Source organism: Schleiferilactobacillus perolens DSM 12744 (assembly GCF_001435585.1).
GTDB lineage: Bacteria > Bacillota > Bacilli > Lactobacillales > Lactobacillaceae > Schleiferilactobacillus > Schleiferilactobacillus perolens.
Genome location: NZ_AZEC01000009.1, coordinates 1 through 57,671 on the forward strand (window position 1 = coordinate 1; position 57,671 = coordinate 57,671).

Here is a 57,671-nt window from a genome sequence, read left to right on the forward strand (position 1 = left end):
GTCTAACAATTATGGGGCACTTCAGCCAAAATGCGGGTCTTTTTTCATCTCTCAATAACATCAGGACTCTCCCAACAATGCCACTTTCCTCCCGTCATTCTGGTGTCCTTTCACGCTGCCAAATGTGATACACTGGCGATGTAACCATATAGGAAAGGTGGATGTTTCGTGCCTGATAAAACGAATGCGACTGATGTTAAAACGACAGACGATCTGGCGTTTTTGACACCAGGCGAAGTCTTTGATCGTGTGGACTCCAAGCCCCAGGGCCTGAGTAGTACCGAGGCTGAACAAAGACAAACAAAGTACGGCAAAAATCAAATTGAAGGTAAGAAAGGCGAACCCCTTTGGATTAAGTTCTTAAAGAACTTCATCAGCACCATGGCGATCTTGCTTTGGGCTGGCGGTGCCGTGGCATTCTTCTCTGGCACACCTGAATTAGGGATCGCCATTTGGTTGGTCAACATCATTAATGGGTTGTTCAGTTTCTTCCAGGAAAGCAAGGCCAGTAAAGCGACCGATGCTTTGAAGAAGATGCTGCCGACCTATTCTCGGGTGATCCGGGACGGCACCGAGCAACAGATCAACGCCATTGATTTGGTACCCGGCGACGTGATGTTAGTGGAAGAAGGGGACCGAATTTCTGCGGATGCCCGGTTGCTGGAGATGACCGACTTGCAGGTCAACCAGTCAGCGCTAACTGGTGAATCGAACCCGGTACGCAAGAGCCCTGATCAAATCGTGGACAAAGACCTTTCTCGCTTTGAGTTGAAGAACATGATCTTCGCCGGGACCACGGTATCCAGTGGTAACGGTAAAGCAGTCGTTTCCGCTATTGGAATGCAGACTGAATTCGGGAAAATCGCTAATTTGACCCAGGGAATGAAGGAAGAAAAGAGTCCGCTGGAGAAGGAACTGGACAAGTTGACTAAGCAAGTATCGATTATTGCCGTCAGCATTGGGGTCCTGTTCTTCTTTGGTGCGTGGTTGTTTGTCCAACAGCCGGTTGCTTCCGCTTTTATCTTCTCTCTGGGGATGATCGTGGCATTTATTCCAGAAGGTTTGCTCCCGACGGTCACGCTGTCACTGGCCATGGCCGTGCAGCGGATGGCGAAGGAACACGCCTTGATGAAGTCCTTGAACGCTGTGGAAACGCTGGGTTCAACGTCGGTTATCTGTTCGGATAAGACGGGGACATTGACCCAGAACGAAATGACGGTTAACCATGTGTGGCTGCCTGGTGGTGAGTATTTGGTCAATGGCCAAGGGTATGCACCTAAGGGCGATGTGACGCTGAATGGTAAGACTGTGACTTTCCGGGACTCCAGCGACTTGGAGTTGACTCTTTCGGCGGCGACGCTCTGTTCGAATGCCCGGATTTTACCGCCGGACGATGAACATCCCCGCTACACGGTCTTAGGTGATCCTACCGAAGCCTGTTTAGGCGTGGCGGCGCAGAAGGCTAAGATTGATATTGATCAATTGATCAAAGACGATCCCCGGATTCGGGAACTGCCTTTTGATTCCAATCGTAAACGGATGACTACCATTCATAATGTCAAAACACCGATTGATGGCAACAAGCGGATCGCTTTTGTGAAAGGCGCGCCGAAAGAAACTGTTGAACTGTGTGCGACGACCCGGGAAAATGGCCAAGTGCGACCGTTAACGGATGATGATCGTAAAAAGATTATGGCAGCTAACGACGATTATGCTCGCAAAGGCTTGCGGGTGTTGGCCGTTGCTTATCGGCCACTGGATCACGCTGATGGTATTCCGAAGTCAATGACCCAATATACGCCTGAAATTATTGAAAAAGATATGATCTTCTTGGGTCTGTGCGTCATGGCTGATCCGCCCCGGGTGGAAGTCGCTGCGGCAGTCAAAAAATGTCGCGAAGCCAATATCCGGATCATCATGATTACCGGGGACTATGGTCTGACTGCCGAAAGTATTGCCAAACGGATCGGAATCGTGGAAGGTGAAAACCCGCGGGTCGTGACCGGTTTTGAATTGGGCAAAATGTCCGACGATGAATTGAAGAAGGCCTTGGCCGACGAAATCATCTTCGCTCGGGTAGCCCCAGAACAGAAGTATCGGGTCGTCACCAACCTGCAAGAGATGGGTAAAGTCGTGGCCGTCACTGGTGACGGGGTCAATGATGCTCCGGCTCTGAAGAAAGCCGATATCGGTGTCGCCATGGGGATTACAGGAACTGATGTGGCTAAAGAGGCCGCTGATATGATCTTGACCGATGATAACTTTGCTTCCATTGTCCATGCCGTGGAAGAAGGGCGGGCGGTCTTTGATAATATCCGTAAATTCTTGACATACATTTTCAACTCCAACATGGCTGAGGCTGTACCGTCAGCGTTCTTCCTCTTTTCTCGCGGATTAATCGCCTTGCCGTTGACCGTGATGCAGATTCTGTCCATTGACTTAGGGACTGATATGCTGCCGGCCTTGGGCTTGGGGACTGAATTACCTGAACCGGGTATCATGGAGCGGCCGCCACGAAAGCATAACGAAAGCCTACTGACCAAGGGTATCGTCGTCAAGGCGTTCTTCTGGTATGGCATGTTGGAAGCTGTTTTGGCTATGGTGGCTTATTTCTACGCCAACTGGAACCACACCGGTTTCATGGGACCGTTAGCCAGTTCCGGCATTATTTACCGGCAGGCGACGACGATGACGCTGGGCGCAATCATTTTCAGTCAGATTGGGAACGCCTTGAATGGACGAACCAACCGCGAGTCAATCTTTAAGGTGGGTATTTTTAAGAACAAACTGGTCAACATCGGGATTGTTTTCGAGATGTGCTTGTTCGCCGTCTTGTCCTATACGCCGTTCTTACAAGGCTTGTTCAATACTGCCCCGCTGGCACCAACGGACTGGATCTATTTGGTCTGCTGCCCGTTCATCGTGGTGGGGATCGAAGAAACGCGGAAAGCGTGGTTGCGGCATCGTGATCGCGAACATGGAAAAGGAGGAGAATTAGCATGAAGATCATCATTGTAGGGTGCGGTCGGTTAGGCTCCGGCTTAGCCACCACCCTGGCGGACGAAGGCAATACGATCACCGTCGTTTGTTCCGAAGAAAAGAAGTTTCGGCGGTTGCCGGCTGATTTCAAGGGGACCAAGATCTTAGGCATCGAATTCGATAAAGACATCCTGGAAAAGGCTGGCATTGAGCGGGCGGATAGTCTGATTTCCTGTACAGAAAGCGATGAGACCAACGCCTTGGTGGCCCGAATTGCCCGGAATTATTACCGGGTACCGCGGGTCATTGCCCGGTTGTACGACTCCCGGAAGGTGGATCTGTACAACGCGCTGGGCATTCAAATTATTGCCACGACGCGTTGGGGGATTGCTCGCGCCAAGGAACTATTGACGTTCTCCCATTTGGAAAATGTGATGAGTATCGGCAACACACCGGTGGAAATCGTTCGGATCACGGTGTCCAGCATGATGGCTGGCCAATCAATTCGGGATTTATTCCCAGTGACTGAAGTGCAGCCAGTGGCGATCTCCCGGGGAAACCAGTCGTTCATTCCGACCCGGACCACGACCCTAGAAGCGGGGGATATTTTGTACCTGTCCGCACTCGGGGATACGTTGGAACAAGTGAAACGAACACTGGACCTGTAAGGAGGGAGAAACGTTATGCGTACAATTATTGTGGGCGGCGGCCAAGTTGGTTCATACGTTGCCCGGATTTTGATTGATGCCGGGCGCGATGTCCGGGTCGTGGAATACCGTGAGAAACCGTTACAGGCATTGAAGACCGAGTTGCCGCCAGAAGTGGTCATCAATGGTGATGGTGCTGATCCCAAGGTGCTCGAACAAGCCGGGATCAACGACGCGGATGTGGTCGCTGCAGTGACTGGGGCCGATGAAATCAACTTGGTGTGTTCCACCATTGCTAAGTTTGAATTCGGCGTCGACAAGGTCATTGCCCGGATCAACAATCCTAAGAACACTTGGTTATTTACTGAGGAAATGGGTGTTGATGTGCGGGTTTCCCAAGCCTATTTGATTGCCAATGTGATTACGGATCAGATCGACTTCTCCAACTTGACGACCTTGATGCGTTTGAACCGCGGAAATAATGCCATTGTGCAAATCACTGTGGGCGATGGGGCCAAAGCCGATGGGATCAAATTGAAGGATCTCACCTTGCCAGAAGGGACAATCGTGATCAATGTCCGTCGCGGTGAGGCCAACTTGGTACCCGGTGCCGAAACTGTCATTACGAAGGGCGATTCGGTCTTGGTTTACACGAAGACCACCAACGAGGAAGAAATTAACAGCATCTTCCGGTAGAAAGCAGGCGATGGGATGCGGGTAGCGTTTAGTACCGATGTGCACTACGACGTGAACCACCTCGATGCCCGAACTTATTTTTCCCAGCAAAAAGAGTATTTGGTCCAGCACGATATCGGTGTGTACGTAATTGGCGGGGATATTTTCAATAATTTTCAGGAAACTGTCCGCTACGTGCACGATTTCCAGGCTTATCTGGGCGATGAGGTCCGTTTGTATTTTATTGCCGGCAACCACGATATGGTCAAGAATGTCACATATTCGGAGTTGGAGACTCTTCAGGATCCGGCCTATCTGCATCATCGGGTGGTTTCTTTACCGGGCACCGATTATACGCTAGTGGGTAATAACGGTTGGTACGATTATTCGTTGGCGCCAGCGGAGCTGGATAAGACGGCGAAAGATTTCAATCGCTGGAAAAAAGCGTTTTGGATTGATTCCGCCATTGATTCACCACTCAGTGATGCCGACCGGATGGCCCGGGTCTTGGACCAAGTACGGATGGATTTGCACACGGTGGCCGCGCAAGGAAAAAAAGCGTTGTTTGTGACGCATTTTGTCCCGCGGCGGGATTTCCTGATTTACGCCGCTGACCGGCCCTATTGGAATATGGCCACCGCATTGATGGGCAGCAGTCACTTGGGTGATTTATTGGCAGCATCCCCCGTCGTGGATACCGTGGTGTTTGGTCATTTACATCACCGCGATGCGCCGCTGATGATTGGTGATCAGCTTTATTTACACACCCCTCTAGGGTATGGGCTAAAGCGGGCTTGGGAATGGCAGACATCAGATTTTATGACTGAATGGCGCCACACGTTGATGATTCGGGACTTATCTGAAAAATCTGCGTCATAAGCTTGCAATGGTTCCTGATTTTCGGTATTATATTTATCGTTGATTGCGTAAGCATCGGCGATGATATGGAGGAGTAGCGAAGAGGCTAAACGCGGCGGACTGTAAATCCGCTCCTTCGGGTTCAAAGGTTCGAATCCTTTCTCCTCCACTTCATTGGGATATAGCCAAGCGGTAAGGCAACAGGTTTTGATCCTGTCGTGCGCTGGTTCGAATCCAGCTATCCCAATAAGAGAGCACGCAGCAAATCGATTAGGTCACCTAAAATAAGTGCCCCGGATGTGAATCACATCCGGGGTCTTATTTTATAGTGGCCTGGTTTGCAGAACTCGTTTAAGTTGGATCGCAGATTCTGCCGATACAAATTCGTTGACCTGCCTTGGATAGCCGGTATACTGACGGCAGAAGGCGGGAGTGGAATGATTAATAAGCAGCGGTTCGTGTTTACTTTATCCATGAGCTTCGGTATGGCGACGATAATGAGTTTGCTGGGGAATGTCTTAGCCAAAGGATGGAACGCGGTGACGTTGACCAGTTGGTTTATTTGGTGGCTGCCCACCGTCACCATTGCTTTCACCTACAGTTGGTTTGTGGCGGCCAAAATCACCAATTTCTTAGTGGCCAAGGCGACTAAGAAACTGACGTCACCCACGGCGGTGTCTCGCCGCGCTGCAGGTGTCCGCAGCCGGATGATGCTATTACTCATGTATTCAGTCATGTCGACATTTGGCCTGCTGATCGGTGGCGCGTTCCAACACGTCCCATTCATGGCGTTACTCTGGATCTGGGCACGTTCATTGATCATCGCCATCATTGTTCGAGGACTGGTGGTTAAACCGTTGTCTTCATTTATTGTCGCGCATTTTTTCACCCCCAAGCAGGACTGAATCACTTGATTTGGTCTTTTTGTTTTGCCTCCCTTAGACCAATTCATGGTAGAATATTTTTATGACGTGATTGGAGTGTGGTGTACATGACTGAACCAGTACAAGCAAAAGATTTATTCGCAATCAAGACATTATCGCAACCCCAGGTGACGGACCATACCGTCTACTTTTTGGAAAACCGGGTGGATGAAGCCAGCAATACGTATCAGGCTGTCTTAAAGGGCTTAGACATGCGTAATCGGCACCAAACCGAGTTTGGTATCCCCGGTCAAAGTATCACCAAGTTTGCCTTGGCCCCCGATGAGACGGCGTTGCTTTACCTAGCGGCGGATAAGCAGAAAAAGGCCCAGATTTACATTCAACCATTAGCTGGCGGTTCGCCGTATGCCTTGACGGACTTACCGGATGGCGTGGACGACGCAGCGTGGAGCGGGGATAGTCAAGGGGTTTTCTTCACCAATACCAGCTATCCTAAGAAGACCCCGACCAAACTGCCCCAACCCAAGACCATTAGCCGTCTGCCTTTCTTAATGAACGGTCAAGGTGTGTTGCGTGAGGATGGCACCCATCATCTGCAATATCTGCCGATTACCGGCAAAATGCCTAAGACGTTGATTAGTCGGCCGGATGATTTCGGCTTGGACGCTGTCGACCCGTCTGGCCGGTTTCTGGCGCTGAGTGCCAGTCCCGATCCGTTTAATCCCAAAGATTTCCGTACTGGCACGTACTTATTTGAGATTGCCACCCAAAACCTCACCTGGATCACGGAGAGCCAGGAGCATGGGGAGTTTATTGCAGCAGATTTTAGTGAAGATGGTACCGGCCTGCTGCTGTGGGGTTCAGATAATCATCAGCCGAATATTGCTGAGAACCATATTTGGTATTACGACATTATGGAAAAGACCCTCACGGATACCGCAGTGGATCATCAGCTCGAAGAGGGTCCTGGTGAAGTGGCGGCGGATACGCAGCAAAAACTGTCCGGTCGCTGGGCGCAATACGTCACGGCCGATTATTTCCTTACCCAAGGGTTCAGTCATGGGCGGGTATCGCTTTATCAGGCCTCCACAGACGGCGAGCTCACCGAAGCGGTGGGCGGCGATCGCCACATCACCGATTACTTCGTCGGTGCGGATCAGCACACTGTGGTATATACGTATTCTGATTTCCAGACACCCAGCTGCTTAGCAGTTTATGATTTGATCACAGAGGATGAAAAGGACCTGTACAACCCGAATACGAGTTGGGAAAATCATCATGAATTGAGCGGTGCGGATGAGTTCACGTTCCAATCCGACGATGATGTGACGGTCGAGGGCTGGTATATGAAACCGACTGGCCAAGCGGCAGAAAAATCTCATCCGGCCATTCTTTATATTCACGGTGGTCCGTTGGCGGCTTATGGCTACACCTTTTTCCACGAAATGCAGGTGCTGACAAGTGCCGGTTACGGAGTCATTTTGATCAATCCCCGGGGCAGTCTGAGCTATGGTGAGGACTACGCTGCGGGTGTGATCGGGGCTTATGGTCAAGGCGACTATCGCGACTTGATGAACGGGCTGGACGAAGTGTTGAAGCAGGATAAGCACATTGATCCGAAGAAACTGTATGTTTGCGGCGGCAGTTACGGCGGCTTCATGACGAACTGGATCGAAACCCACACAGACCGCTTCGCTGCAGCGGTGACGATGCGTTCCATTTCTAACTGGGTCAGCATGTATGGCAACAGCGATATTGGCTACTTCTTCAACGCCTGGGAACTGCAGGGCAAGTGGTATGCGCCGATTGATTTGGACACATACTGGAAATTCTCCCCACTGGCGTATGTGGATCAGGCAAAAACACCAATTTTGATTTTGCACGGTGAGGAAGATCACCGTTGTCCGATTGGCCAAGGAGAAGAGTTCTACACCAGCTTGAAGTTGCATGACGTGGAAACGGAGTTTGTCCGCTACCCTGGTTCCAACCACGAGTTATCCCGTTCAGGTTTCCCCAATTTGCGAATCGACCGGATGACCAGAATTATGGACTGGTTTGGTAAGCACTAAACTTGGTAAGCATAAAATTGTGAATCACGATGGATATAGTGCCAATGCGGAGCAATCGGAGGTGGCAGGGGGCTCAAAGCGCCGTCACCACGTTCCAGCCCCCTGTCACCGGAGATTGCGTAGCTTTGGCACGGCTCGTTAGAACTATTCTTTGGGCCAACTCCAAATAGAAAGCAGGAAAATCGTTTGGTTAAAATTGGATTTATCGGCAGCGGCCACATGGTGACCGCAGAAATTATCGGGACATTGCATGCAGGCGTACCTGCGGACGATTTATTTGTCACTAGCCATACTCCCGCTCACTACCAGGCTGTCGCAAAACAATATGGCATTCACGGCGTGGCTAGTAATGCGGAAGTATTGCAGCAGGCGGACATCGTCGTTTTGGCGACGCCACCGGCGACGGCAGAACCGATTTTGAATAGTCTCGCAAATCAGTGGCGAGCAGGGCAGATCTTGGTCTCCGTCATTGGCAATGTCTCTGTGGCTGATTTGGTGCGTTTCAGCAAGACGCCGACACTACCCGTCGTGCGCTTGCTGCCAAACGTTAATGTCGCCACAGGCAGCGGCATGACGGCCTATGCGGTGAGTGATCAAGTTCATGATGCTGAGTTGGCCCAAGTCATGGACTGGCAAAAATCATTGGGTGAAATGATGGCCTTGCCAGAAGATCTGTTCAGCGCTTTCGTGGGTTTGGCTGGTTCTTCGCCGGCTTTTATCTTCGTGGCCATCGATATGTTGGCACGAATGGGTGTGAAGTACGGTATCCCGATGAAAGATGCCCGCAAAATTGCCGCTCAGGTCTTCAAGGGCAGTGCTGACCAGGTTTTGGCCACTGGTACGAATCCTTGGGACCTGGCAGACGCGGTATCTTCACCCGGCGGCAGCACTGTTCGGGGCATGGTCGCGTTAGAAAGTTCTGGCTTCTTCGCCGGCTTGGCAGATGCTGTCAAGGCTACTGTGGAAAAGGATTAGCTTTTTCGGTCTATACCAGTTATGATAAGAAAGAATTAGCAACTTGTGCTAATATACATTCGATGAAGGGGAATTCTTGATGTCTGTAAAAGTTTTGAAACACGCTGCAATCTATACCGGAGAGGAATTTATCGCAGACGGTTACGTCCGTTTTGATGAACACGTTCTGGCGGTTGGGCCTGTCAACGAATACCATGCTCAGGCTGGTGATGAAGTGATCGACGCCGGGGGCCAAATTCTGGTGCCGGGCTTCATCGATGTCCATAGTCACGGCGGCTACGGTTTTGATGCGATGGATGGTGATCCAGACCAAATCAGTACCATGGCGACAAAAATGATGCGTAACGAAGGTGTGACCACACTTTTTGCCACGACAATGACTCAATCCACTGAGAATATTGATCACGCCATGCGTGGTGTCGCCCAAGCGGCGGAGCACAATCCGATTATTCAAGGTGTGCATCTGGAAGGTCCATTCATTTCCGCAATCTTTAAGGGGGCCCAACCAGAAGAATACATCAAGAACCCCAACGTCGAATTATTGGCCCAGTGGAATAAGCTTTCTGGCAACCGGGTGAAGTTAATCACCTATGCGCCGGAAGATCCTGGTTCTCAAGACTTTGAGGACTATTGCTTAAGTCATGGTATCGTGCCGTCCGTTGGTCACAGTAATGCGACCCGGGAACAGATGCTGCACAGCAAGGCGACCCACGTCACTCATTTATACAATGCGCAACGGGAATTCAAGCACCGCGAACCCGGTGTGACGGGTCATGCCATGTTGGAAGACAACATGTATGCCGAATTGATCTGTGACGGGTTCCATATCGTGCCGGATATGATCCGGTTAGCAGTGGAGCAAAAGGGCTTTAACCGCATTGAACTGGTGACCGACTCCATGCGGGCCAAGGGCATGCCCGAGGGTGAAAGCGAACTGGGCGGTCAAAAAGTTTTCGTCAAAGATAAACAAGCACGTTTAAGTGACGGTACGTTGGCCGGATCTGTTCTGCAGTTCAAGGACGCCTTTGTCAATGTCATGAAGTTCACCGGTGCTTCCATAGCGGATGCTGTGCAAATGGCCAGTGTCAATCAGGCGGTGGAATTCGGTTTGGACAGTAAAGGGACGATTGCACCAGGTAAAGATGCCGATATGAATCTGTTTGATCGGACTTTACAATTACAAAAGACTTTTAGCTTCGGCAAGGAATACACACCCGAAGTATAGTGGGGAGAAATCAACATGGAATCACCAGTGTACATTCAGATTCACAATCAGTTAAAGCGCGATATTGAAAGCGGCAAATGGCATGTGGGCGATCGGATTCCCGCTGAACGGGATTTGGCTTTGCAGTTTAGCGTCTCCCGGATGACATTGCGCCAGGCTATCCAAACTTTGGTGGACGAGGGAATTTTAGAACGGCGGGTTGGTTCAGGCACGTATGTGGCGAATCAAAAGGTTCAAGAAGTCGTTTCCGGTGTCACCAGTTTTACCGATATTATGCGGCGCCAGGGCAAAAAACCGTCCAGCAAGACAATTTCTTACCACTTCGCGACACCGTCCCTGAGTGAAATTGAGAAGCTGCACTTGTCCGGCGATAGTCCAGAAGTGTTGCGGATGGAACGGATCCGGTTTGCGGACGGCACTCCCATCAGCTTTGAAGTGGCTTCGATTCCCGCAGACATTGTGCAGGGATTAACCAAATCAGAAGTAACCGATTCTTTCTATCACGCGTTGGAAACCAAGGGCGGCTATAATATTGGCGGCGCCCAACAGACCGTGTCTGCAGATACGGCATCAGAACGCATTGCCGAATACTTGGATATCAAGCGTGGCGAGGCCATTTTGAAGCTGCGCCAAATCACTTTCCTCCAAGATGGCCAACCATTCGAATATGTGCGGACCCAATATGCCGGGGAACGGTTCGAATTCTATTTAGAACGTTAATTTTCTCTCTTTCACTGGTCAATCATTTGACAATCCGCCGCGCTCTTTGTTAACGTGAAGTTAGTTACAAAGTATGGTTACTGTCGAATCCTTTGGAGGAGATTTGTATGAACAGAAAGAAAGACCCTGACCCGCCGCCGGCCACCGCTCAAACTTGGCTGACTACCTGTGTCATTGGCGGTGTATTGATCGGGTTGTTGTTAGGCTTGGCCTTACATGACTGGGCCATGGGCATGCTAATCGGCGCTACAGTTGGCAGCGGCGGCGGACTAGCACTAGCAGATGCTGCCAAACAGCGAAAGCAAATATAACATTCCAAGCCCAGGCTAATTGCCTGGGCTTTTTCTGTCCCCACACACCGATGTGGTAAAATATATTCATTGTTTAAACCTGCAAAGTTTGATTTTGTGAGAAGTCAGAATGTAGGTGGATCTAGTGCCAATGCGGAGCAAGCGTAGGTGGCCTGGGGCTCAGCCGTCACAGCGTTCCAGCCCCAGGCCACCGAAGCTTGCGCAGCTTTGGCACGGCCAGTGACGACTGTTTACAAAATTGACTGAAAAGAAAAATGAGGAATAAAAATTTGGACACGATGTTTCACTACCCGGACGACAGCCTAGCGCTGCACACGGATTTGTACGAAATCAACATGATGCTCACCTATTGGGAAAAGAAAATCGATGACCGCCATGCGATCTTCGAACTCTATTACCGCACCAATCCCTTCGGTAGCGGCTATGCGGTGTTTGCCGGCCTCGAACGGATCGTCAACTATCTAAACAGCCTGCAGTTCACCGACAGTGACATTGCCTACCTGCAAAAAGTGGAAGATTACCCCGACGGCTTTCTCCAATACTTGAAGGAAATGCAGCTGTCGTTAACGATTCGGGCCCCTCGGGAAGGGGAGGTCGTTTTTGCCAACGAACCGTTAGTCCAGGTTGAAGGCCCACTGGCCCAATGCCAATTGGTGGAAACGGCATTGTTGAATATTGTCAATTATCAGACACTAGTCGCCACCAAGGCCTCCCGGATCAAGCTGGCTGTGGGTGATGACCCGTTACTGGAGTTCGGCGCCCGCCGTGCTCAGGAATTGGACGCTGCCCTTTGGGGCACCCGAGCGGCCTATATTGCCGGCTTTGATGCCACTAGTAATGTGCGTGCTGGCAAGCTATTTGACATTCCCATTAGCGGCACCCATGCCCATTCCCTGGTGCAAACGTATCGGAACGATTATCAAGCCTTCAAGGCTTACGCCGAGACCCACCGCGACTGTGTTTTCCTGGTGGATACCTACGACACGATCCGTAGTGGCGTGCCCAGTGCCATTCGGGTTGCCAAAGAAATGGGCGACAAGATCAATTTCCAGGGCGTTCGGATTGATTCTGGCGACATGGCGTATTTGTCTAAACGGGTCCGGGAACAATTGGACGATGCCGGATTCCCCAATGCAAAGATTTATGCCAGCAACGATTTGGATGAATATACCATCTTGAATTTAAAGATGCAGGATGCCAAAATCGACGTGTGGGGCGTAGGTACCAAGTTGATCACGGCATTTGACCAACCTGCTCTGGGAGCGGTTTACAAACTAGTTTCCATCCAGGATGCAGCTGGCATCATGCAGGATACCATCAAGCTATCCAACAATGCTGAAAAGGTCTCCACCCCGGGTAAAAAGCAGGTATGGCGGATTACCAATGATGATAAAGACGCCAAGTCAGAAGGGGACGTCATTACCCTTTTCCAGGAAGATCCGCGCCAATTGGATGAGCTGTACATGTTCCATCCGCAATATACGTATATCAACAAGACGGTGAAAAATTTCACGGCCCGCCCATTGCTCCATGAGATCTTCCATGCCGGTGAACAGTCCTATCAACTACCAGCGCTCAACGAAGTGCGCAATTACGCCAGCAAACAACTGACGGCGTTATGGCCGGAATATCGCCGCCATTTGAATCCGCAACAGTATCCGGTTGATTTGTCCCAGCGCCTATGGGATCACAAAATGAACTACATTCATGCGGTGCGCAATGCCGTAGCGAAAATGGGTAAGGAGAACTAGTTATGCGACCATTACAAAAAGAGATCATTGCTTATGAACACACCCAACCGACGATTGACCCAGAGAAAGAAGTGCGCCGGTCTGTCGACTTTTTGAAAGCGTACATGCAGCGCAATCCGGGGTTGACCACTTACGTATTGGGTATCTCTGGCGGTCAGGATTCGACACTGGCCGGTAAGCTCACCGAGATGGCGATGACAGAATTACGGGAAGAAACTGGCAATACGGCGTACCATTTCATCGCTGTTCGCTTGCCTTATGGTGAACAAGCAGATGAGCAAGACGCCATGGATGCCATTGCGTTTATGCAGGCGGATGAAACTTTCCGGGTGAACATTAAACCGGCCGTGGATGAATTAGTGGCTGCGGTGGAGAAGCATGGCTTGACCATTAGTGATTTCAACAAGGGCAATATCAAAGCCCGGGTGCGCATGACCGCCCAATATGCCATTGCGGGCAATCGGGCCGGCGTCGTTGTGGGAACAGACCATGCGGCGGAAAATATCACCGGTTTTTATACCAAGTACGGTGATGGAGCGGCAGATGTGACCCCGTTGTTCCGGTTGGATAAACGCCAAGGTAAGGCACTGCTGGAATTCTTGAACGCGCCTAAACACCTGTACACCAAGGCACCAACCGCTGATCTGGAAGACAACAAGCCTGGTTTACCGGACGAAAAAGCATTAGGTGTGCGTTATGATGACATTGACGACTATTTGGAAGGCCGCGATGTTTCCCCGCAGGCGGCGGAACGCATCGAAGGCTGGTGGCGCAAGACAGAACACAAGCGGCGTTTACCATATACGGTTTTTGATTTGGAATAGTTGTCACAATCCCCCACTTTCTGTATACTTATAGTTAGCAATAAGGGAGTAACAAACGGCCGAGCCGCCGTGACATGATCGTCAGCAAGATATTAAATCCGGTCATGTCTGAAACTGTGAGACTTATGTGCGAGTAATCCCCGCGTGTAGGTCTCTTTTTTTCTTCACCCGGGTGTGTGTGTTCCTAAACAAGAGGAGGAAATTATTAAATGGCAGAACCTGAAGCAAAGAAACAACAGCTTCAAGCAAAGTTTTATAACCAATCCATTGACGATGTGCGTAAAGCCTTAGATACATCGGTTGATGGTCTGACCCCCCAAGATGCTGATCAGCGCTTCCAGGAGTACGGTCCTAATGCTTTAGCTGAAGCTAAACGCAAGTCGATGTTGGCAAAATTCATCGACCAATTCAAAGACTTCATGATCATTGTCTTGCTGATTGCCGCATTAGTTTCCGGCTTTGTCGGGAAGGAATGGGCCGACGCCATTATTATCTTGGCTGTGGTTCTGATCAACGCCGTGATGGGTGTGATTCAGGAATCCAAGGCAGAAGAAGCCATTGATGCCTTACGGGAGATGTCCACCCCCGACGCCCATGTCCGGCGGGGCGGAGAAGTGCTGACGATCAAATCCGAAAACTTGGTCCCTGGGGATGTTGTGCTGCTGGAAGCGGGCGACATTGTCCCGGCGGATCTGCGCTTAACGGATGCTGCTTCCCTTAAAATCGAAGAATCAGCGTTAACCGGTGAATCCGTCCCTGTCGACAAAACCGTGGATACATTGAGCGGCGATGATGTCGGTATTGGGGACCGGACCAATATGGCCTACATGAACGCTAACGTCACTTATGGCCGCGGTGAAGGGGTCGTCGTCGGGACCGGGATGAACACCGAAGTGGGCCGGATCGCGGGCATGATCAACAGTGCTGAAGAGACGTCCACCCCATTACAGGTCAACCTGAACCAACTGGGTAAAATTCTCAGTATCTTAATTATTGTCATTGCGGCTATCATGTTCCTGGTGGGTATCTTCCTGCGGGGCCAAGGGCTGCTGGAAATGCTTTTGATATCCATCTCCTTAGCCGTCGCTGCTATTCCAGAAGGGCTGCCGGCCATCGTCACGATTATTTTGGCGCTGGGTACGCAAAAGATGGCCAAGCGGAATGCGCTGGTCCGTAAATTACCTGCTGTGGAAACTTTGGGCAGCACAGACATCATTGCGTCTGATAAAACGGGGACGTTGACGCAGAACAAAATGACCGTGGAACAAATGTACTATTGGGGTAAATTGCATCCGGCTAGTGATCCAATTGATGACAGCATCAGTGCGTTGGTGGATATGAATCTGGCCAACGATACCAAGATGCAGGGTGACGGCAAGCTGCTGGGCGATCCCACCGAAACGGCCTTAGTGCAATATGGTTTGGACAAAGGCTATGACGTTCGGGTTGCACTGGAAAAGGCGCCCCGGGTTACCGAAGTGCCGTTTGATTCGGAACGGAAATTAATGTCCACGATTCATAAATTAGCCGATGGCCGCTACCTGGTCGCGGTGAAGGGCGCACCGGACCAATTACTGGAACGGGCGACGCAGATTGAAATGGGCCAAGATGACATTCAACCACTGGACGCCGAGAAGAAGCAGGCCGTGCTGGCTGAAAACATGGCCTTGGCCAAACAAGCCATGCGGGTACTGGGAATGGCATACAAGTATATTGATGCCATTCCGGCCACAGTGGATTCGCAAACCGTGGAAAACGATCTGATCTTTTCTGGTTTAGTCGCTATGATCGACCCGGAACGGCCAGAAGCTGCTCAGGCTGTGGCGGAAGCCAAGAGTGCGGGTATTCGGCCAATCATGATCACTGGGGACCACCAAGTCACTGCCGAGGCCATTGCCGGTCGGTTAGGCATTATTCAACCGGGTGACGATGCCGCCGTCTTAACGGGTGCCCAGTTGGACGACATGAGCGACAAGGACTTTGAAAAGAATGTCTCGAAATATTCCGTCTATGCCCGGGTTTCACCGGAGCATAAAGTACGGATCGTAAAAGCTTGGCAAAAACGTGGTAAAGTCGTCGCTATGACTGGGGACGGGGTCAATGATGCCCCAGCCTTGAAATCGGCGGATATTGGGATCGGTATGGGCATCACTGGGACCGAAGTTTCCAAGGGTGCATCTGATATGGTCTTGGCGGACGACAACTTTGCGACCATCGTGGTAGCCGTAGAAGAAGGCCGGAAAGTCTTTGCCAATATCCAAAAGGCCATTCAGTACCTGCTTTCTGCAAACCTCGGTGAAGTGTTGACCCTGTTCATGATGACCATGATGGGCTGGGACGTATTGAAGCCTGTGCAGCTGCTCTGGATCAACTTAGTCACTGATACTTTCCCGGCGATTGCCTTGGGGGTTGAACCCACTGAACCGGGAATCATGAAGCGCAAACCGCGGGGGCGGAATTCTAATTTCTTCTCCGGCGGTGTTGCCAGTTCTGTGATTTATCAAGGGATTCTTGAAGGCGCCTTGACACTTGGTGTTTATCTCTTCGGGATTCTGCATCCTGTGCATACCACCACTGGTGATATCCACGCGGATGCGTTAACGATGGCCTATGCCACTTTAGCTTTAATTCAGTTGTTCCACGCGTTCAATGTGAAATCCATTCACCAGTCACTCTTCAAGGTGGGGGCGTTCCGGAATAAAGCCTTCAACTGGGCGATTCTGGTGTCCACGGTGTTGGTTGCGGTGACCATTGTGGTGCCCGGATTCAATGGCCTCTTCCATGTCCGGGAACTGGACCTGTATCAGTGGCTGACTGTATTATCCGCTGGGGTGGCCATGCTGGTTATTGTGGAAATCGTTAAATTTGTTCAGCGCCGTATGGGTAAACAATAATTGCCCACAGTAATGAACAAGGAAATTAATTAGGAGGTCAAGGTCATGGTAAAGGCACAACAAAAATTTTTACTCTATGCAAAGACCATCAATGATTTGGTGGATGGCATGACATCACTGCAAGAGAAAATGGATCCAGATTTTCAGACAGTGAAAAATGCGATCACTGAAGATGCGGTAAAAGAGATGCCCGAAGACAAGTACATGAAGATCATTGAGAACTTTACTAAGGGAACCGATGGCTATCGCGACTTGCTGGCCACGTTGCAAAAGAGCACTGTGCCGGCCCGCTTAATGGGCAATCACCATTTGTTGATGACCGCCTTCCGAGATTTTATTGCCGGTTGCCAGGCGATGATTGACAGTATGCACGATGATCGTACGATCGACGTGGCGGCTTTTGATGATGCCGAGAAGGCGCAGGATAAGGCCACGGATGAGATCGGCAAGTATCTGGGCCGGGTCAATCAGCTTGTGTAAAAAAGTTTTTCTTAGTGCTTGACTTCACTTGGTGAGCATGGCATACTCAGAAACATAAGAAAACGGAAAGAGAGTGAATCCTATGTTGTTCATCAATGTCACTAAAATGAATAGTTCGTGGCAAAGCCGGCATTGATGGGACGTGCAACATAATACGTCCTGTCGAAAGATACAGGACGTATCGATGCTGGGTTCGCTTTTGGCTGCCGCATGGATGCGTAAAAACATCAATGCGGCTTTTTTATTCCTCTGAATTTTGGCGGGGTCGCATTGAGCGGCGCCGTCTTTTTGAATATTAGGAGGAGAGTTTAGCATGAAGCGTATGTTAGCAATGATTGGCGCGTTACTGGTCTTTCTCGGGGTGGCCTTTTTCACCACCGGGAAACAGGTGACTCCCAAAGCCAAGATTCCTACGGTGGGAATTTTGCAATTAATGAGTCACCCGGCCTTAGATCAAATTCATAAAGGTATTGTAGCCGGATTAAAAGAATCTGGCTATACCCAGGGGAAAAACTTGAAGATTGTTTTCCGTAACGCGGAAAACGACCAAAGTAATCTAAAGACGATGAGTCAAACGTTGGTGGAACGGGCTGATAGCGATGTGGTGGTTGGTATTGCGACGCCATCGGCCCAGGCTTTGGCAAATACCACCAAGACGACCCCAATCGTGCTTGGCGCGGTGACCGATCCCGTGGGGGCAAAATTAGTGAAAAGCATTACACATCCTGGCGGCAACATTAGCGGGGTGTCTGATCCTGCACCAATCAATAAGCAACTGGCCCTAATTCACGAGTTGATGCCCAAGCTGAAGACCATCGGGGTCATTTCCACTCTGAGTGATGATTCTGCCCAAGCCGATGTCAATCGCTTCACGAAGCTGGTGAAACAATATGGTTGGACCGTGAAGAAGTATAACGTCAGCTCCACTAATGACGTGAATCAGGTCGCTCAAACGATGGTCAACCAAGTGGACGCGGTCTGGGTGCCGACGGACAACACCATTGCCAGTGCGATGCAAACGCTGGTCAACGTCGCAGACACCAAGAACGTGCCCATCTTCCCGACCGTGGATACGATGGTCAAAGATGGCGGATTGGCGACGATGTCGTTGAACCAATTTGATCTAGGTGTTCGGGCGGGGCGGATGGCAGCCAAGGTCTTGAAGGGCACGGCCAAGCTGGCGACAACCCCCATCGACGACAAGACCCGGTCAGATTTGGTCATTAACTTGAAGCAAGCCAAACGGATTGGCTTCACCATTCCGCAAAAGCTGATTGATCAAGCCAAGAAGAACGGAGAGGTGATTCAATAATGAGTATTATCGTATCAGCCATGGGGCAAGGATTATTATGGAGTATTTTAGGCATTGGATTGTTTCTTACGTTCCGGGTCCTGGATTTCCCGGATATGACCGTGGAGGGCAGTTTCCCGCTGGGGGCCTGTGTCAGTGTGGCGGCCATTACCCGCGGTGTGGATCCCGTGCTGAGTCTGCTATTGGCGTTTGGGGCCGGCATGCTGGCGGGTTTAGCGACAGGCCTGCTGTACACCAAGGGCAAGGTGCCGGTACTGCTCGCTGGAATATTGGTGATGACGGCGCTCTATTCGGTCAACCAGCACATTCTGGGCCGGGCCAACCTGTCATTGCTTAACCAGCCGAATTTGTTCAACAACACATTCTTGAAATCATTACCGCCATACTTTGACAGTGTCTTAGTTGGCACTGGCGCCATCATTGTGATTGCAATATTGCTGATGTGGTTCCTGCAAACCAACCTTGGGCAGGCTTTCATTGCCACCGGAGATAACGAGATCATGGCGCAATCACTAGGGATTCATACTGATTTTGAAAAGAATATGGGTCTGATGGTCGCTAATGGTCTGGTTGGCCTGGCCGGCGGTTTGATTGCTCAAAACAATGGATACGCCGATGTGAACCAAGGGATCGGGGTCATCGTCATTGGGCTAGCGGCCATCATCATCGGCGAAGTGGTGTTTGGCGAATTGACGTTGAACCAGCGGTTAGTCGCCACTGTACTCGGTAGTATTTTGTATCGATTCGTCCTGCTAATCGTGCTCGGATTGGGTTTCGGCGATGTCGACTTGAAGCTGATCTCCGCAGTTGTATTGGCCATTATGTTGATGGTGCCGACGGTGGAAGCCAAAGTGCGGTTGCAGCACGCGTTGAAAAAAGGATTAGGGCAAGAGGTGGAAAATCATGAGTGAAGCAGCCGTATCGTTAACTAATGTCAGTGTGACCGTGCATCAACAAAACCAAAGCAAGACGATCTTGCAAAATATGAATCTCACGATTGCGCCCCAAGACTTTATCACTGTGCTAGGGACCAATGGGGCCGGCAAGTCGACGCTGTTCAACGCCATTGCCGGCAACCTGTCCGCCAGCGGTACGATTACATTTGCGGGTAAGAATGTCACGGCGTTGAATGCCATTCAACGGGCCAAGTACATCAGTCGGGTCTTTCAAGACCCCAAGATGGGGACCGCTGGGCGGATGAGTGTGGCAGAAAACTTGGTGTTGGCACAACATCGCGGCGAGCGGCGCACATTGCGCGGCCGCCGGCTGGAAGCCCAGCGGGACCAGTTGAAAGAAGAGACGGCGCAATTCGGCAACGGCTTGGACCAACTGCTGGATAGTCCCACCGAGACCTTGTCCGGTGGACAGCGGCAATCACTGAGCCTGCTGATGGCGGTGCAAAAGGATCCGGCGTTGCTGTTGTTGGACGAGCACACGGCAGCATTGGACCCACACACCAGTGCACAGTTGATGGCTCTGACGGACAAAATCATCAAGGAGCGGAAACTTACTGCGCTGATGATCACCCACCGGATGGATGACGCTTTGCAGTATGGCAATCGGCTCATCGTTCTAGACAATGGTCGGTTGCGGGCGGATTATAACGCTGCGGAAAAGAAGAATCTAAAACGGGAAGATTTGTTAGAGTTCTTTGATTAAATATTTCCCGGGAAATATGGCACAAAAAATAAACGCGGGCAAGAAGGTGAATAGTCACCTTCTTGCCCGCGTTTATGCGTCCTTATTCGTAGCGGAGGGCTTCGATTGGATTGAGCTTAGCAGCTTTGCGGGCGGGGTAGATACCGAAGAAAATACCGACCGCGCTGGCAAAGACGAGGACTAAAACAATGGCTTGCCAGGTGATCGTGGCAGTGATCGCCAGAGCGGCAGCGACTGATTCGGCCACGATGATGCCCAGCATTAAACCGATAATACCGCCAATCAAGGAGAGAATGACCGCTTCAGTTAAGAACTGGATCATAATGTCCCGTGTCGTGGCACCCAGAGCTTTACGGGTACCGATTTCCCGGGTCCGTTCCGTCACGGAGACCAGCATAATATTCATCACACCGATCCCGCCGACAACCAAGGCAATGGCTGCCACGGCGGCAATAAATTCAACGAATAGTGTCAAGACATTATCCACTTGATCCAGCGCCGAAAGATAATTACGGGCTGTATATAACTGCTGACCGACTACATCATGACGGGTTTCAAGCAGACGTACCGTGTTTTGTGAGACAGCCGTGATATCGTTACGCGAACGAGCCTTGATGGTCACATCGGTGATACCGCCTGCATTGATACTGACGAGTTTCATCGTGGAATAGGGGATGGCCACATAAACTGGGAAACTGTTGCGGCGTACTGCACCCTGAAATTTATCGGCAGTGCTCTTGGTGACCCCAATAATCCGGACACTGATGCTGGTGGTACGGCTGCGCAATGTCATCATTTTGCCAACGATATTCGTTTGATTGTTGAATAGAGATTTGGCCCCATCCGCCGAAATTACTGCTACCGGTGCAGATTCATCATAATCCGCCTGAGTAAAGTAACGGCCGGACACCAAACTCGGGTCCATCACGTTACTGGTCCGTTGTAAGTCTGGACTGCCGCCGAAGATCAGCGCCGTCTTTTCATCGCCACTAGCTGCCGCAAAGCCAGAAAGGGTGTAATTCGGAGAAATCGCAGTGACTCGGTCATCGGTGTTTTTGATGGCTTGCAGGTCCTGATCCGTGATTTGTTCATCGTTACTGGCATTGTTGGAGACGCTTAAAGAAACTGTGGTTGCCCCGAGATCATTGAAGGTACCGGTGATGCGGGTCGTTGCCCCGTTCCCGATCGCTAGAATGGCGATGACGGCAGCAATCCCAATGATGTTTCCCAGCATGGTGAGGAAAGAACGCATCTTGTTGGCCCGAATCGCATCCAGCGCCATTTTGAAACTTTCCAGCAAGGTCATGAGGACACCTCCTGGGAAAAGAGTTGGGGTGGGTTGGCGACTGGCTCATCTTTTTGTACAATACCGTCGCGGAAGGACACAATCCGTTTTGCATATTGGGCAATATCGGGCTCGTGGGTGACCATGACGATGGTCGTCCCCGCGGCGTTCAATTCTTGAAATATCCGTACGATTTCCAGTGATGTGTGACTGTCCAAATTTCCCGTGGGTTCATCAGCCATGATGACTGCTGGGCGGTTCACAATGGCCCGAGCAATCGCGACTCGCTGCATTTGCCCACCAGAAATTTCATTGGGTTGATGATCCACTCGATCCCCCAGGCCGACCTGCGTCAAAGCGTCTGCCGCCCGATCTTTTCGCTCACCGCGGCCAATGCCGGCGTAAACCATGGGCAGGGCGACGTTTTCCAGCAACGTCATCCGCGGCATGAGATTGAAGGATTGAAATACGAAACCAATTTCTTTATTGCGCACATGGGCCCGTTGATTTTCGTTCAAATGGGTGACGTCTTGGTTGTTTAAGGTGTAGACACCCGCATCAAAATTATCCAGTAGTCCCATGATGTTCATCATCGTCGATTTGCCGGAACCAGAGGGACCCATGATTGCTAAAAACTCACCCGTGTTAACGGTCAGATTGACATCTTTCAAAACGTGCAGTGTTTCATCTCCGGTGCGGTACGTTTTAACGATGTGGGTCAAACTAATCAGACTCATTTCGCCGTCACCGCACTTCCATTCTTTAGACTCGTGCTGGGGGACAAAATAATCACGTCTCCGGCAGCTAATCCTTCGCTGACAGCGATACGGGTATTCGATTGGAGTCCAGTGGTGATTGATGTCTGGCGAGCTTTGCCCTTAACCACGCGGAATACCAACGGATGATTGTTCCGATCGTAAGTGATCGCTTCTTGGGGAATGGTCAAAGCGTTTTTGGCCGAATCCACGGTAATCGTGACATCAATATCGAATCCCGGGACCAAATTCGTTGGTTGTTTGGTGAAAGTCACCTGGGCCGCCCGGGTCGGGGTGGAAGCGCCAGTGGCACTCGTCGTGGTGGTGGCTGTGGGCGCCACACTGGCCACTTGCCCAGTGTCCGTCTGATTCAAATAAGTTAGCTTCGCCCTTTGTCCCTTTTTCACTTGGGCGGATTCTGATTTTGTCAGAGACAATTGGACTCGTAAGTCGCTCAAATTCGCGATCGTGATGGCGGCCTTGCCCGCAGCAGCACTATTATCAGTTTGACCAGCTTGAATATTCACCGCTGTCACCGTACCCGCTTGGGTCGCTGTGAGATTAGTTGTGCGGTTGTACGTGGCGAGGACCTGTCCCTGGTTCACGGTGTCACCTACTTGGACATTGACGGCCGTGACCACGCCACTGCCGGACAAGTTCGCTTGCTGCGTCGGAATAATCGTCCCCGTGGTCGCTACGGTGGCGGTAATGTTTTGGCGGGCCGCTTTGGCGGTGGTGACAGTCACCGCAGTGTTTCGTCGACCAGCAAAGAAGACACTCCAACCAATTAAGCCAACGACTAATAAACCAACCACGATGGCTGTGATGCGTTTCCAAGTCATTACTTTTGCCCCTTTCGTATACTGTTAGTTTAGTCAACTTTGAGTGTAAGAGCACGCATTTGGCTTATTGTGCGAAGTCTAGAGTTGACCGAAAATAAAAAATCCCATCAAACCGGCTGCGAAAGCTGATCTGATGGGACTAATCTGTATTCTATGATGCGGGCGAGAAGACTCGAACTTCCATGACCAATATTGGTCACAAGATCCTTAATCTTGCGCGTCTGCCATTCCGCCACGCCCGCAAAAAACGTCCTTAAACAGTTTATCACGAAGTAAGAACGCGATTCAAGCCCTTTTTGCTGGTCAGGCGCTAATTTGCGTCATTTTCACCTGCGTACCGACCAACTGTAAATGGTGATGGCACCGGCCGCATACATAACGGCGGGTGTCAATTTTGCGTTGGCGGGGATATTTGGTGTGGCAATTTGGGCATTCATAGAGATAATTCACTGTTTTGTCCGCCCGGGGCGGCATTGGCGGGGCAAATCGACTGCCGCCACTAGCCGCTAAATACTGTTTGAAGTCCGCATCTTTGTGTTGATACCCACGTTTTTGCAAATGCAGATGGTAATGGCATAACTCATGTTTGATCACACCCAGCAGTTCCGCTGCGCCGTAATACTGCAATAGGCGGGGGTTGATTTCAATATCGTGATCACGCAACCGGTAGCGGCCGCCGGTCGTGCGTAACCGCCGATTAAAGACAGCTTGGTGCAAAAAAGGGCGGTGGAAGGTATGGAGTGAAACTTCCTGCACCAACGCCGTCAGTTCTTGGTCTGTTTGGGGTAATTGCACCACAGTGAAACCCGCTTTCTGTCTTAATAATAGGGCTTATTTTAACAATTTATTAAACACTCCGCAACGAATTGCAACTGATGCTAGATTTCTAATGTGTTCGCGCATCATCTGTCCAGAGGCGCATGATTGAGAGCGCAAAGAGATGATGCGCGATTTTGCCTAAAAATTGTATTTCTTTTTTACGTTGGTGAAGCGAGGGATTTTGTTAAATCTGACGCTGCTATACAGCGCTTAGAAACAAGACGGCTATCGGTTCCCATTATATGGGGAATCAATGGCCGTGTTTTATTGGTTTTGAAAATAAATGATGTGGTATTTGGCTTCCTGATGAACTTTGCCAGCGCCTAAGTCAGCCCGTTATGCTGGGAGTGTAGAGATGAGCAAGTCGTGTACACAGCAACATGAAAGGAGGCCGCTCATGAACTCCAGACGATTGATCGGGTTAGGTTTTTGGACCGTTTTGATTGCGTTATTCAGCGGATTGATCCAATCGCCAGTGGCCCACGCGGAAACTGAAAGTGAATGGCACGAACACACATATAAAGCCACATTCAAATCACGACCCTTCATCTCGGATATTCGAATGAAGAATGCCGGCGATGAGTCCAACATCTTTCTTTACAATGTGGTGCTGTCCGGCGACCACAGTGCGGATGGTGCCGATACGGAAGGCGCGATGGCGATTCAAGGGAACAGCACGATCCCGGCTACCAACCGATACGGCAATGGTAACACCAATTTTAACTATGCAGGTTTTTTTAATGGCAGCGGCGGCGGATCGAACGATGTAGAGAGCCATCCGCTGACGGATCAACATCGAATCGCATTATTAATGGGTGGTGAGATCCACAAGTACGGCGAAGGCGGCCATGCGTTGGTCAGTGGTCAGGCGGGACAAGGTCAGAATAATGGATACTTCGTGGTCCGGCACCAAGCAGTTAAAGACTTGAACTCTTGGCTGCAGAATGGGACAAATCCGGTTCGGGCCAATGGCCGGGTCTACCACACGGACGAAGGCGATGCGCCTAAAATGGATGACATTTTTGCTCGAATTTTTGCCACGCAAGGGATGGTAGAAGACGAGCTGACCCGCTTAGTTGGCGATAATAAAGGCAAACCATACACCGTAGATGGCATAGAACAAACAGTGAGCTCATTTTGGGGCTGGGGTGGCGACGATTCGATGGATGTTCCAATCCACCAATCGACCGAAGACGCCGGCACCTTGATTATCCATGTGCCAGCTCGGCCAGGAACGGACACGGCTTATATTCCTGGACTGCATAAGAATAATCCGGCGGTGAATGATCCAGCCGTGAAACGAATCATTATCACGACCGACCAGCCTAAGGTAGTTGCTCGGGATACTAACGCGGGTGACAAGAGTCAGAAAGTGGCTGGAAAAACGATTTATTGGCTGCCCAAAGCGACGCAAGTCACGAATTACGCACTGGAAAAAACGGCGGAGGCACCCTATGTTCCGCCCGTGAACAATTCTGCCGTGAATAATTACAACCAGGCGTATTTTGACCCGATGGACTGTTATGGAACCGCCCTCTCTGGGTCGATGATCGCACCGCTAGCCACAGTTGCGTGGTCTGGCGCCCACATTAACGGTTATTTATGGACTAAGAACTTTCAACAAAGCGGCGGTGCTGAAGCCCATAACTTTTACACGCCGCCACTGGAAACGCTCGTTGATTTTCTGTTGGGTGTGAACAAATCTAATTCCGAAGATCAGATCATGTTGGCGGACGCAGATTTTATTATGTATCGGGTCTTGGATGGTAAAACGGAATACTTGGCTCAAACTAGTCCAGAAAAGTGGACTAGTCAGCGCAACGAAGCACAAACCCTGACCACGGATAGTCATGGTCAGATTCGGGTGCGTTTGCGCGAGCAAAAGGATAAAAAATATCAATATTACTTCCACGAGACTAAAGCGCCGCCCGGATTTGAACAACCCGCGCCAGATAATGCCCATGAAGTGGCGCCTGGTAGTGAACAGTTAATTGCCAACATCGCAGAGGTGACTAACAAACCCGTGACGGGTCAGTCGGTTGGTTTTCATAAGACCAATCAATTTGATCATCCATTAGTGGGAATGAGTTTCACGCTGACTAGCACTACTGATCCCACAAAGCATTTCACAGCAGTCAGCAATGACGAAGGGTTTGTTGAGTTCAATGGGGTCACTGAAGGGGAATACCGATTAGTCGAAAAGACCCAGAACACGGTGGGTCCCACAGAATGGCTAGTCGAGATCGTAGTTAAAGATGGGCAAGCAATCTTGCAGTTTAAGGATACTGGTCAATCAGTGCAGAAGATTGTGAATAGGAAATTACTCTCCCTGCGATTGAGAAAAGTCGATGAGAACAATGCGCTGTTGGTAGGTGCGAAGTTCCGCCTGCAAGGGCCAAACGGTTACGACAAAACGGTACCCGATGATGAACATTCTGTAGGTACATTCGTATTTCCCCGCTTAGCACCCGGCAAATACACATTGACGGAAATTGAAGCACCGGCTGGTTATGAGTTATTGAAGGAACCGATCACGATTGTGGTGACGGAGGACATGAAGACCATTACCGCAGATGGCAAGCCGCTCCAGGCCAATCAGTTGGTGTTTGGTCACACGATCCAGAATCGTCCCGTCGTGAGCGGGTTGCCAGCAACCGGTGGGTGGGGCCAAACGACTTGGTATCTGATTGCGGGTAGTTTTGCATTTGCCGCTCTGAATGTGGGGATTGGCTATTATGTCCAAGGCAGAAAGGGGCGACGATCATGAAAAAGTATCACTGGATGCAAACGCTATTGTTGAGTCTGCTGCTGCCGCTCCTTTTGGCACCCAACTTATTCTTGCACAACACGCATGCGGCAGACACCGAGACTGTCGAAATTGTCATGCACAAACGTGTGTATCGGGATGTTCGTTCACCAGAAGATGTGTGGTACGTCAATGATGGTTTGTTGATATCTGATCCGAACCACAAGTTGCTGAGTAAAACATCTGGATTGAATGGCGCCAATTTCCACATCTTTGATTTATCTGCAGAGTATGCCCGGGTCAAAAAAGATTGGGAACCATCTGCCCATGATAATCAACCATTCAGTGATCAACTGTTCATTGATCTTTATCGGGATAAGCCTCGGCGCCAGACACTTACTTGGGCAAAAAAGGAATTGCCATTAGTGGCGACAGTGAAGACAAAATCGGACGACGCGCTTGGTGAAGATGGGATTGCTCGATTCAATGTAACCCAGGGGGCGGTCAAGAACAAAAAAGTGTATTTGATTCTGGAAGATCAGCTTGATCCATCAATGGGACTCAATATCGACATGACCCAAAAGACATCGCCCATTGTGATGATCTTGCCTATGATGCATCCCTCAGAGGAATCTGCGTTAAATCAGATCCATATTTATCCAAAAAACGCGGCTTACGTGCGGGACCCGTATTTCTTCAAGTTTGGCAAGCAGGTCAATGGCGAAGAGATTCGTCTGGCAGGAGCCAAGTTTGTCCTCTATCAGTTAATTAACAATCAAAAACGGTATTTACAACTCGGAGCTGAAAACGACTTGGGTAACCGCTGGGTGACATCCAGCGATCCATTGAATGACGAGCGGGTGGACAAGTTCACTTCGGACAAGGACGGATTAGTCAATATGGGTCAACGGTTCCTTTCTGCGGGCACTTATTACTTTGAAGAAGTACAAACGGTGAACGGCTACGATCTGGATGCTTCGGCGAAAGGTATCAAAGTGGAAGTTCCAGAAGAATGGCGGGATGAATCAGGGACCTTTTTACCCGTTATGGTCAATGGTCAGCCGCTAATGGAATTGATTTCCGGGAAAGTACCAGAAGAAGCCATGCAGCAAGCCAAGCCGCGGGTTTACAACACGCAGCAGGGCAGCAAGCCGCCAAGTACCCCTGGTAAACCCACGCCGGTGAACAGCGTGAAACCCACCGGCAGATCAAGCACTGCCAAAGGGTGGTTGCCGCAAACAGGCACAGTAAAGACCATGGCAACAATTGTGGGATTCGTCTTAATTTTCGTTGCCGCCATCATTTATTGGCGGAATCGTCGCAACCGGAAAAATAATTTGTTTCCAATTTCAACGTTATGCCGGTGAAATTGGAAATATCTGACAAAACGGCAGAATAACTAACAAATCACAATGAAGTTATCCCTGTCAGAGCGGGAATCGCGAGGTACCGCAACATTCCCACTGAAAATATTCACCGCAGTTTTCAAACATTGCGGACTTGTGAAGCAACTCGCTATGCTGAAAGAGTAAGAGAGAAGAGCTAAGAGAATCAAAGGAGGCGGCAATGATGAAACAGCGAAAATGGTTGCGCTTGGTCATGTTGGTGACGCTGGTACTGCCCTTATTGGGATCGATGCTTGGCGGGCTAACCCAAGGTGTACGCGCGGCGACAGCGGATAGCACAGTGGATATTACATTACACAAGAAGGCATTTGATAAGATGCCTGAATTAATCGAGAACACCGGGGAAGAGATGGACGAGTTTAAAGATGCCACCCCGTTAGACGGTGTTGAATTTCAGGTATACAACATCACGAAAGAATTCCGTGCCAGTTTAAGCGGTGGCCCCGATCAAGGGGAGACGATGAAGACTTTCATTCAACGCAAAATGAAGGAATTTGTGGCTTCTCATGGCACTGAAGCTGAAATGGATCCCAAAGATTTGGTTGGCACTCAAACTACTGCCAATGGCGGATTAGCAAAGTTTGCTGACTTACCAGCATTTAAAGACGGTCAGCATCAAGTCTACGTTTTCTATGAAACCCAGTCACCTGAAAACGTGAAGGGTAAAGCTGCTCCGATGATTGTCGTTCTGCCAATCTTGAAGGGTGAAAAAGAACTCACCGATATTCATCTTTATCCGAAAAACGAGATTCAGCCTGGCTTCAATAAAGAGATGGTGGGTTCAGAGGGTGAAGCAAGTTCGGCGGTGAAGGACATCGAAGTAGGTAAGCAAGTTCAATACTACCTGGAATTCACGATGCCCCTTGAAATTGGCAAGACTTACCAAAAAGATGATCAGACACATACCACCTATCACGCATTTCAGTTCGACGATGAGGTCAATAAACCAGGGTTATCTTTTGTGAGTCTAGACAAAATTGTCTTAACAGAAGCACCAGAGCAAGATTTGAAATTGACTGATCACTATACTTTCACCCCGAAAAATAAATTGGGCGAGGAAACGGAGACTGGCTTAGCCGGTTTTGATCTGAAATTTAAATTCAGTGGTGATGCCGAGGATAAGACAAGTCAAGATGCAGCGAATGCGCTGGCACCCTATGCAGGGAAGAAAGTTCGAATCTATTACACCCTGCAAGTGAATCAATTTGCAACACCAGATGTGGCCATGAAAAACGGTGCCACTTGGAAATGGGATCACAAAGGCACCGAAGGTTCGATAAAAGACGATGCCCCGCAACTAACCACCGGGGGTAAGAAGTTCCTCAAAGTCGACGGCGCCAACGACAAGAATTTCTTGAAAGATGCCGAATTCGTTCTGACAAAAGGAACCGGTGCAGATCTGCGATATGCTCAGTTCACCGAAGATGCTGATGGCGAGAAACCATTGGCCACTTATGATGTAACAACAGCGAAATATGTTAAGTGGATCACTGACAAGGAAAAAGCCACTAAGCTAGTTTCCAACGACAAGGGTGAAATCGAAGTTCGCGGATTAGAATACGGCGAATACAACTTGGTGGAAACCAAAGCACCAGACGGCTTCAACTTATTGGATAAGCCAGTTGAATTCAAAGTTGCGCTGAACTCTTGGAGTGACGCGGGTCAACTGACCACCATCAAGAACATCCCCGAAGGTGGTTTGCCATCCACTGGCGGCCCTGGGATCATCATGTTCCTGCTGGCTGGTTTCCTGGTAATGTGTGGCGGGATTGTATGGTACAAATTTCGGGCACAACCGGCGAAGGCGTAATTCACTTAAATAAGATTGACAGGCAAGGGGCGGTCGGGAGATCGGCCCTTGTCGTCGTTTTGAAGGAGGTGGTGAGAGATGAGCCGGATTGGTCGACAGATGCAGGCCCGGAAACGGGCGTATCGGGTCAAAATGATTATCGTTTGTTTGGCAACCGGATTGTTTTTGGCACTCTATATTCCCGCACTCTTGAGTGCGTTAGGAAGTGTCGCGACAGTGAGGGCAGGCGCTGCCCAAGTGAGTGGACAACAGAGTGCTGCCAAATCCGGGGAAGTGCTCGTCCCCACCTTGAATCTCGCCCTGCCGCTATTTCCTGAAACGAACGAGAAAACATTGAGTCTAGGCGCCACGCTTTGGCGCAGTCAAAATCAAATGAGCGGTACCGCTGGCACTCGACCGGTGATTACCGCGCATAGTGGCGTGACAAATCATCAAGGCTTTGACCGGTTAGACGAATTGCAAACTGGCGACCACTTCGTCGTTTCCTGGGCGGGCAAACGAACCACTTATGCGGTGATTAAAAAAGAAGTGGTCAAACCGCAAGCTGTGCGTAAGACTCAACCACGGGCTGGCCAAGCATTGGCGACTTTAGTCACCTGTACGCCCTATATGGTGAATACTCACCGGTTGTTAGTCACTGGAAAACGCGTCCGGACTGGGGGAGAGAAGGCTGCCGTGCAAGTGCACCAGGTATATACCACTAATCGGCGGCGCCTTTTGCGGTTGATCATTATCGGCATGAGCGGTGTGATCTTGTTTGGCATGATAGTCGCAACTTTGAGCTGGCAGATGAAGAAAGGTGGCGGCAGCCATGAAAGCAAACACTAAAGCTCCGAAGCGGCGTGGCGGCATTGCATTGCTCATTGTGGTAGTGGGCATTCTGATCTTTAGTTATCCTTTCTACGTAAATGCCCTCAACGGCTTCTTGGATGATTGGCAGCAGCAACAATATGCCCGGGAAGCCGCTACTCAAAGGAAAAAGCAAGAGAGAAAGATGGGCCAACATAATCAGAAGATCGCGAAAGATGGTCTGCAAACAGGAGTCGATCCGTTTCGGGGGGAGGCGAGCGATGAACGAACCCGAGATTATTTAGCCGAACACTTCCTTGGCACGGTGACGATTCCCAAGCTGCGGTCGACAGTCAATTTGTTTGATCGTACCACGGCTTGGTTGTTAGAACGGGGAGCCAGTGTGGTGCCTGGGACATCAATGCCCACTGGACAAAAAAATACCCATGCGCTGCTCTCTGCCCATAGTGGGTTGCCACAACGACAATTATTCACCGGGCTGGACCGTTTAGAGCACGGGGACACCTTCGTGCTGACGATACAAGGTAAAAAGCGGGCGTATCGCATATTTCGGCGGCAAGTGGTATTACCAAACAAGCAGAACACCATTCAGTTATCGGAAAAAGAAGAGCGTGTGACCCTGATGACCTGCACACCGTATATGATTAATTCCCACCGGCTTTTATTAACTGGGCGGCGGGTACCGCTGACCCCGGCGATTAAACGATCGGTGAATGCCGCCCAGGGCTGGCGTTGGTTGGTGTGGTGGGGGTGGGCTTCATTTATTCTATTGTTGGCGGCGCTACTGATTATCGTTGGCCATCGGTGGTATCGACAGCGCAAGCAACCGGTTCAAAGTATTCACTCTCCAACACCCCGGTATGTTAAAGTAGACTCATCACAAGTTGGAGGATAAATCATGCGTAAGTTTTCCACTTTTCAAATTACGTTGATGAGTTTGCTCATCGCATTGTTGGTGATTCAAACCTACGTCCCAATCACGATTTTTCCAGGCGCACCCACGATCACCGTGGGCCACATTATTGTGGCGATTGGAGCAATTCTGCTTGGTCCCAGTGGCGGGCTGGTTCTGGGGACTGTCTGGGGCGGGTTGTCATTGCTGCGAGCGTTCACCGCGCCGCCGTCCCCATTGTCTGTGCTATTGTTTACCAATCCAGTGATTGCCCTCGTCCCGCGAATGGTCGTGGGGTGGAGTGTCGGCTGGCTCTACCAAAAGTTTCAAAAGCGCATACGGATACCGGCTTTGCTGGCCAGTATCACCGCATTTATTGGCACTTTTTTGAATACTGGGCTGGTGGTGCTGTTCACCTACTTGTTCTTCGTGAAGAATCCCACCATCTTGCTCCGTGATTTTGGCCAGGCCAGCAGTACCACGGGCTTGTTCTGGTTAATTACGATTATGCTGGGAGCCAACTTCATTACTGAAGCGGTCACAGCGGTGGTATTGACGCCACTCGTGGTCACGCCGATGCAGCGGATCGTGTCTCGCCGCCACAAATAAAAAAATCCAGATTATCCGCAAAATTGGATAATCTGGATTTTTTATGGCCAAGCCGCTTATTTCAATTCGGCAAGCAGTTCTTTACTTTGTTGACTGGCTGTGGTCAAGTTAGCCTGCATAATTTCCATTTGTTGGAAGAGGGCGCCGTAATACTGGCTGAAGCGGCCATTGGCGGTATCCAGGTCCTTCTCGTCATTCATATCAGCCGTATCGGCATAGAAGGACTGTTCCGCCTTAGTGAATTCATCCATGAATTGGCTGAAAGTCGTGTGATCTAAGCTGATGATCTTGAGGCTTTGACCCAGGTCTTGGATTTTTTCTGTGGGAAGATTCGGCGCTTTGGATTTGGCTAAAGTATTGAGGGTATCTTCGGCCGTGGTCAATTTTTTATAAGCGGCCGTTAATTTTGCGACGGCATCGGTGCGCGTGGTAAAGTTTTGGTAAACATCGCTTTGCTTGTTCTTTAATAAGTTTTCATTGGGTTTTTGTTTGTGCTCAGTGACGTAAAGCGATTGGCTCTTTTCCAAGCTATTCGTGATCGTGGTAATTTCGTTTCTCTGTTCCCGGATGGTACGATAAACAGTAGTGGCAGTGTTCTTGAGCTGAGCCTTGTCAGTCAAAGGCTTGGGCTCGCAGGCACTTAACCCGGCGAGAAGCAAAGTAAAGGCCATCCCCAAAAAGACAATTTTTCCCCAAAGTGTGTGGCGCATACCCTTTCCACTTCTTTCCAATTTCTGTTTAGCTCTATAATAACGTATATGACGGCAAGTGACTATGATTCGAGAGGTGATTTCAGTGCGGATTGGCATGCGAACGATCAAAACAGCTCTGGCGGCAACGGTGGCGATGGCCATCGCAGCGGCATTGGGTTTACATTATTGGACACTGGCCGGCATTTTAAGCATGATGACGATCGCGACGACCACCCGCGCCACGGTGCGTTTTGCCATCGTGCAGTCGGCGGCCACGGTGTTTGGCTTAGGACTCGCCTGGGGTCTTTTTACTTTGATTCCATATCCTGCCGTGGCGTTTGGTTTATGGCTGCTGGTGTATATTGCCTTAACCAACTTGGTGGGATTGCAAGATACCATGATCGGCAGTGCCGTGCTGGTTTTACCATTGCTCGTGGTCCAGCCCATTACGATTGCTATTTTACTTAATCAATTGGCGGTGTTGCTGATTGCGGCTTTGACTGGACTGGTCTTAAATTTGTTCATGCCCAATCTATCAGATCAAATTTCATTCCATGTGGCGTCAGTGGAGAAAGAGTTGATTGAAGTTCTCGGACAACAGGCCAATCTGTTGATGGCGGGTGAAGAAGGGGACGCGGCCAAACATACAGTGTGGGAGCATCTGAGCAATTTGAAGCAAGCCATTAACGAAGGAACATCTTGGACGGCACGGCATCAAGATAATCAGCTCTTCGATGATAATGAGTATTACGAGGCGTATTTTGAAATGCGGAACAATCAATACGAATTGCTGCGCCAGATGCAGCTGCTATTGGACGAACGCGTCGCCCAGATGCCGCAACGCCAGCAAATTGGTCGGCTCATTGCCGCATTGATCAAGCAAGATCGGAAAAAGAATAATCCTGTCCCAGCATCTTTGACGGCCATGGAACGACTGCAGGAGGACTTATCCGCGATGAGTCTGCCAGATACCCGGGAGCAATTTTTCCAACAGGCTTCCGCTACGGCTTACCTTGTTTTTTTGCGGCAGATGGTGCGCTTGAAAGACGCTTTTGATAAGATCGTGGCCAGTCAGAATCGGTAGGCGAAAACCCGCGAAAGTATTGGCTTCCTTCTACCTCTTAAGACTTTATTAAAGGGCTTTCCACTTTACAGAGCTGGGCGGTTCATGATAATATAACAGTGTACTTTTTGAATGGTTAAGGTTCGAATGTTTTCAAAGACTTTCTTCCAGTACCAAACAAAAGATGCACAATTTTTTACCAATCAAGGAGGAAGTTCTCATGGAACATGGAACTGTCAAATGGTTTAACGCTGAAAAAGGTTATGGCTTCATTACTCGCGAAGATGGTAGCGATGTATTCGTTCACTTCTCTGCAATTCAAGGCGACGGTTACAAGACCCTCGAAGAAGGCCAAGGCGTCACTTTTGATGTAGAACAAAGCGATCGTGGACCTCAAGCTGTCAACGTTGTAAAAGACTAATTTTTGACACATGCCCAAAGAACAGGGGAGCTGTACGGCTCCTCTTTTTTTGGCGAAAATTTACCATTGCATCTTCACATTTAGCTGCAAAATGGGCATGATAGTGATATCAGGTCATTGAGGAGTGAAATTTTTGCTAGAAGAATTGACGGGCGATTGGCAGCTGTATCGAGCACTGTTTCTACTGGCGGATGAAGATCAAAAGATGTTGGCCCAGTATATCGATCGATCTGACCGGTGGCTGTGGAGGGTGAATGGTACGGTGATTGGCGTGGCGGCGGTTTTACCGCGCAACCCTTATGAGGGGGAATTGATGGCCATTGCGATCACCCCGGCTGGCCAAAATCGCGGTGCTGGCAGTGCGTTCCTCCAAGCTTTATTGACTAACTACCGTCAACGCGGCTGGTGGACTTTGAGCGTGGGCACCGGCGACACCGGACCGCAGCAGTTACATTTTTATTTGCAAAATGGTTTCCGCTTCGACCATGTCCGCCCTTATTTCTTTAAGCAGTATGAAACACCTATTCAGGATGAATGGGGCCAGCTGCGCGATATGGTGGTTCTCAAGCAGTTATTGAAGCCATTGCCGCAATGGCGGCTGCCTGTCCCGACGACGAAGTGGCAACCGGTGGCAGATGATCCCCAGCAGCGGCCGGCACCGGTGGCAACCAGTGATGGGACGCCTGGATGGTCTTTGCTGCCCATCAAGACACCCGCGCCGCTAACTGTCGTCGGGGCGGTGTTTGATTTTGCACTGACTCAATGGTCGGCGATCTTGGTGCCGCGCGGATATTCGTTACCTGCCGATACAAATTTGCAGGCGTTGTGGTATTATCATCACCCACAACAACCGGCTATCGTGGTCCCGGCAATCTATTTTGAACAATAATAAAACCCCGAACGCTGCCAGCCTGCAGCATTCGGGGCTTTATTATTTCAAGCTGTCTTCGTGCAGCTTCGGAATCATCCAGGCGAGTACGATCACAGCCGCGACGGCTACCGCCACGGCAATGCCAAAGGCACTGTGTAGTGCGGTCAAGAAGACTTGGTTTTGGCCTGTCGGATACGTGGTGACCCGGTGGCCAAGTTGTTGCGACATGACCCCAAACAGGACGCTGGTGGAAGCCGCTGTTCCACTGACCATGCCCAGGTTTCTCGCCAACGCGTTAAACGATCCGGTAATACCCAAATCAGTTTTGGGCACCACGGACATGACGATATCGCCTAGTGGAGATTGGAAAAGACCTGTCCCCATGCCCAAGAGGATGGTCGCTGCGATATATAACACCATGCCGCCGGAAAGGGGTAAAAACAAGTAGAGAATGTCTGCCAGTCCAACCAAAGCTGCGCCAAACAGTCCGACCAACGCAGTGTTGATGCGATCGGCCAGGTAACCGCCCAGCGGGGCAAAGAAGACCATGGTAAGCGGATAGAGCGTGAGCAGCGCACCAGCAACACCGGCCGGTAAGCGCAGCGTATCTTCCAGGTAAAACGGCATCAGCACAGTCATGAAGAACTGGACCACGAACACCAAATAAACAGCGGCCACGCCTCCAGAGAAAAGTTTATTTTTAAAGATGCGTAATGGCAGCAATGGATCGTGGACTTTATTTTCAATGACGAAGAACAAAAGCAGCGCAATGACTGCGACAATTAGCATACCCAGGACAAAAAGGCTAAAACCTTGTTGTTGTGATAGGTTTAATCCCCAAAAACCAGCGCCAATGAAGACGGCTTGAGCAATGAAGCCCCACCAGTCGACTGAGCCGCCTGTGGTTTCCGGACCGGTGTGCATCAACCGCAAGGCGGCGATGAGGGCGATAATACCAATGGGGACATTGATCCAGAAAATGACTGGCCAAGAGGTAATTGCCAAGATCAATCCGCCTAAGCCCGGTCCCGCCACTGCGCCTAGGGCAACAAAGGTACCGACCATGCCCATGGCGCGACCGCGTTCGGCAATGGGAAACGATGCAGTGACGATCCCGTACGTGTTTGCGAGGGTCATGGCACCGCCCACTGCCTGAACGAACCGGCCCAGCAATAAGAAATTAAATCCGAGCGGCGTACCAGACATTGCAGATCCAAGGACGAATACAAAGGTGCCCAGTTTGAAGATGTTTTGTTTTCCCCACAAGTCGCCCAATTTGCCGAACAACAGGAGTAGGGCGCTGAGCACAATCAGATATAGGGAAACAACCCATTCCATTTGGCTAGCGGGCACATTTAAGTTTTTGGTCATGACCGGAATGGCGATATTGACGATGGATGAATCTAGGTTGGACATGAAGGCGAAGATGCCTAGGATGATAATCACGGCCCAGCGGTGCGGGTCGAGTGTGGTTTGTGATGATGCTGGTGATTGCATAGTGATCGACCTCCCTGTAACTCGCGATCATTATGCACCCGGGGCGGTGAAAATGCTTGGATCGTGCTTATAAAAGCAGAGGGCGCAGCGCCCCGGGTAGGCCCCGACCGCTAAGAACGGCCTGGGGCGCGGAGCCCGTTTATGGCGGCTATGGCAGAGGCTTCCCCAGCCGTGTCAATGCTGCGCAATCTCCGGTGGCAGGTGGTGGCGACGCGCAGCTAGTGCGTCGCCGAAGGCGAAGCTAGCTGTGACGGCGGTTTGAGCCCCCTGCCACCCCCGATTGCTCCGCATTGACACTGGATCCCGCACGTTTCGAAACCCTTCGTCAGAGTAGTACTAAAAGCTAATCCTGAAACGCACTTTAGTCCTCAAACGGATAGAGATAACCCCATTGCCGGCGCATGGCAGTCATGGCGGTCATGACGTCTTTGGTCCATTGCCAATCCTCGCGGCTGGCGCCGGGGTCGGCACACGCTTCGGCAAAATCGGCCAGTTCATAGGCCATGGCTTTCTTGGTTTCACCGGCAGTGATTGTTGTCGATTGTTTTTCTAGATTCGTAAACACGGCGGCCTGCGCCCGCGGGTATTCCATGATGGTGAGGGTGCCACGGGTGGTGGCAACGCTGATTTGCTTAGGCAAACGGCCGTAGAAGCTGAGTGACATATTGGTCAGAATACCATAGTCATTGGCAAAACTGGCGACGGAGCGATCGTCGATGCTGGTCGGACCTAATTTCATCGTGGTGTTTAGCAATTTCGGGGCATCGGGTTGGAACATCCGGGCAGCACTTAACGCATAAACTCCGATATCAAGCAACGCGCCGCCAGCCAATTGAGGGTCCAGTAAGCGGGAGTGGGGGTCGGTGCGGGAATTGTTGGAGCCAAACATCACATCAATGACCCGGACATCACCGAAAACACCAGCCTCTTGCATAGCGCGCAATTGTGCGTAAAGGGGCATGTGGTAAATTGTCTGGGCTTCCATGACAACTTTGCCAGTTTGCTTGGCCAGTGCTTCAACTTCATGGAGTTCATGACTGTTCATGACAATGGCCTTTTCACAAAGCACATGCTTGCCAGCCTTGAGTGCCGCCATGATTTCTTCAAAATGGAAACGGTGGGGCGTGGCGATGTAGACCGCATCCACTGCGGGATCAGCCAAAGCATCTGGATAATTACCGTAACTTTTTGGAATCTTGTATTGTGCCGCAAAATCTTGGGCCTTCTTGAGATTGCGCGAAGCCGCCCCATAAATTGTGACTCCCTCCGTGCCTTGGGTATCTTGCGCGAAAGCGTGGGCAATGCCGCCTAAACCGAGAATTGCTATATTCAAAGTGTCTGCCATAACCAGTCATCCCTTCAGAAATCCTTTATTTTTTCTTGGTACAATCAAACTAAGTCAATCGTAGCAAATCATTAGGTAAGTGAAAACATTTTCTCGGTTTTAGTTTGTTACAATTAATTGTGATTAAGAAAGTGAGATGTTGTTGTTGGCCAAAAATAAGCGCCGGCGTGTGGGAAATCACCAAAAACATGGTATTTCCGCAGTGTTAGCCTATACAGTTTTGACATTGTTAGTGGCCTGCGGTCTGGTCGTCGGCGGCGCCATGTGGTATAGCCAGCACCAACAAGCAGAATATGCGGCCCGGATTGAGGCTGAAAAAGTGGCGGATGAAAAGCGTAAGCAGGCGTTCATCGCCAAAGTTGCGCCGACTGCCCAATCGCTGTACAAGACCTACCATATTTTCCCCAGTATCACAATTGCCCAGGCAATTTTAGAATCCAATTGGGGCGAGAGCTCACTTTCGGCGGATTATAACAACCTTTTTGGGGTAAAAGGGTCGGATCCAAATAATACGAAAGAAATGACCACGCAAGAATACGTGAACGGCGAGTGGCAAACCATCAAAGCCCGTTTCCGGGTATACGCCTCATATGCCCAGTCCATCACCGACCACGCCGCATTGTTTACCCGTGGTACGACTTGGAATGCCAAGCAGTATGAGCACGTGCTCGCCGCCAAGGATTACAAAACCCAAGCTCAAGCTCTACAAAGTGACGGCTACGCGACGGACCCAGATTATGCGAGTAAAATTATTCAGATTATTGAGAAGTATGGGTTGACTAAGTATGACAGCGTGACGACGGGGAGTTGATCGTAGCCTTTTGGTAGACCGACAGTGTTTTACACTTCAAGAAAACGAGTGCCAATGCGGAGCAATCGTAGGGAAAATGTGGCTCAGCTGTGGAAACCACACAGCGCGGCGATCTTCCGCGCTGATGTGGTTAGGCGTCTNGAAAATGTGGCTCAGCTGTGGAAACCACACAGCGCGGCGATCTTCCGCGCTGATGTGGTTAGGCGTCTTGAAGACCGCGCACTTTGCGGGCTTCAAGCGCCGTCACAGCGTTCCAGCCACATTTTCCCGGAGATTGCGCAGCCTTGGTACGGCTGGAGTGGGTTGGCTTGTCATGGCTCGCGGAAACGGGCTCAGCGCCCCAGGAGCTAGGGGCCAAGAGCCAAGGCACATAAAACCTGAGTGCGGGTTTTCTGCGCCTTGGCTCTTGGCCCTACGCTCCTGACCGGGGCGCTTCGCCCTCTGGCCTTTCACCCCACCACTTTTCGTGATATTCTAATAGTTAATTTCTACTCACTTTTTCCATTTATTGTTCGTAATTTAAGGAGGGCTTTTTGTAATGAAGTTGCTGGAACAAAAGATCCGCTCAAACGGTCAGGTATTACCCGGTGATGTACTTAAAGTAGACAGTTTTCTTAATCACCAGGTCGATCCTGAGCTGATGTCAGAAGTTGGTAAAGAGTTCAAACGGCACTTTGCGGACGCCCCAGTGACAAAGATTCTGACAGTGGAATCTTCGGGAATTGCTCCGGCAGTGTTCACTGGATACGAATTCAAAGTGCCGGTAGTCTTCGCTCGTAAACACAAAAGCGTGACATTAAAGGATGATATGTACACATCAGTCGTTTATTCCTATACCAAGAAAGTCAGCAACCACATTAGTATTGCCCGCAAGTTTCTCAGTGCCGACGATTCTGTTTTGATCATTGATGACTTCTTAGCCAACGGTCAGGCCGTCGAAGGATTGATCGACATTATTAACCAGGCTGGTGCTAAACTGCTCGGTGTCGGTATCGTCATCGAGAAGACCTTCCAAAAGGGGCGTCAACTTCTCGATAAGCGGGATATTCCAGTGTATTCACTGGCCCGAATCAAAGCATTTGAAAACGGCCAAGTGGTCTTCACAGAAGAGCAGGAGAAGTCCGATGGCACAAACGTCAAATAATCCGGACATTGCAGAAGTACCCCAAGGTCAAGCCGCCGTACTCGGTTTGCAACACTTGTTGGCCATGTACTCGGGTTCTGTCTTAGTACCGCTATTAATTGGGAGTGCGATGGGTTTTTCGGCCAGTCAAATGACCTACCTTGTGTCCATTGATATTTTCATGTGCGGGGTCGCCACCTTACTCCAGGTGCGAACGAACCGGTTCTTCGGTATTGGCCTGCCCGTTATTCTCGGGTGTGCCATTCAAGCCGTGGAACCGTTGAAGCTGATTGGCCAGCGCTTCACCATTGGCACGATGTATGGTGCTATCATTTCCGCCGGCATTTTTGTTTTCCTGATTGCTGGCGCCTTTGCTAAACTCAAACGATTCTTTCCACCGTTAGTCACTGGGACTGTAATCACTGTGATTGGTTTGTCCTTGATTCCTGTGGCGTTTCAAAATCTGGGTGGCGGCAATTTGACCGCCAAGACTTTTGGCGACGGTAAGAATCTGATGCTTGGTTTCTTGACCGCACTGATCATCTTGGCCGTCAATGTCTGGGCCAAGGGCTTCTTTCATAGTATTGCGGTACTGGTTGGCTTGGTGATCGGTACAGTGGTCGCTGGGTTCATGGGAATGGTTTCTTTGACGCCGGTTATGACCGCGGATTGGTTCCATTTCCCTCAGTTCAGTTACTTTGGCACCCCGCATTTTGAATGGTCCTCCATCCTCACGATGATTTTGGTATCATTGGTTTCCATGGTGGAATCCACAGGAGTATATTTTGCGCTGGGAGATATCACGGAACGCCAAATCGGGTCCGAGGATCTGAAAAAGGGGTATCGCGCGGAAGGGCTAGCTATTATTTTAGGCGGCTTATTCAACACTTTCCCATACACGGCATTTTCTCAAAATGTGGGATTGGTGCAACTTTCAGGAATTAAGACGAGACGGCCGATTTATTGGGCGGCTGGTTTCTTGATCCTGCTGGGATTATTACCGAAAGTCGGTGCGTTAGCGACGATCATTCCGGCACCTGTACTCGGCGGGGCGATGCTGGTGATGTTTGGGATGGTCGCCATGCAGGGGGTCCGGATGCTGCAACAGGTGGACTTTACCCAGGATCACAATTTGCTTGTCGCCGCGGTTTCCATTGGTTTAGGCCTGGGCGTCACCGTGACACCCACGATTTTCCAAGCGCTGCCCAAGACGTTACAATTACTATTGGGTAACGGGATCGTGATTGCCACGATCTCATCAGTTTTGCTCAATACGATTTTTCAGCATCAGCAGCATCAATCACTGGCCGAAACAGCTGGATTGAATGAGGCGGCGGATGGTGAGAAGGGAGAAAACGCAGAGAAATGACTTTTATCGCCCCGAATCAAACCATTGGCATCATCGGCGGCGGGATTGATAGCTATACATTAACACTCGCCGCGCGTCAGATGGGATTGCATCCAGCAGTCTTGACAGCGACGGCCACGGATCCCGCACTGGCCGCCGCTGATTTTGCCTTGTTCGGAGATTTGACGAATCCCTTGCCATTTTCTGATTTGGCGGACATGAGTCAAGTGATCGTGTACGCTGATGAGAATATTAATAGTGACTTATTGGCCAACATGACCGACCGCCAGCATCTGCCCCAGGGTACCGACATCCTGAATATTACCCAGGATCGGTACATGGAAAAGGTGTTTTTTGAGGATCAAAATTTGAATACAGCCCCCTATGCGATGGTCGTGAATTTGGATGATGTGCGCCGGGAAATTGAATCCATTGGCTATCCTGCTGTACTCAAACCAACGCAAAAGGGACTCGGTCCAAAGAAACAGCGTATTTTATATAATGAGAACGATGTGGAGGCGGCTGCCGATTATTTTGATGGGGCAACGGCCATTTTAGAGTCCTGGGTACCCAAGACTAAGGAACTGTCCGTAGTGGTGGTCAAAACCAGTACTGGCGAGACGACTGTCTATCCGACGATCGAAAATATTTATAGTCAAAACCATCAACTGCAGGCGTCAATTTTACCGGCCCGGATCGATGCAGAAACCAACCAAGAAATTCGCCGCATTGCTAAGGTGCTGGCCGACAAATTACATTATGTTGGGGTGTTTGGCGTGACATATTTCCTGACTGCTGCCGGGGTACTGTATGTGGCTCGGGTATTTCCTGGTCCCCGGGGTAACGCCAATGTGTTGGAATATACGACTGGTTATTCCGCGTATGAACTGCACATGCGTGCGGTGTGCGACTGGTCGATTCCGGAACCGAAGCTGGATCGGGCAGGGGTGACAGTGACGATTTCACCGGCCACCCTGGCTAAGGCCATTCAATTGATTCGCACTCAGCCAAACACGCACTTTAGTTTTTATCCCCAACGCGGGGATTTGCCGGATGATGCCCCGATTGGGTTCGCGTCATTCACTGCCTGGGAATTAGAAACCGTCATTGCCCGCGTCGAAGCGTTGGGTATTTGGCATGTCGAAGATAAGGAGAAAAAAAGCGATGATTGACCGTTATACCCGTCCAGAGATGAGTCGAATTTGGACCGATGATGCTAAGTACGACGCCTGGTTGGCAGTCGAGAAACTGGCCGTCCAGGCGTGGTCACAGCTTGGTGAGATTCCCGCCGCCGATGCGGCAGCCGTCACGAAGAATGCAAAAGTCGACGCTAAAGAGGTCGCACGGCTGGAAAAAATCACGCGGCATGACGTCGTGGCTTTTACCCGTGCTGTTTCTGAATCATTAGGTGCGGAACGCAAATGGGTGCACTACGGGTTAACGTCCACCGATGTGGTGGATACGGCGTATGGGTATTTACTCAAACAAGCCAACGCAATCCTGCGTCGGGACTTACGTGATCTGCGCGATGTGGTGGCGGCCAAGGCTAAAGAGTACAAATACACAGTCATGATTGGCCGGACCCATGGCGTCCACGCCGAACCGACCACATTTGGGCTGGTGCTGGCTAACTGGTATGCAGAAATCCAGCGGGACATCGAACGGTTTGACCATGCCGCAGCTGGTGTGGAAGCTGGCAAGATTTCTGGAGCCGTTGGTACTTTCGCCAATACACCGCCCGCAGTAGAAGCTTATGTCACGGAGCATCTCGGCATTCGCGCGCAGGATATTTCGACACAAGTTCTACCTCGGGATCTGCATGCAGAATATGTGGGTGTGATGGCGATTATCGCTACTTCCATCGAACGGTTTGCTTTGGAAATCCGCCATTTGCAGCGGACGGAAGTACGGGAAGTAGAAGAATACTTTGCGGCGGGACAAAAGGGTTCTTCCGCTATGCCCCACAAACGCAATCCCATCGGTTCCGAAAACGTGACTGGGTTGGCCCGGGTAATTCGCGGACACGCACTCACTGCTTTGGAAGATGTGCCTTTGTGGCATGAAAGAGATATTTCCCACTCCTCCGCAGAACGGATCATCCTTCCTGATACCACGGAAGCACTGGATTACATGCTGCACCGGTTCACGACGATTGTCCGTGAGCTGACCGTCTTTCCGTATAAGATGAAGGCCGACTTGAATATTACCCACGGTTTGATTTATTCTCAACGGGTACTGTTGGCGTTGATTGAGACCGGTATGAGCCGGGAAGCAGCCTATGATTTGGTCCAACCCAAGACAGCCCAGGCTTGGGATGAACAGCGTTCCTTCCGAACGTTATTGGAGGCTGACCCTAAGATTACGGATCGCCTGAGCAAGGATGATTTAGACGCTGCCTTTGACTATCACTGGCATTTGCGCCATGTGGATGATATCTTCCAACGGTTAGGGTTAGACAATTAAGCGCACCATCAATTAATGTAAGTGGGAACGGCATCTGGCAGTTGACGGGTGCCGTTCTGTCATAGTAGAGGAGAAATGTGTTTTCATGGCGGACGATTTACTAGCGAAACTGAACAACAAACAAGCGGAAGCAGTCAAAGCAACTGAAGGACCCGTGCTCATTATGGCCGGCGCCGGTTCAGGGAAGACCCGCGTACTCACCCACCGAGTGGCTTACTTGATTGAGGATAAGGGCATCAAACCCTGGCATATTTTGGCAATCACTTTTACGAATAAAGCGGCCAAGGAAATGAAGGAACGAGTTGGGCGGCTGCTGGGCGAACACGGTGCGGATGTGTGGGTATCCACTTTCCACGCCCTGTGTGTCCGGATTTTACGCCGGGAAGCGGACGCCATCGGCTATTCTCGTTCGTTCACGATTGCGGACAGCGGCGAACAGCTTACGATGGTAAAACGATTACTGCGGGAAGCCAACATTGATCCCAAGCAATACGATCCCAAGGCAATTTTGGGATCTATTTCCAACGCTAAGAACGATCTGATTGGACCGCAAGAATTTGAAAAGAGCGCCGTTTCACCTTTTGAAAAAATTGCGGCGCGCATCTACAAAGATTATCAACAACAGCTGCACCTTAACCAGGCCATGGACTTTGACGATCTGATCATGCAAACGATCCGATTGTTCAAGATTGCTCCGAACGTGTTGGCTTATTATCAAGATAAATTCCAATACATTCACGTGGACGAATATCAGGATACCAACGAGGCTCAATATCAGTTAGTGAGTATGCTGGCTGCCAAGTCCCGTAATATTTGTGTGGTAGGGGATGCTGACCAGAGCATTTACGGCTGGCGAGGCGCGAACATTGAGAACATCATGAATTTTGAGAAGGATTATCCCGACGCCCAAACAATTCTTCTGGAACAAAACTATCGCTCCACAAAAACGATTCTCCAGGCGGCCAATGCCGTGATCGGCAATAACGAAAATCGGCAGCCAAAGAAATTGTGGACTGATAATGAAGAGGGCGAGCCAATCGAATACTATCGCGGCCAAAGCGAAAAGGACGAGGCTTATTTTGTGGTCCGCAAGATTCAAGATTTGATGGGTGAAAGCCATTACCATTATGGTGATTTCGCTGTGCTTTATCGGACCAACGCCCAATCCCGGGTGCTGGAGGAAACGCTGCTCAAATCCAATATCCCCTATAAGATCGTTGGCGGCAACCGGTTCTATGATCGGAAAGAAATCCGTGACGTATTGGCGTATATTCGTTTGCTGGTCAATCCTGCCGATGACATGAGCCTGCAGCGGATCATTAATGTGCCTAAACGCGGTGTTGGCGCGGGTTCTTTAGATAAATTGCGGCAGTTTGCGGATGAGCACGATATGACTTTACTGGAAGCCGCCGCCGTAGTTCAACAATCCCCTGTATCCGGGCGAGCCGTACGCGGCATTCAGCAGTTTACGCAACTTTACGCCAAGCTCAACGACATGAAGAAAGACGCCACGGTCTCGCAAATTGCGCAGGCCATCTTGGACGATAGCGGCTACACGGCTGAACTGAAAGCGGCCAAGACGGATGAAGCCCAGAGCCGCCTGGAAAACTTGCAGGAATTCTTATCGGTGACCAACGAGTTTGACACCAACTATGAACCGGAAAGTGAAGACAGCGACATGCTTACTGACTTTGCGGCGAATATTGCATTGCTGTCTGATCAAGACGATATTGCGGAAGAAGAAACGCAAGTGACGCTGATGACTCTGCACGCCGCTAAAGGCTTGGAGTTTCCCGTGGTCTTCATGATTGGGATGGAAGAAAACCTCTTCCCGTTATCCCGAGCGGCCATGGATGAAAGTGAGTTGGAAGAAGAACGGCGCCTGGCATATGTTGGGATTACCCGCGCGCAAAAGAAGCTGTTTTTGACCAACGCGTATTCCCGGATGTTATACGGGCGCACGAACAGCAACCCGGAATCGCGGTTTGTGGCTGAGATTCCGGACGACCTGCTGCAAAGCGACAATATCTTACAGGCGGCGGCACCAGCTTCCGCCAGCGGTAGTGAGCTGCCTTTTGCGCGGCGGCGGGATCAACGGGCGCAAGCGACGACATTTGGCGGCGGTACCTATGTGGGTCATCGGGATAAGGGTCAGTTCAAAGTGACCAAAGTTTCTGGCCAACCAAAGACTGCCGCAGCGGCCACCAGTTCCTGGTCCGTGGGCGATAAAGTCAGCCACAAAGCCTGGGGGATTGGCACCGTGGTGGCGGTGGAGGGTAAACAGGATGATTTGACCTTGACCATTGCCTTTCCCAAGGTGGGCATTAAGAAGCTTTTGGTCGCTTTTGCCCCGATTCAAAAGGTACAATAAAAGGGTAAGTGTGAAGGAGGAATCGGGACATGGCGTTGGCCAAACCAGTGGATCAATATTCAGAAGCAGAGGCCACAAAAGCCCTTGCTGACTTGCGGGCACGGATTAATCAATATCGGGAAGCCTACTATACGAAAGACGCACCGCTAGTAGAAGACTATGTGTACGATGCGGCCTACGAAGATTTGCAGGCATTGGAGAAACAGTTTCCCCAGCTGGTGACACCGGATTCTCCCACCCAATTGGTGGGGGATGTCACGCTGCCAGGCTTCACCAAAGTGCGGCACGATATTCCAATGTTATCCATGGGAGATGTTTTTTCATATGACGAGTTAAAAGCCTTCGTGACCCGCTTGGACGACAATGTGGGTGAAACAGTGGCGTATAATGCCGAGTTGAAAATTGACGGTTTGGCGTTGTCCCTCGTTTATCAACAAGGGCGGCTGGTGGAAGCCTCCACCCGGGGCGATGGAGTGATCGGGGAAGATGTGACCCGCAATATCAAAACCATCAAGGCGGTGCCGCAAAAATTGCCGCAACCTTTAGACGTGGAAGTCCGGGGCGAGTGTTACATGCCAGTTTCATCATTCGCCAAGTTGAATGAAGCCCGGGAAAGTCGGGGAGAACCGATTTTTGCCAATCCCCGCAATGCTGCCGCTGGCTCTTTACGTCAGTTAAACCCGCGGATCACTAAAGAACGAGATCTGTCGGTGTGGCTCTATACCATCGTCAACGCGCAAAACTATGGCATCACCACCCAAGCCGATGCTTTACGGACATTGTCCGAGTGGGGTTTCCCAGTGAATCCCAATGGTCGGGTGTGCCGCAGCGTGGAAGATATCGATCAATATATTTCTGAAATGACCCCGCAGCGGCAAACGTTGGATTATGGCATTGACGGCATCGTCTTGAAGGTTAATGACTTGGATCTCCAGGCCCAATTGGGTAATACCGTGAAAGTGCCCCGGTGGGAAATTGCGTACAAATTCCCGCCAGAAATGGCCCATACCATTATCCGGGACATTACTTGGACGGTGGGCCGTACCGGTGTAGTGACACCCACTGCAGTGATGGATCCGGTCCAACTGGCCGGAACCACCGTGGCCCGAGCGACGTTGCACAATGTGGACATGCTCAAGGAAAAGGATGTGCGGATTGGGGACACCGTAGAGCTCTTTAAAGCCGGGGACATCATTCCGGAAGTGGCGCGGGTCATTACCGATAAACGGCCCAAAGACGCGGCCCCATACCAACCGCCGACTAATTGTCCCTCCTGTGGGCAACCGCTGGTGCACCTGATGGACGAAGTGGCGCTGCGTTGTGTCAATCCCAAGTGCCCGGCCCAAATCACCGAGGGCTTGACCCATTTTGCTTCCCGGGACGCCATGGATATCACGGGCTTGGGGCCGAAGGTCGTCGCTAGTCTTTATGCGCACAAGCTAGTCAGCGATGTGGCTGATTTATATCGGTTGACTGCGGACGACTTGGCCGAACTGCCCGGTTTCAAGGAGAAGTCCATTAGTAATTTGTTAAATGCGATTGCCAGCAGTCGACAGAATTCTCTGGAACGGTTATTGTTTGGGTTAGGGATTGACCATGTCGGCGCGAAAGCAGCCCAATTGATTGCTCAACAATTTGGCACCATGACGGCCCTGATGAAGGCCGATGCCGAAGCAATTACGGCGATTAAATCGATTGGGCCGACGATTGGGCAAAGCATGACCGCTTTTTTTGCTAACCCAGGAGCTCAAAGCCTGGTCCAGGAATTAACAGACGTTGGCGTAAACATGACCTATACCGGGCCTGCCGCGGCCGCAGAAGCAGCAGCGGATTCGCCGTTTAATGGACAAACGGTGGTAATCACGGGCAAGTTCGATCACTTTTCCCGGAAGGAATTGACCGATCGCTTGACCGCATTAGGCGCTCATGTGACCACTTCGGTATCGAAGAGTACCAATATGGTCGTAGCCGGGGCTGATCCCGGCAGTAAACTAACCAAAGCCAATACGTTGGGTGTGTCCGTGATTGATCCAGATACCTTGGCCGAGATGTTAAAAGAAAGTCAAACGGAGTGAATGATGTGATGTGGAAACGGAGTTTGGCGCTATTCGCCGTTGCTTTATTATTAGTCCTTGGTGGATGCGGCCAATTGACCAACAGTTCATCGACTGCCAGCACGGGAACGACCAGTAATCGGAAGGTGCAAACGACTGGCAATTACAGTACCACCGGATACAACAGTGTGGTTACCGAAGGACACTATAAAACCAGTGCCGCTCGGGGAGTGGCGGCCGATTATGCCAACAATGCCCTGGACGTAAAGGGTATGGAAACTGGTTTAATGCAGTTATCCCAAGATGTCTTTTCCCCCAATAAATATACCTTCCAAGAGGGTCAATACATTTCGGCAGCCAATGTCAAAAATTGGTTAGGTCGAAAGAGTAAAAGCAACGCCACGGGATTAAATCCCGAGGCCAATGGGTCAACTGATCCAGACAAACGAGTGCCGGAATATTTAGGCACGATGGTGGAACAGGACTACATGACGGGTTCCGGCAGTAAGCTTAGTCTAGGTGGGATCAGCATTGCACTGGGCATGAATGCCGTGGATTATTATCAAAAAGAGCAATACGGCGCCACGTTCCAAACCAAGGTCAACAAAGACAAGCAACTGCAAGAGGGTAAGACCATGGCACAAGAAATTGTGGATCGCCTACGCGCCAAGAACAACGTTGGCAACGTGCCGATTTTTGTGACGATTTATTCATTGGCTGAACAGGACAGTTTGGTGTCCGGTTCGTTCATTGCCAAAGCCACAGCCACTGGCAAAACGATCGATAAGTGGGATAGCGTGGATCAACAATCTGGTGTATTACCCACTGTTAACAATCAAAAGCCAATTAACTCAGCGGACGCTACAGCGTTTAACAATTTCAAAACACAAGTACAAAACTTCTTCCCGAATCTCTCCGGCGTGACCGCCAGTGTCCATTACCTGGATGGTGCCTTAACCCAAATGACGGTCAACATTCAGACCCAGTTCTACGGGCAAACAGAGATCATGAGTTTCACCAACTATGTCGCATCCGTAGCCAACAAACTCCTGCCCGGCAACGCGCCCATTCAAATCATCGTATCCAGCGTGAACACGACCCAGGCATTAATTACCCGCAATAGCGGCGAAAAAGAGTTCACGACGAATGTGCTGCAGAATTATTAATCTCACTTTGAAGAGCAAGGCTGTCATGGTCTTGCTTTTTTTTGCGTCTGACCAAAAATCTAGGACTATCCGCGGATCTAGTGCCATTGCGGAGATTGCGCAGCTTTGGCACGGCAGTCCCCAAACCCAAACCCCAAAGTATGCTAAAATGAAGCATGAGATTTTCGAGCAGACGGCGATGCGGCAAGCTTTTCCACATCTCCGCTGACTCGCGGGAAAGGATGAAGTGCATGATCGATCGTGACCAAGTGGCCCACGTGGCGGGATTAGCGAAATTACAATTCACTGACCAAGAACTCACCGCGTTCACCAAACAAATGGAAGACATTATGGCAATGGCAGACCAGTTGAATGAAGTGGATGTGGGCGACACCACCCCGTTGTATCAAGTCACCGATTTGAAGAACGTTTTCCGGGAAGACAAACCAGTGCTGTGGCAAACCCGGGATCAATTACTGGAGAATGTGCCGGAGAAGCAAAACGGCTTGATCAAGGTTCCTTCAATTTTGGATAACGGGGAGGGCGAAGCGTGAGCACGGATTACTTAAAGACTGACATCACGAGTCTCCACGATGATCTAGTCAACAAAAAAACGACTGCTGCACAATTGGCGGCGGATACATTGGCAGCTATTGACAGCAAGGACAAAAAAACGAATGCGTTCATTACTGTGGCACCTGAAGTGGCTGAAAAACAGGCAGCGGCAGCGGACGAAAAGGGGATTGGTGCGGCTGACACACTGGCTGGCATTCCCATTGCGTTGAAAGACAACATCATTACCAACGGCGTGAAGACGACCGCCGCCAGCAAGATTTTGAATAACTTTATTCCAGTCTATGACGCCACCGTGGCGACGCGTTTGCAACAAGCCGGTGCGGTATTGGTTGGCAAGACCAACCTGGACGAGTTCGCCATGGGTTCTTCCACGGAAAACTCTCACTATGGGAACACCCATAATGCCTGGGCACTGGACCGGGTGCCGGGCGGTTCGTCTGGTGGTTCGGCGGCAGCGGTCGCAGCTGGTGAAGTCGTCGCCGCCCTGGGTTCCGATACGGGTGGTTCAATTCGCCAGCCGGCAGCGTTCAATGGCATCTTCGGGATCAAGCCGACTTACGGTCGCGTATCCCGGTGGGGGTTGATTGCTTTTGGTTCTTCTTTGGACCAAATTGGGGTATTGACTCGGCGTGTCAAGGATTCCGCCATTGTATTACAACAGATTGCTGGTCATGATGATAATGATGACACCAGCTTGCCGGATCCTGTACCGGATTATTTGGCGGCTCTGGACGGTAATATCAAGGGCATGCGCATCGCTATTCCGGAAGAATATCTGGGTGAAGGTGTCGCTCAAGGTGTTCGGGATGTGATCGAAAAAGCCGTGGATACCTTGAAGAAATTAGGTGCCACCGTCGATACCGTTAGCTTGCCGCACACGAAATATGCGGTACCGACCTACTATCTGATTGCTTCCTCTGAGGCTAGTTCGAATTTGCAACGGTTTGACGGTATTCGTTATGGTTACCGGGCCGAAGATGTGAAGAACTTGGAAGATGTCTATGTGCGCAGCCGGTCTGAAGGTTTTGGCGATGAAGTCAAACGGCGGATCATGTTAGGAACGTTCTCCCTGTCGGCTGGTTTTTATGATGCCTACTTCAATAAAGCGGCTAAAGTGCGCCACTTGATCCAAGATGACTTTACCAATGTATTTGCGGATTACGATTTAATCGTGGGTCCCACTACGCCGACACCGGCCTTTAAGATTGGTGAAAAGGTCGATGACCCCGTCACGATGTATATGAATGACATCCTGACGATTCCAGCAAACTTAGCCGGTATTCCAGCGGCCTCCGTACCCGCTGGACTAGTTGATGGTTTGCCTGTGGGTTTGCAACTAATGGCGAAGCCTTTAGGCGAAGCCACAATCTTTAAGACTGCCGATGCTTTTGAACGGACGACGGAATTCTATAAACAAGTACCGACAGCAATGAAGGGAGACAACTAGGATGAATTTTGAAACCACGATCGGTCTGGAAGTCCATGTGGAATTAAAGACGAAAACCAAAATGTTTTCTCCCTCACCGGTATCTTACGGAGCCAAGCCCAACACCAATGTGAACGTCATTGACTTTGGCTTTCCCGGTGTTTTGCCGCGGGTAAATCACAATGCCTATCGCTTAGGCATCATGGTCGCCCTGGCGCTGCATGCCCAAGTGACTCGGGACACCCATTTTGACCGTAAAAACTATTTCTATCCCGACAATCCCAAGGCTTATCAGATTACTCAGCAAGAGAAGCCGCTGGCTACCAATGGGTGGATCGAAATCAATGTGCACGGTAAAAAGAAAAAAATCGGCATTCACGAAATGCACGTTGAAGAAGATGCCGGTAAAAATACCCATGGTGACTCCGGTTATTCCTATGTGGATTTAAACCGGCAAGGTACCCCGTTGATTGAAATTGTGTCGGAACCAGACATTGCTTCGCCTGAAGAGGCTTATGCGTATTTGGAACAGTTACGGCAAATCATTCAGTTTACCGGGGCGTCCGATGTCAAAATGGAAGAAGGTTCTATGCGGGTGGACACGAATATTTCCATTCACCCCGCGGGAACCGATAAATTTGGCGTCAAGGCCGAATTGAAGAATCTGAACTCCTTTGCGCATGTCCGAGACGGCCTAGCCTTTGAGGCCAAACGGCAGGCTGAAGTATTGATGGCCGGCGGCAAAGTTCGCCAGGAGACTCGGCGGTTTGATGAACCCACAGGAACGACTATCCTGATGCGGGTGAAGGAAGGTTCCGATGACTATCGTTACTTCCCAGAACCAGATATTCCGCCTTTCCATATCGCCCAATCCTGGATTGATGAAATAGCCAGTGAAATTCCAGAGATGCCCAGCAAGCGTCGTGAGCGGTATATCAACGACTTTGGTATTCCAGAATATGATGCCGGCGTACTGACTGCCACCAAGGAAATGTCTGATTTCTTTGATGAAACAGTGAAAGACGGTGCTGATGCTAAATTGGCCGCTAACTGGTTGATGGGGAACGTGAACGCGTATTTGAATGATCAACAAGTTGATTTGCCGGATACCAAACTGACTCCGGCTAACTTGGCCACGATGATTAAGCTGATCGTGGACGGCACCATCAGTTCTAAAATTGCCAAGAAGGTCTTCCAAGAAACCATTACGAACGGCAGCGAACCTAAGGCCTGGGTAGAACAAAAGGGTCTGGTTCAACAATCTGATCCAGCTGTGCTCACGCCGATCATTACGAAGGTCTTGGATGATAATAGTCAGTCCATCGAAGACTTCAAGAATGGTAAAGATCGCGCGGTCGGCTTCTTAGTGGGACAAATCATGAAGCAAACCCACGGGCAGGCCAATCCGCAAGTGGTCAACAAGATTTTGATGACGGAATTGAAGAAACGGTAAACACTGAAGTTTAAATTAGTGGTTACTGGTGAAAAACACACAAAGGATTGAATGATTATGGTAAAGCGGGCGCGTTTAATCTATAACCCGGTCTCGGGTCATGAGATTATGGAACGCAACGTGGCGGGTGTCCTGTCTGTCCTGGAGGATGCCGGGTACGAAAGCAGCACCTTCCGCACGCGACCCCAAGAGGGATCAACGGAAGCAGAAGCGGCCCGGGTGGCTGAGGCCGGCTTCGACTTAATTGTCGCAGCAGGCGGCGATGGGACCATTAACGAGGTCGTTAATGGCATCGCTGGGTTGCCCAAGCGGCCCATGTTAGGCATCATTCCGGTGGGCACCACCAACGACTACGCCCGGGCATTGAAGATTCCGCGGGAAGACCCGGTGGGTGCAGCCAAGGTAATTGCCAAGGGTGAACACATCGGTGTTGATATCGGGAGGGCCAATGATACCTATTTCGTGAACATTGCCGGTGGCGGCAATATGATGGACCTCACCTATGAGGTCCAATCCGATGTGAAGTCGGCACTGGGATATTTAGCTTATCTCTTAAAGGGGGCAGAAATGCTTCCCCGGATGCGGCCAATTCCAATGCATCTGGCTTATGACGATGGCGAGTACGATGGCGAGGCGTCCATGTTCTTCCTGAGTCTCACTAATTCCGTTGGCGGCTTGGAAACAATCGCACCGGATGCGGTACTGGGCGATGGTCAATTCACGTTGATGATCGTCAAGACAGCGAATTTGGTGGAAATTGTCCAATTACTAACGATGGTTCTTACCGGCGGTCGGCATGTCAATGATGACCGGATTATCTACACCCAGACCAGACACTTAGATGTGGCCGCGCCCCATGGCGAGCAGTTGAAAGTGAATTTAGATGGGGAGTATGGCGGCGATGCCCCGATGCACTTCGTCAACTTGAAGCAGCACATCCAGGCATTTGCCAATGTGGCCGATATTCCCGACGAGGCAATTGCGACTCAAGAGGCAAAGAAAAAGCTGATTGAGACCGCAAGAACCCTCAAGGATCCCGATCAGGAAGTCAATTCTGATAAAAATAAGTAAAGATGGTGGGCTGGGACAAAAGTTCGAATCCTGATGTATCCAGTGCCAATGCGAAGCAATCGTAGGCTGAATGAGGCTCAGCTGTGGAAACAGCACAGTGGGCCGGTTTCACTGATGCTGTTAGGCGTCTTTGAAACCGCGCACTTTGCGGGTTCAAAGCGCCGTCACAGCGTTCCAGCCTCATTCAGCCGGAGATTGCGCAGCTTTGGCACGGCGCGTCGGCGATGACTTTTGTCCCAGCCTTGTTTGTAAAAAGAAGGGAAATATGACTTTGGCAAAAACAATCGTACCAGTGCACCGTGGTGATCAATTGACCAGCACCGTGACCGATCTCACTTATGAAGGCATGGGCGTCGTCAAACAAGATGGTTATCCACTGTTTGTCGAAAACGCGTTGCCAGGTGAGGAAGTCACAGTCCAGGTGACGAAGACGAACAAGCAATATGGCTTTGCTCAGTTGGTGAAACGGCTGACGAGCAGTCCAGATCGCGTCGAAGGGGAGTTTACCGATTATCTCCAAACCGGTATTGCCCCGTTGGCACATCTGAAATATGCGGCACAATTGAAATTTAAACAACAACAAGTCGAACATCTTTTTGCCGCGCAGCATCTGGCTGTCAAAGTGCTGCCGACACTGCCTAGCCCCGTCCAAACAGGTTATCGCAACAAGGCGCAGATTCCAGTCCAAATGATTGACGGCGAGTTAACGACTGGTTTTTATCGCAAACGCAGCCATCGATTGGTACCGATGACTGATTTCTTCATTCAGGATCCACGGATCGATGAAATCATCGTGACGGTCCGAGATATTCTACGGGACCTAGACATTGCTGCTTATGATGAACGGACTCATCGCGGGGTTGTACGCCATATTATGGTACGGCGGGGACGAGCGACGGGTGAAGTGATGGTGGTCCTGGTCGTGACCAAGGTTGTTCCAGCATTGCGCCAAGCTGCCGATCTGATCAAGGCCAATGTCACTGATTTGACGACGTTGCTGTGGAACGTCAATAGCGAGAATACCAATGTCATTTTAAGTGACAAGAATCAAATGATCAGTGGCCCTGGTTATATCGAAGACAAGATTGGGGAGCGGCGGTTCAAGATTTCGCCCCAGTCCTTCTTCCAAATTAACTCGACCCAAACACCGCGGTTGTACCATATTGCCCAAGAACTGGCGGAGTTCACCGGCAAAGAAACCGTGATTGATGCGTATTCTGGGATTGGAACCATTGGGTTGACGATCGCCGCGCAGGTCAAGCATGTATACGGCATGGAAGTTGTTCCGGCCGCCGTCAAAGATGCGCAAGCCAATGCCCATTTGAACCATGTGGATAATGCGGAATACACCGTGGGGACAGCAGAGGCGGTCTTGCCGCGTTGGCAAAAGGCGGGGATCAAAGCCGATGTCTGTATTGTCGACCCGCCGCGGAAGGGCTTAGCTTCGTCATTCATTGATGTCTTGAAAGAAATGAATGTGCCGCGAATCATTTATGTGAGCTGCAACCCAGCAACCTTGGCACGGGATTTGGTGCATTTTCAAGATTTGGGATACGCCATTACCAGTCCCACCCAAGTGGTGGATATGTTTCCACAAACGCCGCACATTGAAAGTGTGACGCGGTTAGATCTGCAAGAAAAATAGGTAGGTGATTCAACTTGCGGCGTCCCGCACCAATTTATGCGAATTCTTTTCGCCGCCATTGGGGCTGGTGGTTATTGGTTATTGGTGGTGTGCTGCTCGCCGGTTGGCTATTATGGCGGCACTTGGCACCGGTATCGCTGACCACTGGCGAATATCCAGTGAATGGTACCTTTGTCAGTCAAACCGACGGGAGCGTGGATTTTCCCACAATAAAAGAGACGGGGGCCAAGTTTGTCTATGTGCATGCAGCCCAGGGAGCCAGTTATCAAGACGATCGGGTCACAGAAAATATGGCCAGTGCCCAGGGTGCAGGTTTGGCCGTGGGGGTGGAACATGCGCTCAGTTTCGATACGACTCCTGAAGCCCAGTTGGCTAATTTACAAAAAGCGGTTGGTAACCAGTGGGGGACACTGCCCGTGGTGGTGAGTCTCAGTCTTTACGGGGATTATGAATCCACCCCGCCAAACCAAACGCGGGTGCTGACAGTATTGACGGCGATGCAAACGGGATTACAAAAAAACGGGCGATCCATGATCGTCCGCACCTCCAGTACATTAGCTAAAAAATATGGCTTGAAGCAACATTTCAACCTCTGGATCACAGATCAACAGGAGACGCAAAACCGAGTCTTGTTTTTCCGCAGAGGTAATTTCCCCCACAATACTGCCTTACCCCTTATCACGTTTAACGGCAACAGCCATGACTGGCGTCAACAGTTTGGCACTACGCTTGTTGATTAGAATGCGCCGCAGCGGCGGTGATTGGATAGTCCAAGTTGCTGGATTCGTCATAGATGCTGACCGGACCATGACCGTTTGTGTGGACCACCAATTGGTACCCAAAGTGATCCAAAAAGGTCAACGCATTGGCATCCAAACCGGTGATATGACCAGGAATTTCCTGACCGTCGATTTGAATGGTGAGGTCCGGCGCAATCTGAAGCAGATGATTGTGGTGGGTCTTGGTATCTAAAAACGACCAGCTCCCAATAAAATGCTGGGCATAATCTGGTGCCGGTGCCTTAACTGTGCGCCTTTTGGGCACAAGGTGACGAACCGCATGTTTCAAGTTCGTCAAGATATTCAACGACCGCATCACTGACCCTCCTTCTTAAATTCATCATACCATGCTTTTGTTGCAGAGGGCTTACAAAAGAACACAGGACCATTAAAGAAAGGATGTTTACGATGTTAGGAATTGCAACGATTGGCACAAGCTTCATTACCGGCGCCTTTATTCAAGCCGTTCAAGCAGAACCGCTGACCAAAATGGTGGCGGTTTATTCGCGGACCCAGGCCCATGGTGAACAATTAGTGCAGTCGGCCGGTGCGGCCGATGTGCCGGTGAAAACCAGTTTGGCTGAGGTGTTGGCGGATCCGGCGGTGGACATTGTTTACATTGCATCCCCCAACTCCCTTCATTTCCAACAAACCAGAGCTGCGTTATTGGCGGGTAAACATGTCATCACGGAGAAACCAGCATTCACCAACCCTGCCCAGTTCGCAGAAATTGAGCGAATTTTAAACAGCCGGCCAACGCAATATTATTTTGAGGCGGCCAGGCACATTCACACGCCGAATTTCAAGCGCCTGCAACAGGCGCTTGAGGGTCACCAAGTGTCTGGGGCGGCATTCAGTTATGCCAAATACTCCAGCCGATATGATGCCTTGTTAGCGGGGCAAACGCCAAACATCTTCAGTCCGCGCTTTGCGGGCGGAGCGCTGCAGGATCTGGGGGTTTATCTGGTGTACGCTGCCGTGGCGCTGTTCGGCAAACCATTAGCAGCGCATTACTTACCGACTATGTTGGAGAGCGGGGTCGATGGTGGCGGTATCGGTCGGCTGGATTACAACGGTTTTAATGTGGTGTTGCGACCGGATAAAACAGTTGAGAGCCGCTTGCCTTCTGAAATCTATTTAGGCAAAGATACGCTTTGGACAGAAAATATTGCTGAATTGCCATCAGTGCGTTTGTATCACGGTAACGGTGAGGATTATACAGACTTGGGTACTGCGCAACCAGCCAATGGCATGGGGCCAGAACTGCATGATTTTGCCAC

49 protein-coding genes and 3 tRNA genes (1 of these 52 running past the window's edge) are annotated in these 57,671 nt (G+C 50.5%); 43 read left to right on the forward strand and 9 right to left on the reverse strand.

Annotation, left to right across the window (positions count from 1 at the left end; genetic code table 11):
* Nucleotides 1-168 precede the first annotated feature (168 nt).
* The 19 genes from FD09_RS09970 (at nucleotide 169) to FD09_RS10060 (ending at nucleotide 20,263) form a co-directional block, all read left to right on the forward strand.
* Entirely contained in the window at nucleotides 169-3,003 is a 2,835-nt protein-coding gene (locus tag FD09_RS09970; RefSeq protein WP_057820945.1) for a cation-translocating P-type ATPase, read from the forward strand.
* Complete coding sequence (locus FD09_RS09975) at nucleotides 3,000-3,647, forward strand: potassium channel family protein (protein WP_057820947.1); 648 nt, start codon at nucleotides 3,000-3,002, stop codon at nucleotides 3,645-3,647. Before FD09_RS09970 ends, FD09_RS09975 begins: the two co-directional genes overlap by 4 nt.
* A gap of 15 nt (nucleotides 3,648-3,662) precedes the next feature.
* Nucleotides 3,663-4,322 (forward strand): potassium channel family protein, encoded by a 660-nt coding sequence (locus FD09_RS09980; protein WP_057820949.1) that lies wholly within the window; start codon nucleotides 3,663-3,665, stop codon nucleotides 4,320-4,322.
* A gap of 15 nt (nucleotides 4,323-4,337) precedes the next feature.
* Nucleotides 4,338-5,180, forward strand: a complete 843-nt coding sequence (locus FD09_RS09985; protein WP_057820951.1) for a metallophosphoesterase — start codon at nucleotides 4,338-4,340, stop codon at nucleotides 5,178-5,180.
* 67 nt (nucleotides 5,181-5,247) lie between these two features.
* Nucleotides 5,248-5,328 (forward strand) — tRNA-Tyr (locus FD09_RS09990).
* 6 nt (nucleotides 5,329-5,334) lie between these two features.
* Nucleotides 5,335-5,406: transfer RNA gene (locus tag FD09_RS09995), tRNA-Gln, on the forward strand.
* Between the two features lie 190 nt (nucleotides 5,407-5,596).
* Nucleotides 5,597-6,064, forward strand: coding sequence for a DUF2798 domain-containing protein (locus FD09_RS10000; RefSeq protein WP_057820953.1), 468 nt, complete (start codon nucleotides 5,597-5,599; stop codon nucleotides 6,062-6,064).
* A gap of 86 nt (nucleotides 6,065-6,150) precedes the next feature.
* Entirely contained in the window at nucleotides 6,151-8,112 is a 1,962-nt protein-coding gene (locus tag FD09_RS16740) for a S9 family peptidase (RefSeq protein ID WP_157053765.1), read from the forward strand.
* Between the two features lie 186 nt (nucleotides 8,113-8,298).
* Nucleotides 8,299-9,087 (forward strand): pyrroline-5-carboxylate reductase, encoded by a 789-nt coding sequence (gene proC, locus FD09_RS10010; RefSeq protein ID WP_057820956.1) that lies wholly within the window; start codon nucleotides 8,299-8,301, stop codon nucleotides 9,085-9,087.
* Between the two features lie 79 nt (nucleotides 9,088-9,166).
* Nucleotides 9,167-10,312: an N-acetylglucosamine-6-phosphate deacetylase gene (gene nagA / locus FD09_RS10015; RefSeq protein ID WP_057820958.1), complete on the forward strand. Its 1,146-nt coding sequence runs from the start codon at nucleotides 9,167-9,169 to the stop codon at nucleotides 10,310-10,312.
* 15 nt (nucleotides 10,313-10,327) lie between these two features.
* Nucleotides 10,328-11,032, forward strand: a complete 705-nt coding sequence (locus FD09_RS10020) for a GntR family transcriptional regulator (protein WP_057820960.1) — start codon at nucleotides 10,328-10,330, stop codon at nucleotides 11,030-11,032.
* Nucleotides 11,033-11,139: 107 nt separating this feature from the next.
* Entirely contained in the window at nucleotides 11,140-11,343 is a 204-nt protein-coding gene (locus tag FD09_RS10025; RefSeq protein WP_057820961.1) for a hypothetical protein, read from the forward strand.
* A 278-nt stretch (nucleotides 11,344-11,621) separates the two neighbouring features.
* Complete coding sequence (locus tag FD09_RS10030; protein ID WP_057821133.1) at nucleotides 11,622-13,094, forward strand: nicotinate phosphoribosyltransferase; 1,473 nt, start codon at nucleotides 11,622-11,624, stop codon at nucleotides 13,092-13,094.
* Between the two features lie 2 nt (nucleotides 13,095-13,096).
* Nucleotides 13,097-13,918 carry an ammonia-dependent NAD(+) synthetase gene (nadE, locus tag FD09_RS10035; RefSeq protein ID WP_057820964.1) on the forward strand — a complete coding sequence of 274 codons (822 nt, stop codon included), beginning with the start codon at nucleotides 13,097-13,099 and terminating at the stop codon, nucleotides 13,916-13,918.
* Between the two features lie 209 nt (nucleotides 13,919-14,127).
* Nucleotides 14,128-16,812: a calcium-translocating P-type ATPase, PMCA-type gene (locus FD09_RS10040; RefSeq protein ID WP_057820966.1), complete on the forward strand. Its 2,685-nt coding sequence runs from the start codon at nucleotides 14,128-14,130 to the stop codon at nucleotides 16,810-16,812.
* A gap of 45 nt (nucleotides 16,813-16,857) precedes the next feature.
* The gene (locus tag FD09_RS10045; RefSeq protein ID WP_057820968.1) at nucleotides 16,858-17,292 is read left to right on the forward strand and encodes a hypothetical protein; all 435 of its coding nucleotides are present in this window, start codon (nucleotides 16,858-16,860) and stop codon (nucleotides 17,290-17,292) included.
* Nucleotides 17,293-17,605: 313 nt separating this feature from the next.
* On the forward strand, nucleotides 17,606-18,604 hold the full coding sequence (trpX, locus tag FD09_RS10050) for a tryptophan ABC transporter substrate-binding protein (RefSeq protein ID WP_057820970.1): 999 nt from the start codon (nucleotides 17,606-17,608) through the stop codon (nucleotides 18,602-18,604).
* A complete protein-coding gene (locus FD09_RS10055) occupies nucleotides 18,604-19,515 on the forward strand; it encodes an ABC transporter permease (RefSeq protein ID WP_057820972.1) in 912 nt (303 codons plus the stop codon). Before trpX ends, FD09_RS10055 begins: the two co-directional genes overlap by 1 nt.
* Nucleotides 19,508-20,263, forward strand: coding sequence for an ABC transporter ATP-binding protein (locus FD09_RS10060; protein WP_057820974.1), 756 nt, complete (start codon nucleotides 19,508-19,510; stop codon nucleotides 20,261-20,263). Before FD09_RS10055 ends, FD09_RS10060 begins: the two co-directional genes overlap by 8 nt.
* A gap of 82 nt (nucleotides 20,264-20,345) precedes the next feature.
* On the opposite strand, the gene FD09_RS10065 is transcribed toward FD09_RS10060, so the two are convergent.
* From FD09_RS10065 to FD09_RS10085, 5 genes are all read right to left on the reverse strand, one after another.
* Complete coding sequence (locus FD09_RS10065; protein WP_057820976.1) at nucleotides 20,346-21,569, reverse strand: ABC transporter permease; 1,224 nt, start codon at nucleotides 21,567-21,569, stop codon at nucleotides 20,346-20,348.
* Nucleotides 21,566-22,279, reverse strand: a complete 714-nt coding sequence (locus FD09_RS10070; protein ID WP_057821135.1) for an ABC transporter ATP-binding protein — start codon at nucleotides 22,277-22,279, stop codon at nucleotides 21,566-21,568. Before FD09_RS10070 ends, FD09_RS10065 begins: the two co-directional genes overlap by 4 nt.
* Nucleotides 22,280-22,281: 2 nt before the next feature.
* Nucleotides 22,282-23,145 (reverse strand): efflux RND transporter periplasmic adaptor subunit, encoded by an 864-nt coding sequence (locus FD09_RS10075; RefSeq protein ID WP_057820978.1) that lies wholly within the window; start codon nucleotides 23,143-23,145, stop codon nucleotides 22,282-22,284.
* Between the two features lie 157 nt (nucleotides 23,146-23,302).
* Nucleotides 23,303-23,387 (reverse strand) — tRNA-Leu (locus FD09_RS10080).
* 61 nt (nucleotides 23,388-23,448) lie between these two features.
* Nucleotides 23,449-23,943, reverse strand: coding sequence for a SprT family protein (locus tag FD09_RS10085; protein WP_235812263.1), 495 nt, complete (start codon nucleotides 23,941-23,943; stop codon nucleotides 23,449-23,451).
* A 418-nt stretch (nucleotides 23,944-24,361) separates the two neighbouring features.
* On the opposite strand from FD09_RS10085, the gene FD09_RS10095 reads away from it, so the two are divergent.
* The 6 genes from FD09_RS10095 (at nucleotide 24,362) to FD09_RS10120 (ending at nucleotide 32,237) form a co-directional block, all read left to right on the forward strand.
* Complete coding sequence (locus tag FD09_RS10095; RefSeq protein ID WP_057820983.1) at nucleotides 24,362-26,731, forward strand: prealbumin-like fold domain-containing protein; 2,370 nt, start codon at nucleotides 24,362-24,364, stop codon at nucleotides 26,729-26,731.
* Entirely contained in the window at nucleotides 26,728-28,077 is a 1,350-nt protein-coding gene (locus FD09_RS10100; protein WP_057820985.1) for a pilin N-terminal domain-containing protein, read from the forward strand. Before FD09_RS10095 ends, FD09_RS10100 begins: the two co-directional genes overlap by 4 nt.
* A gap of 202 nt (nucleotides 28,078-28,279) precedes the next feature.
* Complete coding sequence (locus FD09_RS10105) at nucleotides 28,280-29,926, forward strand: SpaH/EbpB family LPXTG-anchored major pilin (RefSeq protein ID WP_057820987.1); 1,647 nt, start codon at nucleotides 28,280-28,282, stop codon at nucleotides 29,924-29,926.
* Between the two features lie 78 nt (nucleotides 29,927-30,004).
* Complete coding sequence (locus FD09_RS10110) at nucleotides 30,005-30,754, forward strand: class C sortase (RefSeq protein ID WP_057820988.1); 750 nt, start codon at nucleotides 30,005-30,007, stop codon at nucleotides 30,752-30,754.
* The gene (locus FD09_RS10115) at nucleotides 30,738-31,631 is read left to right on the forward strand and encodes a class C sortase (RefSeq protein WP_057820991.1); all 894 of its coding nucleotides are present in this window, start codon (nucleotides 30,738-30,740) and stop codon (nucleotides 31,629-31,631) included. Before FD09_RS10110 ends, FD09_RS10115 begins: the two co-directional genes overlap by 17 nt.
* A gap of 3 nt (nucleotides 31,632-31,634) precedes the next feature.
* Nucleotides 31,635-32,237 carry an ECF transporter S component gene (locus FD09_RS10120; RefSeq protein WP_057820993.1) on the forward strand — a complete coding sequence of 201 codons (603 nt, stop codon included), beginning with the start codon at nucleotides 31,635-31,637 and terminating at the stop codon, nucleotides 32,235-32,237.
* A gap of 56 nt (nucleotides 32,238-32,293) precedes the next feature.
* On the opposite strand, the gene FD09_RS10125 is transcribed toward FD09_RS10120, so the two are convergent.
* Complete coding sequence (locus tag FD09_RS10125) at nucleotides 32,294-32,947, reverse strand: hypothetical protein (protein ID WP_057820995.1); 654 nt, start codon at nucleotides 32,945-32,947, stop codon at nucleotides 32,294-32,296.
* Nucleotides 32,948-33,044: 97 nt separating this feature from the next.
* On the opposite strand from FD09_RS10125, the gene FD09_RS10130 reads away from it, so the two are divergent.
* The 3 genes from FD09_RS10130 (at nucleotide 33,045) to FD09_RS10140 (ending at nucleotide 35,302) form a co-directional block, all read left to right on the forward strand.
* Nucleotides 33,045-34,013, forward strand: coding sequence for an aromatic acid exporter family protein (locus FD09_RS10130; protein ID WP_162261507.1), 969 nt, complete (start codon nucleotides 33,045-33,047; stop codon nucleotides 34,011-34,013).
* A gap of 199 nt (nucleotides 34,014-34,212) precedes the next feature.
* Complete coding sequence (locus FD09_RS10135; RefSeq protein WP_027828904.1) at nucleotides 34,213-34,413, forward strand: cold-shock protein; 201 nt, start codon at nucleotides 34,213-34,215, stop codon at nucleotides 34,411-34,413.
* 133 nt (nucleotides 34,414-34,546) lie between these two features.
* A complete protein-coding gene (locus tag FD09_RS10140; protein WP_057820998.1) occupies nucleotides 34,547-35,302 on the forward strand; it encodes a GNAT family N-acetyltransferase in 756 nt (251 codons plus the stop codon).
* Nucleotides 35,303-35,344: 42 nt separating this feature from the next.
* Here FD09_RS10140 and FD09_RS10145 read toward each other — a convergent pair whose 3' ends face one another.
* Complete coding sequence (locus tag FD09_RS10145; RefSeq protein ID WP_057821000.1) at nucleotides 35,345-36,781, reverse strand: MFS transporter; 1,437 nt, start codon at nucleotides 36,779-36,781, stop codon at nucleotides 35,345-35,347.
* Between the two features lie 361 nt (nucleotides 36,782-37,142).
* The gene (locus FD09_RS10150; RefSeq protein WP_057821002.1) at nucleotides 37,143-38,126 is read right to left on the reverse strand and encodes a Gfo/Idh/MocA family protein; all 984 of its coding nucleotides are present in this window, start codon (nucleotides 38,124-38,126) and stop codon (nucleotides 37,143-37,145) included.
* A 136-nt stretch (nucleotides 38,127-38,262) separates the two neighbouring features.
* Between FD09_RS10150 and FD09_RS10155 the strand changes: the two genes are divergently transcribed.
* From FD09_RS10155 to FD09_RS10225, 14 genes are all read left to right on the forward strand, one after another.
* Complete coding sequence (locus tag FD09_RS10155; RefSeq protein WP_083487768.1) at nucleotides 38,263-38,937, forward strand: glycoside hydrolase family 73 protein; 675 nt, start codon at nucleotides 38,263-38,265, stop codon at nucleotides 38,935-38,937.
* Nucleotides 38,938-39,475: 538 nt separating this feature from the next.
* Nucleotides 39,476-40,081: a xanthine phosphoribosyltransferase gene (locus FD09_RS10160; protein ID WP_057821004.1), complete on the forward strand. Its 606-nt coding sequence runs from the start codon at nucleotides 39,476-39,478 to the stop codon at nucleotides 40,079-40,081.
* Complete coding sequence (locus FD09_RS10165) at nucleotides 40,062-41,429, forward strand: nucleobase:cation symporter-2 family protein (protein WP_057821006.1); 1,368 nt, start codon at nucleotides 40,062-40,064, stop codon at nucleotides 41,427-41,429. Before FD09_RS10160 ends, FD09_RS10165 begins: the two co-directional genes overlap by 20 nt.
* Nucleotides 41,426-42,580, forward strand: coding sequence for an ATP-grasp domain-containing protein (locus tag FD09_RS10170; RefSeq protein WP_057821008.1), 1,155 nt, complete (start codon nucleotides 41,426-41,428; stop codon nucleotides 42,578-42,580). The genes FD09_RS10165 and FD09_RS10170 overlap by 4 nt, the downstream gene beginning before the upstream one ends.
* Nucleotides 42,573-43,871 carry an adenylosuccinate lyase gene (gene purB / locus FD09_RS10175; protein WP_057821010.1) on the forward strand — a complete coding sequence of 433 codons (1,299 nt, stop codon included), beginning with the start codon at nucleotides 42,573-42,575 and terminating at the stop codon, nucleotides 43,869-43,871. Before FD09_RS10170 ends, purB begins: the two co-directional genes overlap by 8 nt.
* Nucleotides 43,872-43,956: 85 nt before the next feature.
* A complete protein-coding gene (pcrA, locus tag FD09_RS10180) occupies nucleotides 43,957-46,242 on the forward strand; it encodes a DNA helicase PcrA (protein WP_057821013.1) in 2,286 nt (761 codons plus the stop codon).
* 29 nt (nucleotides 46,243-46,271) lie between these two features.
* Nucleotides 46,272-48,317, forward strand: coding sequence for an NAD-dependent DNA ligase LigA (gene ligA / locus FD09_RS10185; RefSeq protein WP_057821018.1), 2,046 nt, complete (start codon nucleotides 46,272-46,274; stop codon nucleotides 48,315-48,317).
* Between the two features lie 8 nt (nucleotides 48,318-48,325).
* Nucleotides 48,326-49,462 (forward strand): CamS family sex pheromone protein, encoded by a 1,137-nt coding sequence (locus FD09_RS10190; protein ID WP_057821141.1) that lies wholly within the window; start codon nucleotides 48,326-48,328, stop codon nucleotides 49,460-49,462.
* A gap of 230 nt (nucleotides 49,463-49,692) precedes the next feature.
* Nucleotides 49,693-49,995, forward strand: a complete 303-nt coding sequence (gene gatC / locus FD09_RS10200) for an Asp-tRNA(Asn)/Glu-tRNA(Gln) amidotransferase subunit GatC (protein WP_057821023.1) — start codon at nucleotides 49,693-49,695, stop codon at nucleotides 49,993-49,995.
* Nucleotides 49,992-51,464 (forward strand): Asp-tRNA(Asn)/Glu-tRNA(Gln) amidotransferase subunit GatA, encoded by a 1,473-nt coding sequence (gene gatA / locus FD09_RS10205; protein WP_057821025.1) that lies wholly within the window; start codon nucleotides 49,992-49,994, stop codon nucleotides 51,462-51,464. Before gatC ends, gatA begins: the two co-directional genes overlap by 4 nt.
* A 1-nt stretch (nucleotide 51,465) precedes the next feature.
* Nucleotides 51,466-52,896, forward strand: coding sequence for an Asp-tRNA(Asn)/Glu-tRNA(Gln) amidotransferase subunit GatB (gene gatB, locus FD09_RS10210; protein ID WP_057821028.1), 1,431 nt, complete (start codon nucleotides 51,466-51,468; stop codon nucleotides 52,894-52,896).
* A 57-nt stretch (nucleotides 52,897-52,953) separates the two neighbouring features.
* Nucleotides 52,954-53,967, forward strand: coding sequence for a diacylglycerol kinase (locus tag FD09_RS10215; protein WP_057821031.1), 1,014 nt, complete (start codon nucleotides 52,954-52,956; stop codon nucleotides 53,965-53,967).
* 265 nt (nucleotides 53,968-54,232) lie between these two features.
* Nucleotides 54,233-55,612, forward strand: a complete 1,380-nt coding sequence (gene rlmD / locus FD09_RS10220) for a 23S rRNA (uracil(1939)-C(5))-methyltransferase RlmD (protein WP_057821032.1) — start codon at nucleotides 54,233-54,235, stop codon at nucleotides 55,610-55,612.
* A 14-nt stretch (nucleotides 55,613-55,626) separates the two neighbouring features.
* Nucleotides 55,627-56,352 (forward strand): GH25 family lysozyme, encoded by a 726-nt coding sequence (locus FD09_RS10225; RefSeq protein ID WP_057821034.1) that lies wholly within the window; start codon nucleotides 55,627-55,629, stop codon nucleotides 56,350-56,352.
* On the opposite strand, the gene FD09_RS10230 is transcribed toward FD09_RS10225, so the two are convergent.
* Nucleotides 56,336-56,707 (reverse strand): DUF4828 domain-containing protein, encoded by a 372-nt coding sequence (locus tag FD09_RS10230; protein ID WP_057821036.1) that lies wholly within the window; start codon nucleotides 56,705-56,707, stop codon nucleotides 56,336-56,338. The genes FD09_RS10225 and FD09_RS10230 overlap by 17 nt on opposite strands.
* A 92-nt stretch (nucleotides 56,708-56,799) precedes the next feature.
* On the opposite strand from FD09_RS10230, the gene FD09_RS10235 reads away from it, so the two are divergent.
* A protein-coding gene (locus tag FD09_RS10235) for a Gfo/Idh/MocA family protein (RefSeq protein WP_057821038.1) crosses the window boundary here: on the forward strand, nucleotides 56,800-57,671 show its 5' portion. 142 nt of this gene lie beyond the right edge of the window; 872 of the gene's 1,014 nt are visible here — the first part of the coding sequence; its start codon is at nucleotides 56,800-56,802; the stop codon falls past the right edge of the window.

Coding starts and splice junctions, on each gene's coding strand:
- FD09_RS09975 (WP_057820947.1), top strand. CDS start 3,000: ATGAAGATCATCATTGTAGGGTGCGGTCGGTTAGGCTCCGGCTTAGCC.
- FD09_RS09980 (WP_057820949.1), top strand. CDS start 3,663: ATGCGTACAATTATTGTGGGCGGCGGCCAAGTTGGTTCATACGTTGCC.
- FD09_RS09985 (WP_057820951.1), top strand. CDS start 4,338: ATGCGGGTAGCGTTTAGTACCGATGTGCACTACGACGTGAACCACCTC.
- FD09_RS10000 (WP_057820953.1), top strand. CDS start 5,597: ATGATTAATAAGCAGCGGTTCGTGTTTACTTTATCCATGAGCTTCGGT.
- FD09_RS16740 (WP_157053765.1), top strand. CDS start 6,151: ATGACTGAACCAGTACAAGCAAAAGATTTATTCGCAATCAAGACATTA.
- nagA (WP_057820958.1), top strand. CDS start 9,167: ATGTCTGTAAAAGTTTTGAAACACGCTGCAATCTATACCGGAGAGGAA.
- FD09_RS10020 (WP_057820960.1), top strand. CDS start 10,328: ATGGAATCACCAGTGTACATTCAGATTCACAATCAGTTAAAGCGCGAT.
- FD09_RS10025 (WP_057820961.1), top strand. CDS start 11,140: ATGAACAGAAAGAAAGACCCTGACCCGCCGCCGGCCACCGCTCAAACT.
- FD09_RS10030 (WP_057821133.1), top strand. CDS start 11,622: ATGTTTCACTACCCGGACGACAGCCTAGCGCTGCACACGGATTTGTAC.
- nadE (WP_057820964.1), top strand. CDS start 13,097: ATGCGACCATTACAAAAAGAGATCATTGCTTATGAACACACCCAACCG.
- FD09_RS10040 (WP_057820966.1), top strand. CDS start 14,128: ATGGCAGAACCTGAAGCAAAGAAACAACAGCTTCAAGCAAAGTTTTAT.
- FD09_RS10045 (WP_057820968.1), top strand. CDS start 16,858: ATGGTAAAGGCACAACAAAAATTTTTACTCTATGCAAAGACCATCAAT.
- trpX (WP_057820970.1), top strand. CDS start 17,606: ATGAAGCGTATGTTAGCAATGATTGGCGCGTTACTGGTCTTTCTCGGG.
- FD09_RS10055 (WP_057820972.1), top strand. CDS start 18,604: ATGAGTATTATCGTATCAGCCATGGGGCAAGGATTATTATGGAGTATT.
- FD09_RS10060 (WP_057820974.1), top strand. CDS start 19,508: ATGAGTGAAGCAGCCGTATCGTTAACTAATGTCAGTGTGACCGTGCAT.
- FD09_RS10065 (WP_057820976.1), bottom strand. CDS start 21,569: ATGACCTTGCTGGAAAGTTTCAAAATGGCGCTGGATGCGATTCGGGCC.
- FD09_RS10075 (WP_057820978.1), bottom strand. CDS start 23,145: ATGACTTGGAAACGCATCACAGCCATCGTGGTTGGTTTATTAGTCGTT.
- FD09_RS10095 (WP_057820983.1), top strand. CDS start 24,362: ATGAACTCCAGACGATTGATCGGGTTAGGTTTTTGGACCGTTTTGATT.
- FD09_RS10100 (WP_057820985.1), top strand. CDS start 26,728: ATGAAAAAGTATCACTGGATGCAAACGCTATTGTTGAGTCTGCTGCTG.
- FD09_RS10105 (WP_057820987.1), top strand. CDS start 28,280: ATGAAACAGCGAAAATGGTTGCGCTTGGTCATGTTGGTGACGCTGGTA.
- FD09_RS10110 (WP_057820988.1), top strand. CDS start 30,005: ATGAGCCGGATTGGTCGACAGATGCAGGCCCGGAAACGGGCGTATCGG.
- FD09_RS10115 (WP_057820991.1), top strand. CDS start 30,738: ATGAAAGCAAACACTAAAGCTCCGAAGCGGCGTGGCGGCATTGCATTG.
- FD09_RS10120 (WP_057820993.1), top strand. CDS start 31,635: ATGCGTAAGTTTTCCACTTTTCAAATTACGTTGATGAGTTTGCTCATC.
- FD09_RS10125 (WP_057820995.1), bottom strand. CDS start 32,947: ATGCGCCACACACTTTGGGGAAAAATTGTCTTTTTGGGGATGGCCTTT.
- FD09_RS10130 (WP_162261507.1), top strand. CDS start 33,045: ATGCGAACGATCAAAACAGCTCTGGCGGCAACGGTGGCGATGGCCATC.
- FD09_RS10135 (WP_027828904.1), top strand. CDS start 34,213: ATGGAACATGGAACTGTCAAATGGTTTAACGCTGAAAAAGGTTATGGC.
- FD09_RS10145 (WP_057821000.1), bottom strand. CDS start 36,781: ATGCAATCACCAGCATCATCACAAACCACACTCGACCCGCACCGCTGG.
- FD09_RS10150 (WP_057821002.1), bottom strand. CDS start 38,126: ATGGCAGACACTTTGAATATAGCAATTCTCGGTTTAGGCGGCATTGCC.
- FD09_RS10155 (WP_083487768.1), top strand. CDS start 38,263: ATGTTGTTGTTGGCCAAAAATAAGCGCCGGCGTGTGGGAAATCACCAA.
- FD09_RS10160 (WP_057821004.1), top strand. CDS start 39,476: ATGAAGTTGCTGGAACAAAAGATCCGCTCAAACGGTCAGGTATTACCC.
- FD09_RS10165 (WP_057821006.1), top strand. CDS start 40,062: ATGGCACAAACGTCAAATAATCCGGACATTGCAGAAGTACCCCAAGGT.
- FD09_RS10170 (WP_057821008.1), top strand. CDS start 41,426: ATGACTTTTATCGCCCCGAATCAAACCATTGGCATCATCGGCGGCGGG.
- purB (WP_057821010.1), top strand. CDS start 42,573: ATGATTGACCGTTATACCCGTCCAGAGATGAGTCGAATTTGGACCGAT.
- pcrA (WP_057821013.1), top strand. CDS start 43,957: ATGGCGGACGATTTACTAGCGAAACTGAACAACAAACAAGCGGAAGCA.
- ligA (WP_057821018.1), top strand. CDS start 46,272: ATGGCGTTGGCCAAACCAGTGGATCAATATTCAGAAGCAGAGGCCACA.
- FD09_RS10190 (WP_057821141.1), top strand. CDS start 48,326: ATGTGGAAACGGAGTTTGGCGCTATTCGCCGTTGCTTTATTATTAGTC.
- gatC (WP_057821023.1), top strand. CDS start 49,693: ATGATCGATCGTGACCAAGTGGCCCACGTGGCGGGATTAGCGAAATTA.
- gatB (WP_057821028.1), top strand. CDS start 51,466: ATGAATTTTGAAACCACGATCGGTCTGGAAGTCCATGTGGAATTAAAG.
- FD09_RS10215 (WP_057821031.1), top strand. CDS start 52,954: ATGGTAAAGCGGGCGCGTTTAATCTATAACCCGGTCTCGGGTCATGAG.
- rlmD (WP_057821032.1), top strand. CDS start 54,233: ATGACTTTGGCAAAAACAATCGTACCAGTGCACCGTGGTGATCAATTG.
- FD09_RS10230 (WP_057821036.1), bottom strand. CDS start 56,707: ATGCGGTCGTTGAATATCTTGACGAACTTGAAACATGCGGTTCGTCAC.